Genomic DNA, 57,671 nt, shown 5'->3' with positions numbered 1-57,671 from the left:
GCATGGCAGGCGTCGGACGGTGACGAATTCGATCGGGTTGAGGAAAAGCTCATCCGGGAGCTTTCCCAACTTATCCCGGTCTGGGTGGCGGCGGCCGAAGGACGCGGCACGGTGGTGGGCGCCGACACAGGAGCGTTGCTGCGGTTGCTGGCGCAGCCAGGCGTCAGCGACCGTTATGTCTACCGCTCATTCGTGATCGCGGACCAACTCGCTCACGCCTATCCCCGCATCGATAGGCTCGATTTCATGCAAGCGGCCGAGACTCTGTGGCGCCCGACGCGGGAACTCCTGGAGCTGGAAGACGGGCAGCCGCGGGTTTATCTCGCCTCGGGTCACGCGCGCCAACTCAACCTTCCGCTGATCGGTTCGCGCCGTCTCTTGCCGCTCGACCTGACTCTGACGGAAATGGCCAAGCAGATCTACGAGATCGAGGCCGACCGCTTCGCCGACGTGTTTTACGGGAAGGTGATGCGGAACATGGTCCCCCACAGCCTGCTGATCAGGCTTGCGATGCATTCCATGTTCCTTGCCAAAGCGTGGTTCATGCAGTCGATTGTGGGCAACGAGCCGCTACTCAATCCAGTGAGGTGGGACGATATCGAGATCCTCACGCTGATCGAAGCGCGCCAGACCGGCTTCCGCGACTCGTCGCAAAGCGGCCATGGCGGCGAGCCGATCAAAGAGCTGATGTTTGGCCACCAGGAAAGCATCTTCCGGCTCTTCGCCACGCTCGACAAGCACCTTGCCAAGGACCGCGATCCTCTCAATCCGAATTCGGGCGACGGTGTGATGCAGCTGACCCTGCCACCGGAGCAGGAAGCGGAAATGGAGCGAGCGTTACGAGCGACGCTGGATGCCGCCGGCCACCGGATCGATCCGCTCGCCACCGGCATCGCCTACCGGCGGCTCCGGCAGCACGCGGTCAGCGGACGCGGTCGCAACCGCCTCGGCGCCTATGGCTGGCTTGACGGGCCATTCCTCGGCAAGCCTGGTCCGACGGCGGCCGGACGCCTTCACGCCCCCTCGCATGCGCAGACCCTCACCAGCATCATCCTGCGCGACAAACAACTCTCTGCGCAGGACGAACTTGCCGCCGACGGGCGCAACATTTGGCAGATGAATCTTTCCTCATCGTGTGTCCGCATCGCATTGGCGATGGCCGACGACCTGCGGTCGGGTTTCCACATATTCGAAGTAGTCGGCAGGATGGTCGAAGGGGTTGTGGCGGCGCGGCAGCCGATCGAGACGCTACGCGGGGTGACGCCGCTCCGTCCTGACGCTCCGGACCGCCGCGACGTCTGCCATGGGGTGAAGGCGCTGGAGGGCCTCATCGCCGGGCAGATCGCCGACGTGCTCAGTGACGACGCCGACGAACGACAGCGCCAGCTGGCACAGTTGCGGAACATCAGGACCGCACTCGAAGCATACAGCGACCTGCTGATCGCGGAGGGCGTTCATCAGGTGGTCAGCGGTCATGCCGAGCTTGCCGCCGATGCGATGGATGCAGCGGCCGGCTTCGCCCGCCCGCCTGCTTTCGACTTCATTCGTACGCCGCCATCAGGCTATCGCCTCGCGACCAGCGTCCTGACGGTTCTGCCGCATCGCCCCTCGCCCGCCGCCGGGCTGCCGATCGAACTCGCAGACGCCTCGCTCGCAGCCTTTCTGGGCAGCCGCTTCGCCGACGTCGACGGCTGGGTCTGGACCGTCAGCCCCGGGCCGGGCGACGCAGGCCAGCCGCAGGACGTCACCCTCTCCGACCTTGGCCTTACGCCACTCGAGACGGTGTTCATTTCCGAGGACGTGATGGCCGAGGTGGTGCGCAGCGCTGCGCATCGCCCCAACGCCACGGTTGCCGGCGCCGTCTCGCATCGCCTTATCCGGCAACTCGCCGGAGTCCTGGGCGGAACGCCTCCGCTTGTCGCCGACATCGCGCGGGCTCCAGACGTGTCCAACGAGACTATCTTGCAAAACGAGCAGAATATTCGCGCCGAGCTGAGTGGTCGGCTCGACGCGATCCGCGCCGTTCTCGAGACGTTCATCGACGAAACGGACGCCCCCGGTCTCGACGATCCCGGCCGCCTCGCTTGGCTGCGTCGGGCGCTCGTCTGGGGCGTCTTCGGCGCCGCGCCGACGAAACCGCGCAATCTCCTGTGTGACCTGTTGTTCGGCGGCGCGGCGCCCGAGGCGGATGATTTGACCCAGCTCGTCGCGAGCGCCCGGGAGGGTCTCGAAAAGAGGCATGCAGTCGAAGTCGACGCCTCCGCGTCCGCGGCCACGCTGGTCCGCGCCATCTCCGACCTGGTTTACCCCGGCGGCAGGCTTGCGGTGACTGCCAGATGGACGGCGGCAAACCTGCGCGCAGTGACGGGGCTTGCGACCGGCGCCGCAGACGCCACTCTGGAGACCGACTGGCTTACGATCCTCGCAGCCGTGCGACCCGTCCTCGCCCGGATCGAAGCGATCCAGCTAGAAGCCGGCATCCTTGGCAGCCTACCGCCTCTCACCGCCTGGGCGAACTCGCCTCAGCACTGGCGAGAAGCCGACGTCGCCGCAAACGTCGCGGCGCGGAAGGCGGGCAAGCTGCATGAGCTCAGCCTGGATCGTTTCGTCGTCGCCTTTGGAACCAACGAGACCTGGCAGGGCGCAGACGTCGCCGTGACGCTGGTCGACCAGTTCACCGAGGCCGTGCCGATGGCGGAGCGGAGCACATATGCCGCAATCGGCTTCAACGCGCCTGCGGCGCGCCCGCCGCAGGCAATCCTGCTTGCCGTGCCGCCACAATCCGACCGACCGCTCGACAGCGAGACGGTGCTCAATATCCTCATCGAGACGCGGCAGTTGCTGCGCGCCCGCGCAACCCGGCCGGAGGATGTGCTCGGGCATCCATTAGTGCCGAGCATGTGGCTCGACGGGGCGAGCCCACTACGCGTCCGTCTCGACAGTGGTTCCTATTATTGGCGGTGACAGGACATGAAACGTCGCATTGACCGATATTATCGGCTTGAATCGCGGCCTGGCGACCAAGACCTGCAGAACGGCTTTGCCGCGCGTGTGCACGATCCGCTGTGGTTGCTCGCGCGGCAATGGCAGATGGGGGAGCATCAGGGCGAAAACGCCTCTTCGCCGGTCAGGATCGAGTGCGACGTCACCCGAACCCCAATCGACGCCGTGAACGGCGACCCGGCGTTCGATCCCACGGTCGTGCCGGCGGAAGCGCTGGTGGAATCGGAACTCGACGACTGGTGGACCATCGGTCGGCGGATTCGCGCAGGCGACATATTCAAGGACAATGCCGCCGTCGCGGGCGTCGCCGCGCTCCGCCTCGCCAATCCGCCTCCACCCTACGAGGCGTTTACCGGGCGGCTCGACGGTCGGGCGATCTGGCGCGCGCGCACACGCCTCCACATTCCCGATGCGGCGTTCGGCGCCGATAGGCCGCCGGCCGACTCGCCTTCGGCCTGGAGCTCGACCAGGCTAAACTACAACATGCGCTTCGAAACCGCCGAGCGACCGCTCGACGTCGTTGATCACCGCGGTGGCCCGATGGATTGGTATTCAGCCGACGCCGCCACCGACGCTCCGCTGCCCGACCCCGCGCCGGCGCCGTTCGACCCCGCCATTCCCGCGCCGCTCGAATATCCTGGCGCGCCGCACAGCCGCTTTTGGGAGATCGAGGACGCCAATGTCGACATCGGCGGCTATCCGCCTGACACCGCCCACTTCGCGACCATGCTGCTCGTCGACCTGATCTATTCGCATGGCGACGACTGGTTCCTGTTCCCGGTGACCGCCAAGGCGGGACACGTCGTAACTATACGCTCGGTCACGGTGACGGACGCATTCGGCAGGAATTATTCGAGCAAAGATATGGACGGCGATGCGTCACGCTATCCAGGCCTGTTGCCGCCGAAGGACTTCTCGATCTTCAAATGCGACGGTCTTGCGGAGGCGTCGCTCGTGCTCTGGCCGGTTGCCGAATCGCCGATCGAAAGCGGGCCCATCGAGCGCGTGCAATTCGCAACGGACGAACACAGCAATGTGCTCTGGGCGCTGGAGCGGATCGTCGATTCGCGCGAGGTCGTTCGGGTCCAGCCTGCCGCCGACGCTGCGCATCCGCTCTACCCGCCGCCTGCGCCGGTCACCAACCTACAAGGACAACGGGAATACAATTATCTGCCGGGATCGGGCGTCGAAACGCACTGGCACCCTTATTCGCTCGATTGGGACGCATTGGGCGGCCCGGCCTATGTATTAGGCGGCCTCGCCGACTATTCGCTGCAACTGCCGCGCCCTTTACCGCGGCCCGAAGCCGATGTGCTCAAGGTCACCGCGACGTCTCTGAAGCTGCACAGGATCACGGCGGCGTCGATGGCTTCCGGCGGCATCGAACTTGAACGGCGCTGGCAGCTCGCCCGCGACATGGAGGGGCGGCCGGTGCTCTGGGTGCAACGGCAGCACCGCATCCTCCGCAGTCCGCCCGCTCGCCCGATCCGTTTTGACGTGATGGAGGAGACAGCGCGCGAAGGATGACGCATTTTCAGATCAGGGCTAAATCGCGATGAACCCTGCGGCAAGCGCAACACGATTACTTCTGGAGTGGCGCGCCTGATTGTCCTTGCTCAAAACTCCGAACGATCAGGAAAGCCTCGAGATCTTCGCGCCGCCGCCATAGCGTCGAGGGTATGAGTCTCTACGACTTCGTCGATGTATGGAAACACACAATCAAACTTGAGCGCCTCGTCGATCCCGAGCCCGGCGCGCTCTATCCGCGGTTGATCGAGGCGAGTGGACGATGTCCTCTCGAAGATGTCGGTGGCCCTTGGGGCTACGCAGAAATATTGGAGGCAATCGGCGACAAAGCGCACGAGCGCCACGCCGAAATCTGTGAGCAACTCGGAAGCGTGTTCGATCCTAAAGATTTCGACCCAGAACCGCTCACATAGAGTTCCACTGTGAACATCAATTCGGCCTCTCCATGCCAGTCGAAGACATCGAGTCGGGCCTAGCAGGACCGGTACACTTTGCCGCCGCCGTTCATAGGCTTCCCGAAGCCAGCTAATTTGAGAATTCGTTGTTCCAACCTTTTTGCAGAATTGGCGAACGGCGACAGACGACGCAGCCCACTTTTGTAGCTCAAGCGATGTGAGAAGCCATCAAACGTGAGAATATTATTTGCCGATATTCTCACGTTTGATGGCTTTTCCGATTCGAAATCGAATATTCTCAAGCCAAGATGGCTCCTGACACCCGCGCCAGATCGTTTGGCGCGCATATGAAAACGTTGCTTTGTCGTCAACGATAGCACATGCTCAAAACGGTCATTGCCGTGATTGCAGCGCTTAAGCTGGAGCGAGAAATGTGGGCCGGGAAGACGCAGCTGCGGAGTGAGTCAGAGTGCGATAGCCCTCGCCAAGAAGCGCCGCTGGTCCAAGCCAGCGACCTTCCGCGCGAGCAGTACAGGCGCCTTCAGTATCATTTCGTTCAGTTTTTTGTTGAACACCTGTCCGACGTTTCCAGAGTTTTCAATGGCGACCTGCAGGAAATGCTGGTCCTGGCCGTTATAGCGCAAGCCTTTCTGCGGGCGGACGAAATTGGTTTCGAAAACGCCCCTACAAACGCCTCCCGTATTTCCGAGTGCACGGGAATACCTCGGCAAACCGTCCGCAGGAAGATTCAATCACTTGAGGAAAGGGGTTGGGTCCATCGGAGCGAGGGTGGGGGGGTGGGAACTCGCACTAAATAATTTAGAATCGGTCGCCCGTTACGAGCTTGCTGAGCTCGACACGCGGAGCATTAATCGGATTTTAAGGTTTATTAGAAAAGTAAGTCAGGTCGTCTCGATGCCATAATGGACCGGACATCCCATGAGGAGCCAAAATTAATCGCTGTTGCTGAAAGTAATGGAGTCGAAGCGGAAACCGAGTGGTCGGCTGCAAGTGACTTATAATCGACGAGGATAGAGCTGCTCTGCGCCCCGTCACTGACCGAGACGCTCATCTCAGCGAAACTTTCCGACTGAAGCGAGACGAGCGCGTTCCCTTCGGCAGCGCGCCCGCCCTTAACACTCACTCGCCGGCGATGACGTAAAGACAGCCAATCACGGTCCAGAAGAAGAACTTCGCCCAGCGCCGCATGGCGAATCCGTGCGCGATCTCGGCGACGCCGCCGACGACCATCGCGACGGCGACGATCCACAGACCGGCCACCGTAGCGGCGACAATACTGCCCAGAGCGACAAATCCGAGGATGACGAGAATGACGCCGATCGCGACCGTCCATTCCCACTTTGCCCGCGCTTCCCAGGCGTCCCAAAGCGCCGCCGGCGATTTTTCCGCCAGCGAAACGGCCATCGCGCCTTCTCCGACCAGAGAACCGACAGCGCTGTTGTGGTCCGCGGGCGCATACTGCCCAAGGCCCGCCGGGCGCACCGACGATGCCGAATAACCCGCGGAAGCCGGCTTCTGCTTTCCGCGAAAAGTCCAATAGACGAGTATCGTATAGGCGGCGACAACTGGCAGCGCCACAAGCCCCGCGCCCCAAAAGAAAAAGGACAAGGAAGAGTCAGGCGACGCTGCGTCCGCCACCGTCAGCTCATAGGGGATGAGATACGGCCACAGGATCGACGGCAAGGTGAGAAAGGCGGCGACGATGAACAGCGCCGCCATCAGGAAGGGAAGCTCATCGCGCCGCGTCCGGGCGGCGATCACGACGCCGAGCAAGGCGGCGGCTGCAAGGATGGGGAAGATGAGCGCCCAGGGGCGATCGGCGCCCGGCGCATGGGTCGCCGTCAGTTCCATCAGCGCGCCCACGCCCGCCGTCGTGAGCAGCGCGGCAGTTACGCCGGCGAGCCAGTCGATCCGGCGGTAGGCCCAGTCTCGAAGGTCCGCATCCGATTTCAGGATCAACCAGCAGGCGCCCAAAAGCGCATAACCGAAAACGAGGCCCACGCCGCAAACGATTGGCAATGGCCGCAGCCACTCGAAGGGGCCGCCCACATATTGGTGATTTTCCACGCGGACGCCGCCGAGGATGGCGCCGACGGCGGCCCCCTGTACGAAGGCGACAACTATGGAGCCGATTCCAAAGCCCCAATCCCACAGCCACTCAGATCCGGCGCGGCCCCGGAACGCGAAGGCGACCCCGCGGAAGATCAGACCGAACAGCAGGAGCAGAACGGGGATGTAGAAGGCTCCCAAAAACACGGCGTAAACGGCAGGAAACGCCGCGAAGAGCGACGCCCCGACGACGACGAGCCACTTCTCGTTCCCGTCCCAGAAGGGCTCGATCGCGCCCATCATTTCGGATCGCAATTTGCGATCCCGGGTCGTTGCGAACAGGATGCCCACGCCGAGGTCGAAGCCGTCGAGAACGACATAGACGAGGAGGGAAAGGAAAATGACGCCCACCCAGAAAAGGGCGAGCGCAGAGGGCTCTGCAGTCATGAGGGCTGCCTTTCCAAAACCGGCAGGGACGCATCAGAAACAGTAAGCGGAGCGTCTGCCCCGCTGCACAGCAACCGAATAATGTAGATGAAGCCGAAGGAATAAACGACGGCGTAGACGACCCATGGCTGGCGGCCGACTTCTGCGGTGACCCAGCCGCAGATCACGGCGATGAATCCCAGCGGGAACGAAAGGAACGTGGCGCGCAAAAACCAGCGGGCCCTTTCCAGCCGCCCGCTGAATTCGAGCAGCACCCCGATCCATGCGATCGCGAGCATGAGCAAGCAGTCCAGCCCCGACCTTTACCCGGAAGCTGAGGAAGGGAAGGACGACAGGCGGCCAGTCCTGCCGAGGGATAGAGTCCAAGCCGGTCTCGCGCGCATCCCGGTTTCCGCCGGACGCGATAAAGCTCCCGAGTTTCGGAATGGAGATGGAGAACAAATTGCTTTGTGTCTGCTCGTCCGGCCAAGCGATGAGCACTTCGCTCGCCGGCTGCTGAGTTTGCCACCTGGCTTCGATTGTCCGGGCTGCGCCTGGCCAGATCCCGTGCACACCTCGACCTTCGAATTCTGCGAGAATGGCGCAAAAGCGGTGAGCTGGGAGGCCACCCCGAAACGCGTCACCCGGGCGTTCATGGCCGCTCATACCGTGGAAGAACTTCTTCAGCGCTCGGATTACGAACTCGAGGACCTGGGCCGCCTGAGCGAACCCATGGCCTATGACGCCGCAAGCGACCGCTATCTCCCGATCTCCTGGGAGGAGGCGTTCGCGCGCATCGGCGCCGCCCTGCGCAATATCCCCGATCCCGACCGGGTCGAGTTCTACACATCCGGCCGGGCCTCGAACGAGGCCTCCTTCCTTTTCCAGCTCTTCGGCCGCGCCTTCGGGACGAATAATTTCCCCGAATGCTCAAATCTCTGCCACGAGCCGACCAGCGTAGGGCTCACCGAGTCGATCGGGGTTGGCAAGGGCACGGTCACTCTCGAGGATTTCGAGCAGTGTGACGCGATCTTCAGTTTTGGTCATAATCCCGGCACCAACCACCCGAGAATGATGACGACCCTGCGCAACGCCTCACGACGAGGCGCGGCCATTGTCGCCGTGAATCCCTTCCGTGAGCGCGCGCTGGAGCGTTTCATGGCGCCGCAGAGCCCGCTGGAGATGGCGACCTTCACATCGACGCCGATCGCCTCCTGTTTCCTGCAGGTGAAAATCGGGGGGGACGTCGCGCTCATCAAGGGCATGATGAAGCGCGTCCTCGAGCGGGACGTGGTCGATCGCGACTTCATCACGCAAAAAACCTCGAATTTCGAAGCGCTCCGCGCCGACATAGAGACGACGCAGTGGGAGGATATCGTCGTCAGATCGGGGCTTTCCCGAGAGGCGATCGAGAAGGCCGCCGACATCTACATTGCGTCGAACCGCGTGATTGCGACCTATGGCATGGGGATCTGTCAGCACAGGAATGGCGCGGCCAATGTGCAACAGATCGTCAACCTGCTTTTGATGCGGGGCAATATGGGCCGGCCGGGCGCTGGAATATGCCCTTTGCGCGGGCACTCCAACGTCCAGGGAAACCGCTCGGTCGGCATCAACGACCGGCCGCCCGCCGCTTTGCTCGACGGAATCGAGCGCGCTTTCGGCTTTCGTCCGCGCGCCCGGCCCGGCCATCGCGCGATTGACGCCGCGGCGTCGATCATAGGCGGGGATTGCAAGGCGCTCATTTGCCTCGGCGGCAATTTCGCGGTCGCCATGCCGGACCGTGGCCGGCTTTTTCCCGCGATGCGGAAGCTGGACCTCGTCGTCTCCCTGGCCACCAAATTGAACCGAACACATCTGCTGACGGCCAGGCAATCCTTCATTCTGCCGGTCATTGGCCGCACGGAGCTGGACGTTCAAGCGTCCGGGCCGCAAAAGATCACCGTCGAGGATTCGATGGCGATGGTGCATGCGTCCAAAGGCTGGCGGCCGCCCGCAACGGAGACAGTTCGGTCGGAACCCTGGATCATCGCCGGGATGGCAAAGGCGGCTCTCGGCGCGAGCCATAAAATCGACTGGGACGGCATGGTGGCGGACTACAGCCTGCTGCGAAACAAGATCGCGTCCGTTTTCCCTGAGTTCGGCGATTACAACGCGCGCATCGAAAAGCCCGGCGGCTTCCGTCTGCCGGTCCCGGCGTCCGAAGGGATTTTCCACACCCCTGATGGAAAAGCCCAGTTCATCCCTTCTCCGGGCCTCGACGAAGACCCTGTCGCGTCGGGTTCAGACATACTGACCCTCGGCTCGATGCGCAGTCACGATCAATACAACACCACGGTCTACGGTCTGGATGACCGCTATCGCGGCGTCTACGGGCGGCGCGATATCTTGTTCATGAACGCAGCGGACATGTCGGCGCGAGGTCTCGAGCCCGGCGACCCAGTCGACGTCGCCGCCGTTGACGACGGGCCGGAGGCCGACGGCTTCAGCCGCGTGGTTCAGGGCCTGACCGTCATTCCCTATGATCTGCCGACGGGCTCCGCCGGAGCCTATTTTCCTGAATGCCAAGCGCTTTTTGCTCTGTCCCATCACGATCCGAAATCGGGCATCCCCTCCTTCAAATCTGTCGCCGTGCGTGTCATCGCGTCCGGATCGGAACAATGAGCGCCAAAGGGCTCTCATGAGGACTGGTTGATTCAATGGGCGCTGGATGCGGTGAAGCGACTCGCTTTCGACGAAACGGTTGATTTTTCCACCAGGCCCAGGCCTTAATGGTCGCCATCGAAGTCTCATATGGCCCCATCATTGATTCCCTCTCGGAGGGCCATATGGTCACGATCGGCGGCGCGGCTCCCGAGAGCGCGGGACAGCCCGCGGCCGTGCGCGAAGAGCACATCGAGAATAGCGTCGGCGGCCCTCCCGGCGCCAGCGCCGAAGCCCCGGCGCCGCAAACCCCCGTCGCGCCCGCCACCGCGGAGCGTGCCGAGGAAAAGGCCGCTCCCGCGCCCGCGCCCACGACGCCTTCCCCAGCGCCCACTGTCGCACAGGCATCGGTCGGATTGACCGCGCTCCCCACGCAGGCCCCGCCAAAGCAAAATGGCGGCAGCCCCAAAAGCGCGCGCCCAGTGTGATCGCCGGCCATCGGCCGGTGATCGCCAAAAAAGAGAAGGACGGACAGGCGGCTTGGTTCCTCGAGATTGTCGATTTCGGGAACCAGGTTGAAGCGCCCGAACTCTGCGAGGCCCTCCGCGCCAAAGGAGTGGAATGCGAGGTTATCCGCGACGAATGGTGATTAGCGGCGAGCAACCGCGAGCGCGCTCGCCCCCTCTAAAGCGGCTCATCCGCTCAGATTGAGCGCCGACGACATTGACCGCGCGCAGGCGGCGTTTATCCTTGCCGGCTATGAAAGATCCCTACGAGACGCTCGGCGTTCAAAGAACCGCTTCGCCTGAGGAAATTAAGAAAGCCTATCTGCGCCTCGCCAAGAAGCTGCATCCCGATCTCAATCCCGGCGATAAGCAGGCGGAAGAGAAATTTAAAGAAGTCTCGAGCGCCAACGATTTTCTTTCTGACTCCGAGAAGCGTCGTCGCTACGACGCGGGCGAAATCGACACGACTGGCGCCGAGCGGCCGCAACATCGATATTACCGGGATTACGCCGACGCCTCTGGCCATCCTTATGAGTCGCAGGCCGCATATGCAGATTTTGCCGATAACGAGATTTTCGCCGAGCTCCTGAGACGGCGGGCGCAGGAAGCGCGCCGCGCGCGCGGCGTCGATCTTCACTATCGGCTCGAGATCGATTTTCTGGACGCGGTCAATGGCGCCCAAAAGGAGATCGTCCTTCCACACGGCGGCGCATTGCATGTCGCAATTCCTGCGGGAATCGATGACGGACAGATTCTGCGACTGCGCGGCAAAGGCGGACCGTCGCCGGGGGAAGGCGAAGCGGGCGATGCGTTGATCGAAATTTCGGTTCGACCCCACCCATTTTTCTCCAGAGAAGGCGACGACATCCGCCTCGACTTGCCTGTCACTATCGTCGAGGCCGCACTGGGAGCAGAGGTGAAAGCGCCGACGCCCAGTGGGGACGTGCTGTTGAAAATTCCCAAAGGATCGAATGCCGGCATGATCCTGCGCCTGAAAGGTAAGGGCGTGGCGCGCGGAGACCGGCGCGGCGACGAACTTGTTAAGCTCAAAGTCATGATGCCAACGCACCCCGATCCGGAACTGGACGCCTTTCTTTCGAGCTGGAAACCTTCAACGCCCTATAACCCGCGCCGGGACATGGAGTGAGACCCGTGAAAGAGCAGGAATTTCTGCAAACCATCGCGCTCGATCGCGTGACGTTGAACGCGTGGGTCGCCGAGGCGTGGCTTGCGCCGAACCAGAGCTCAGGCGAGCCAGATTACAATGAGATGGATCTTGCGCGCGCCCGGCTAATCCTGGAGCTACAGAAAGACATGGGCGTGAATGATCCCGGCGTCGGCGTCATCCTGCATCTTCTCGACCAGCTTCACGGATTGCGCAGTGCGATGAAAGATCTGCTAGAAACGGGACTTACAGAGCGGTCCATTTCTTGATAACGCTTCCCTTAAGTCTGGCGACAGTCACCGCGCTGGCTAAGTAAACACCCTCACTGCGGAGACTTCTGCGTGTCGACAGCCTATGAGCTTTTGCCGATCTTCTTCAGCGCTTTTACGACGCTGCTGGCAGTCATCAATCCGTTGGAAGTTCTGCCGATCTTCCTCTCTCTCACACACGACAAGGACAATCCCTCGCGTTACGCGATCGCCGTTCGCGCTTCGCTCTATACGATATTGCTAATTCTTTTCTTCCTCTTCTTCGGCGCTTTCGTATTGAAGATCTTCGGCGTCTCGCTCCATATGGTGCGCATCGCCGGCGGCATCGTCCTGACTCGCATTGGCTTCGAGCTCTTTACGCCGTCGCGATCAGGTCAAAGCGCCTTTCTCGACGTCGGGGCCGACGCCAACATCGCCTTCATGCCATTGGCCATCCCTTTGATGTTTGGCCCTGGCGTTATCGCGACGGTGCTCGGCATGATGGCGACAATCGAGAAAGCGCCAAGCGAGCTCGCGGCCTATGCCGCAATACTCGGGGCCGCCGGTCTAGCTGTCTTCGTTACGTTCCTTTGTCTGGCTTTCGCAAGCCGGCTGGTAAATCGGCTTGGGCGCACCGGGATCGACGCCGTCACCCGCATCGTCGGCTTCTTTGTCTCGGCCATGGGTGTGTCGCTGGTCTTCAGCGGCGTCATGGGCGCGCTCCTGACCTATGGCATCAAGGTCGTAGTTTAGAGAGCGGCTGGGGGGTAGCCAGAAGCTTCACGTGCGACTTGAGGACATCAGTTTCATCGCGCGCTCGAAACCGCGTTTCTCAAACCGAGCAAGATCAGAGCTAAAGGCGAACTTGCCTCGTCTCATCGCGAGCCGCCAAGCCGCATTATCGGTCTGGGTCACCCAGCCTCGGCGCTCCAGCGATAAAAGCTTCCGTCGCACCGTTTGTCGGGGAATCCCTGTTTTTTTGGCGATACGAGACGCCGTAAGAGGAGCAACCTGTTCATCATGCGCCGGAACCGGCTCGGCGGAGCCCGACTGAAAATGAAGGATGACAACCTCCATGACGAGCATTTCCTCGAGATCGCCGAACACTTGCAAGCAATCGAAAAGATGCTCGGTCAGAAACCTGCCAAAACGATAGCGAAAAGATGCGCATCCTTCGTCCCGGGCTTCCACAGAGCTTCTCTCCTCGGGAGGCGAGTTTCGTCTTGCTAGAGCGCTCATCTTTGGGGCTCGCGACCATTTTCTGTATGTAGACCGTCACACAAAATAAGGGGTGTGAAGGAGGAATGCGCTCAAGGTGAGCGACGAGTCGTTTTCCTTTTCTCCAGTTTGAGAGGGGCCAGTCAAAAGGGACGAGCGCGGCTGTCCCCGCGCTCGCACCTTTAATTCTCATTCGTCGACGGCGAGCGCGCACTCCGCGCCTTTGGCCCTGATCGCCTCACAGAATTCGGCGGCCTCGACCTTATCCTTGAAATCGACGATTTCGAGGAACCAGGCGGTCTGGCCGTTTTTCTCTTTTTTGGAGATCGTCGGCCGATGCGCGCCGATCACGGCCGGCGCACGCTTTTGCAGCTGACGCCATTTGGCGTTGGCGCGCGCCTCCGTCGGCAGGGCCCCCAGTCGCGCGGCGACCTTCGCGACGGCGGTCGGCGCCGGAGCCGGAGTGGCGGCCGTCTTGTCCTCGGGACGCTCCGCGACGGGCGCGGCGGGCGTCGCCGTCGCTTCGCCGGCCGGCGCCTCGACGATGGCGGGGCCGGCGACGGGCGCCTCCGCAACAGCGGCAGGGCGCGCCTCGCGCGCGACAGCCGGAGCGGCGCTCTCCGTCGCCAGATGGCTGCCCCAAAGGAGCGCCGCGACGGCGGCGAGACCGAGCACGGTCGCTACATGGTCCGCGACGTGGCGGACCGGCGCCATCGCAGGCGCGGCCGGTGACGCCGCCGCGGCGTTGCGCACGGTCGGGCCCAGGCGCTCGGTCAGCCGCGACAGGAACGGCGTCGCTTTGGCGGCGCGCGCGTCGAGCTCGTGATAGATCGCGAGCTTGGCGAGGTCCTGAACGAACATCCAGACGAGGTTGTAGGCCCAGACGAGGCCGATGAGCTCCCACGGCAGCGCGGGGACGAGCACGCCATAGGCGCAGAGAAGCGCCGCGACGATCTGCGTGGCGACGATGGCCCAAAACAGCGCCGTCCCCGGGAAGGGCGGCGTCCAGAACGGCCCCTTGGTGCGCGTCACGAACAGCATCAGATGGCCGCCGACGACGAGCTGCAGGAACAGGATCGTCTGCAGATGACGCGAGTCGAGATGCAGCACATTCTGGCCGAGGACGAGAAGCCCGAAGCTCTGGATGACGGCGAGGGCGCCGAGCACCGAAGACACGACGAGCACGCGGTCCATCTGCCAGCGCACCGGCCGGCTCGGCACCTTCGCCCGGTCGAAGGCGATGGTCATGATCGGTATGTCGTCGAGCAGCGCCAGCATGATGATCATCACCGGCGTCAGCGGGAAGAAGCCGTAGACGATGGTCGCCAGCACGATGAACACCATGATGTCGAGCGTCATGGCGATGCGATAGAGCGTATAGCTCATCATGCGCTCGAAGATGCGCCGCGCTTCCTCAATACCGCGGATGATGGTGGAGAGGCCGGGCGCGGTGAGTATGAGCGCGGCGGCGGCGCGGGCCGCATCGGTCGCGCCCGAAACTGCGACGCCGATGTCGGCCTGTTTGAGCGCCGGCGCGTCATTGACGCCGTCGCCGGTCATGCCGACGATGTGGCCGCGCTCCTGCAGCGCCTTCACGATCGCATATTTATGCTCGGGAAAGACGCGGGCGAAACCATCCGCCGCCTCGATGCGCTGGGCGATGTCGGCCGGAATGTCGCCCTTGGCCACTCCGCCCTTGAAGAGATCCGTCGCGGGCTGAATGCCTGTGCCGAGACCGAGATCGCCGGCGATCTGCTGGGCGATGGCGACATCGTCGCCCGTGACCATCTTGACGCGAACGCCATAGCCTTCCGCCCTGGCGATCGTTTCCTTGGAGTCGGCGCGCGGCGGATCATAGAGCGGGATGAAGCCGAGGAAGCGCCAGGCGCCGCTCGCGTCCGTGCGCGCGACGCCGAGCGTGCGGAAGCCCTTCGCGGCATAATCATTGACGGCCTTGTTCGCCGCGTCGAGATCGGCGCCTTCGAGTTTGGCCAGCGCCACAATGACCTGCGGCGCGCCCTTGGCGGCATGGAAAACGGCGCCGTCCGGCCCCTTCACCGTCGCCTCTGTGCGCTTGGTCACCGGATCGAAAGGCTGATAGGCCGTCTGCGTATAGGTCTTGAGCGACGCGTCGTCGTGCAGGCCCGCGAGCACGGCGAGATCGATCGGATCGCGATCCTCCGCCTTGGAGGCGAGAGAGGCGACGAGCAGCGCCTCCTTGGGATCGGCGCCCTTCCAGGGGCTGACCTCGCCGAGGGTCAATTTGTTCTGCGTGAGCGTTCCGGTCTTGTCGGAGCAGAGAATTTCCATCCCCGCCATTTCCTCGATCGACTCCAGGCGCGAGACGATGGCTTTTTCGCGCGCCAACAGTTTCGCGCCGAGCGCCATGGTGACGGAGAGCACCGCCGGCATGGCGACGGGAACAGAGGCCACGAGCAGGATCAGCACGAATTCCGCGAGCCGCAGCACATCCGCGCCGCGCGACAATTGTACCGCGATGAGGATCACGGCGAGAACGCCAGCGGCGGCGATCAGGAAGTCGCCGATGCGCATGACGGCGGCCTGGAAATGCGAGGTCGCGCCGGCGCTTTGCACCAGCGACGCCGTGCGACCGAAGAAGGTGCGCGCGCCGGTCTCGGTGACGACCGCCTGAATCTCGCCCTGCTTGGCGATGGAGCCGGAATAGAGAATGTCGCCCGGCTTCTTCGAGACGGGGAGAGACTCGCCTGTGAGCGCCGCCTGATCGACGCTGAGATAGTCGCCCGACACGATGCGCGCGTCGGCGGGCACGACGTCGCCCAGCCGAACGCGGACAATGTCGCCCGGCACGATGTTCTTGGCGTCGATCTCGCTCCAGGCGCCGTCGCGCAACACCTTGGCTTTCAGCGCCAGCGCGTTCTTGAGCGCCTGAAGCGCGTTCGACGCCTGATGCTCCTCGAAGAAGCCGAGCACGGCGTTGAAAACGAGCAAAGCGAGAATGATGGTGAAATCGCCCCAGTCGCGCACGACCAGCGCCATGATCGCGGCCGCCTCGATCATCCAGGGGATCGGGCCCCAGAAGAAGCGGAAGAACAAAACCCACTCGCTGGTCTTCTTCTCTTCCAGCGCATTCGGCCCATAATGCGACAGCCGGTCGGCCGCCGCCTTGTCGTCGAGACCCTTGTGCGGATCGGTCGAGAGCGCCGCGAGAACCTCGGGGATAGGCGATTTGGACAAATCTACGCGCGCATCCATGGCGACGCTCCTTTCCAAAAGCAAAAAAGCCTGAGCCGGGCGGCGGACTCCCGTCACAGACCGAGAACGGAGGCGGTATGTTCTGCGATCATCAACTCTTCATTCGTCGGGATCACCCAGACGGAGACCCTGCTCTCCGGCGTCGAGATACGCTCCGCATTGCGGGCGTTGGCGGCGGGGTCTAGCGTGATCGCGAGCCAGGACAGTTTTTCACAAAGCGCCGCGCGCACGGAAGCGGAATTCTCGCCGATGCCGGCGGTGAAAACGAAAGCGTCGAGCCCGCCCAGAACGGCGGCGTAAGCGCCCGCATATTTTGTCATGGAGTAGACGAAATAGTCGACCGCCGCGATCGCGCGCGGGTCCTTGCTGTCTTGCAACTCGCGCATATCTCCGCTCAACTCCGAGAGTCCGAGCAGGCCGGCGTCGTGATAAAGCGACTTTTCCAGTCCCGCGACGTCAAGCAGACCTCTGCGCAAGATGTAAAACAGAACATCCGCCGGAACGTCGCCCGATCGCGTCGCCATCGGCAGGCCGGTGAGGCCGGCGAAGGCCATGGTCGTCTCGACGCTACGGCCGTCCAGCATGGCGCACATGCTGGCGCCGCCGCCCAGATGCGCCGCGATGACGCGCCGCGCCGCCGGCGCGACCTTCTTCACCTGCCGGCTGATGTAATCATAGGAAATGCCGTGATAGCCCCAATGGCGCACGCCCGCGTCGCGCAGCGTCTTGCTCACGGCGTAAGTCTTCGCCGCTTCCGGCATATTGTGATGAAAGGAAGTGTCGAAGGAGGCGACTTGTGGGAGAGCTGGAAAGGCCAGAGCGATCGCCTTCACGCCCTGAACATTATAGGGCTGGTGCGACGGCTCGATCACGGTGAGCCCGTCGAGATAGGACAGCGTTTCCGCGTCGATACGCGCGGGGCCGGCGAAGCGCGTTCCGCCCTGCACCACGCGATGCCCCGCCGCGACGATCTTCAGCCCTGCGATGTTCTGCTCCATCCAGGACAAGGCGAAATGCAGCGCCCCCTTGTGATCGAGCGTCTGCCCCTGCCCCCAATCATGCGTAGCCAGAACCTTGCCGTCGCTCGAGGAGACCGAAAAACGCGGATGGTCGAGCATACCCTCGACCTCGCCACGACAGACGACGGCGAGCGTCTGACCCGTCGCATAGCCCGCGAATTTGAGGCTGGTCGAGCCGGAATTGATGACGACAATCGCCTGCGTCATGCGCCTCACTCCGCGGTTTCGGGAAGAATCGTGTCGGGCTCCCGCGCCAGCGCGTCGGCGTAGAGAACCGCCGCCGCCGCCGAGAAGCGCCGCGCCGCCGGGCCGTCCGCGCGGCTCGTGAGGATCACCGGCACGCGCGCGCCGACGACGAGACCCGCCGTCTGCGCGTCGGCCATGAAGGCGAGATCCTTGTAGATCATATTGCCGGCTTCGATATTCGGCGCGATCAGCACATCCGCCGCGCCAGCAACCGGCGACACGATATGTTTTATGCGCGCAGCGTCGGCATCGACTGCTGCGTCGAGGTCGAGCGGGCCATCGACGATCCCGCCGACGATCTGGCGGCGGTCCGCCATCTTCGCCAATATGGCGCCGTCGAGCGTCGCCGGCATTTTGGTGCGCACAGTCTCGACCGCCGCCAGCACGGCGACCTTCGGCGTTTCGACGCCGAGCGCCCGCGCAAAGCCAATGGCGTTCTGGCAGATGTCCTTCTTCTGATCCGTGTCGGGCGCGATATTGAGCGCGACATCCGTGAGAACGACGCTCCGCGCGTAGGTTGGAATCGAAATCGCGGCGCAATGGGAGAGCAGCCGGCCCGTGCGCAACCGGGCCTCCTTCTGCATGACGGCGTGCAGCAGAACGTCTGTGTGAAGGCTTCCCTTCATCAGCGCCTGAACATCGCCCGCCCCCGCGGCCGCGGCCGCCTTGGCGGCCGATTCTTCGGAATCGGCCGTCGACACGATCGTGCATTTCGAGAGATCGAGCTTCGCGCCCTCGGCGAGCTTCGCAATCTCGGCTTGTGGTCCGAACAGGACCGGTTCGATCAGCCCGGCTTCCCGCGCTTCTAGGGCGCCGGCAATGGCCGCCACGCTGCAAGGATGTACGACCCCCGTGCGCATCGGCTTCAAGGCGGCGCAACGCGCGAGCAAAGAGTCGAGCCGATGGTCCGCGACCTCGACGGCGACGGGCGCGACAGGCGCCGTCGCTTCCAGCGTCGCGGTCGCGATGCACGCGCCGGCGGAGTCGACGCATTGTCCATCGAGCGCGACGACATTGCCCTGACGCTTTTCGCGCAAGGTCAGCCGCAGCGTCAGCGGCGCGCCGACGGGCAAGGCTCTGCGTATCTGCACGAGGCAGGACGTCACAAGAGATCCTGGTCCGGGAAGCGCCGTCGCGGCGAGCGACGAGAACAGCGCGGCGACGACTACGACCGCCTGCTGATCGCCGCCCGCCGCCGCCCCGCTCATCGCGGCCCAGGCGCGCATGTCCTTCGGCTGCAGGTTTCGTTCCGCCTGCGCCGCATCGCCGACGCGCAGCGCCTCGAATGTCTTACCCTCGATCTTCATGCCTCGAACTCCCACAGGCCGCAAACAGTCCCGAGACCCTGCGAAACTTTAGGTGGCGACGAGCGGCTCTCCGGCTTTTTGGGGCGTCGGCGAAGCGGAAGTCGAAATCTGCGCCGGCGGCGCGGCGGCGAGAACCTGCTCCAGCCTGTCCAAGCGCTGTTTCTCGCCGGGCGTCAGCGCATCGGAGACGATCGACTTCACCTGCCGCAGCAATTCGACGGCGCGCCCGGCCGGGATCAAGATTGGGAGCGGATCGATCGCCCGGTCGCGTTCGAGAAGCAGAACCGCGAACTGGTTCCGGACGATCTCCTTATAATGCTCCAGCGTGACGTGAAGCAGTTGCTGTCGCGCGGCGTTCAGCGCCGCCGCGACGCGCTCGTCGAGGACGCGTTCGGAGAGGGCGACATAGAGCACGCTGCGGATCAGCGCCTGATCATAGCCCCCGGTCTTGAGCTTCTCGGCGTAGGATTTCGCCGCCTCCGCGCGCCGTTCCAGAATTTCCGGCGTCGTGCCGGGTAGGTCGCGCGGCTTGTCTCCCGAATTTGCGCCCACGGCCGCCTGCACCACGGGCGAGCCATAGAAGGCGTAGAAGAACTGCTCGGTCAGACGATCGCGCACGTCGCGATAGGCGTTGAGCGCCGTCGTGATCTGATCGGAAAGCTGCTTCTCGGCGATCGCCAGCGGATTGGACGAATCGACGGGCTTGCGCTCGGCTTGCGCCTGCTCTGCGAGTGGCGCAATCGCCTTCATCCATGGATTGGAGTCCGCGAACATCGTATAGCTCATCCGCAGCGGATTGAGCTGCCGCGCCGCGTCGGCCATGGGCGCGTTGGACATGGCGCGAATGAAGGGCTGCGCGAAGGTGCGGTAGCAGGAATGCGTAATCTCCGACACGCGCGCCGCCGTCGCAAAGGCGCGATCATCCGCCTCGCTGTTGCGGCCGAGCGCGCGAATGTCGTCGAGCGTGCGCATTTCGAAACGCGTCAGCCAGTCGCCTGTGGTGAATTCCACTTCGACCGTTCCCGACGGACGAGGCGCAATGACCATTTCATAAAGGCCCGGCGGGAGGCAGTCGACCACATCCATCAGCCGCACCATTTCCTCGTCCTCTTTCGCGCCGATCTTGGCGGAGACGAAAATGGCGAGATGGCCAACCTTGTCGTTGAGGCAATAGACGATCGTGCGACCGGTCGCGCGAATGTCATCGACATCCTTGTAGAGATCGAGAATCCATCCCAGCGTCTGTTGCGGCGGGCTGATGTTGTCGCCCTTGGAGGTCAGGACGATGATCGGCGAGGTGACGTTGCGAATGTCGAAGGTCTTGCCGTCGCTCGACTTGAGCTCGTTGCGCGTGAGCTTGTCGCCGATGAAGAGTTGGTCGACGAGAAACTGAATCTCACAGCCGTTGAGCTGGATGAAATCGCCCCACCAGCGCTCGAATTCCATGAAGCGCTTGGTTTCCGTGTCGATATTGGCGTAGACCTGATATTGCTTGCCCCATAGCCAGTTGGCCGGGTTGAGATTGTCGAAGTTGAGGATCAGCCAGGTCCCATCGAAGAGCCCGTTGCCGAGATCGCTCGTCATGGCGGTGAGCCAGCTTCCGCCGAGCATTCCGCCAGAATAGCGTATGGGATTCTTGCCGTGCACGCCCTGCCAGTAGGACATGGGCGAGCCCGCCATCATGCAGGGGCCGAAGAGGTCCGGCCGCAGCATGGCGACCATCAGCGTCTGGTAGCCCGCCTGACAATTGCCGATCGCGAAGGGCCTCGGCGCGTCGGGATGCAGCGCGACGACATGCTCGAAGAAGGTCACCTGTCCTTCGACAATGTCGAGGAATTGCTGGCCCGGTTCGGGTTTGGCCGCGAAGCCGATGAAATAGACGGCGTGGCCAGCGGCGAGCGCGTCGCCGATCTCGCTTTGCGCCTTGAACCCGCCGATGCCCGGCCCCTGCCCCGCGCGCGGATCGACGACGACGACCGGACGCTTGCGCGGATCGATGACAGTTCCCTCCGGCGGCACGATGCGCGACAGCGAAAAATTGATGGGCTTCGGCAGGGACCTACCGCTGATCAGAATTTCATGGTCGAAGCGCAGCACCGTCGCCATCGGCCGCGAGGTCATCTCTTCCTGCTCGTTGCCGCGCCGCCGCAACAGATCGAGAAACAACACGGTCCGTTGAAAAGCATCCGTGAGATAGTCGCCGACGACCGGCGCCCTGAATTCGGGCAAGGCGGTCCGAAACGGATCGTTCTTCGTGACATCCATTGCGGCTGTCTGCGTAAGAGAAGTTGAAGCCGGCTGTATGGTCATGACGCTCTCCGACAGACCCACCTTCGTCGCCGCGTTGCAGCGCCACAAGGCTCTCGAGCAATCGCAGGATCTACGATCTACTTCGCGAATAGCATGGGGTTGCGCAGTGCAACATAGACTTGGCGCCCGGAATGAGCACTTGCGCGCGGCGCGCGGCTGCATTCTGCTTTTACAAACCTGTAGTAAAGGGGAGTAGCGGCTTGATTATCAATGGAGAAGCTCCGTCAGTGGCGAAGCGGCTCTTTATAAAGATAATACTTAAGAAGGCAGGAGACGTTTTTTAGAGTGTGCGCAACATCTCCCGGGCATTGCGTTCGGCGCAGCAGTTGCCCCTCTCGCCGCGCTCACTCTCCACTCGCCCATGAGAGGGCGTCCTGGCGGCGGCTGTACGGGAAGACGGTCGGCTCTCCGCCGCCTTTATATTGTTCGGCTTCACTGACGGCGTCGTCCGGGACAACGAGCGCCCAACGGCGATACTGAGGTGGCTTCGCTGCGGCGGCCGTCTCGAGCGCAGAAACGATCTCGGCAAGATAGCCGTCAAGATCCGGATCCACGAAGAGAATGAACCCCGACGCCCCAGCCGGCGCCGCCTTTGCGAGAAGAAGGGCCTGCGCGACATCTTGCGCGATGACCGTGCCATTCGCAGTGAGACCAAATACCCCGGCGGGCAATCCAGCGGTTGGATCGAGCATGGAAGCGCTCCTTTTGTAGGGCGGGAAAAACGCTCGCATAAAATAACTCACGAATTTGAGCGATTGTCCGAACGACAGGAGTATAAAAGCGGTCGTTGATCGGTCAATGAGTTCTCTGCTCATTTCGAGCGGCGGTCGCCTTGGCCGCGCGATCGCGCCAACGTATTCTGATACTCAACTCCACCATATGGCCCCCCATGAGCCCTCCACCGGACGAACGGATCGTCGCTCCCCGAAATCACAGATGGATGGATGTTTTCTGGAAAGGCGCAAGAAGGCCCGAAGCAGGCGATGGGGCCTCGCTACGCGACCACAATGCGATCGAGCTTGCTATCCGGCTCTCGCTCATCGCCATCCTCATCTATTGGACGGCGGTCATCATTTTCCCATTCGCGCCGATCATCGCCTGGAGCGTGATCATGGCGGTCGCGCTTTATCCTGTTTTCGCGTGGCTTTCGTCCCGTCTCGGCGGCCGGCCGCGTCTGGCCGCCTTGGCGCTCACCTGCGTGAGCCTCGTGCTGGTCGTCGGCCCGGTCACCTGGCTCGGCCTCGATCTGATCGAAGCCTCGACGGGCCTCATCGACAGCGTCAACGCCGGGAAGCTTGCCGTTCCGCCGCCGGTGGCGTCGGTGAAGGAATGGCCGCTCGTCGGGCAGCAACTCTACGATTTCTGGTCGCTCGCCTCGACTAATTTGCGCAGCGCTCTCGCGCCTTTGCTCCCGCAATTGAAGCCGCTCGGCGAGAAGCTCATCGAGGCGGTCAGCAGCGCCGGCGTCGGCACGCTGAAATTCCTGCTGTCGGTCGTCGTCATGGGATTTCTGTTCCTCTACGCCCAGCCTCTCGTCGCCGTGGTCGAAAACCTCGCGTCGCGGATTGACGGGGCGCAGGGCGCGCGCTTCGTCGCTCTCGCGGGCGACACGATCCGCGCCGTATCGCGCGGCGTCATCGGCGTCTCCCTGCTTCAGGCGGTCGTCGCGGGCGCGGGCATGACGCTCGCCGCCGTGCCGGGCGCGAGCGTGCTGACGCTGCTCGTGCTCATCCCCGGCATCGTGCAGGTCGGACCCGGCCTCGTTACGGTACCGGTGGCGATCTGGGCCTGGCTCAGTCTTTCTCCCCTGCCCGCCCTGGGCCTCACCATCTGCCTCGGCGCGGTTAGCCTGTCAGACGCGCTGGTCAAGCCCTTCTTCCTCTCGCGCGGTCTCACGACGCCGATGATCGTCACATTTGTCGGCGTGATCGGCGGCATATTGGCGCATGGCATCATCGGCCTCTTTGTGGGACCGATCGTCGTCGCCGTCGCCTGGAATCTTGCCGACGCCTGGCTTCACGATCGTGACGCCGGGAGTGGACGCTGACTCTCGCTTTGCATAGGGCGCGCCGCGTGAGAGACAGGTGCGGACGTAATCGATGTGCGAACGCAGGACGAAATAGTCGCCCGAAAGCTCGCGCGGCAGACGCAGGGCCATCGCGGCGCGCTCCATCTCGTTCAACGGGTCGAGCCAGGCCTCGCGTCCCGTTTCGCCCGGAGAGTCGATGACGCGCTTTTCGAGCGCGGCCAGACGTTTGTAGACCGCGCCGATCTTTATCCGACCCTGCTTGACCCGATAATCGAAGATGAGCTTGATCGTCGGATAGGACAGAAGAAACAGCGGCACGACGTAGAACGACAGCCGGCCGAAAAATTCCGCGAGCCAGAACGGCATGTATCTCATCAGAAACGGCGCGCCGCTCTTGTAGAATATCTTCGCCTCGTCGCTTTCCGGAATGTCGTCGTTCTTGAACGCCGGGAACTCTCCCCGCTTTTCGAAGAAGGCGGGGCGTCCATTGACGGCCTCCGCGGCTTGCAGAAACAGCATCTGAATGGCGGGGTGAAGCGACTCCTTGACCACGAGGTCGGTCGTCGTCGCGATGATGTGGGCGTCCTGCGGCGGGAAGTTACGCGCAAGGTCGAGGCCGCCCATCGGCACCACCAGCGCCTGCCAATGGTTGACGATCCGCGCATAGGCCGGCGCGCGGGCGAAATTCGCCAGTTGCAGTTGGGGATTGCCGACGAGCGAGCGGATGTTCGGCGAATCCGCGCCATCGACGAGAAGCACGGCGTCCACTTCGTTCCGATTGATCGCGGCGACAGCCTCGGCCGGGGACATGATGATCAGGTTTTTCGGGACGGGCTGCCTGTTGAGCGCCAGGAGCCGCATGGCGGCGGCGTAGGAGCCGCTTTCCGGCGGGCCCGTCGCGATGCGGCGTTCGCCCAGCTCCATGAATTTCTGAAGCTTGCCGCCATTGTCCGAGCCGCGGAAAAACAGCCAGACGGGCGCGTAATTGAGGCTGCCCAGCGATCTGATGCGGTCCGCCGCGCGTGGGTCGACGAGCCCGGCCTGGACGAAGGCTGCGTCAATCTTCTTTCCCGGATCGCCGATGAGCCGTGCGTTTTCGAGCACGCCCTGCGTCTGAACGATCTCGAGCCGGATGCCGCGCTCGGCAAAGAATTTACGATATTCCTCGGCGAAGGAGCGATAGGCCGAGCCGGGCGCGCCGGCCGCGAGCACGATGCGACCGGGCGGGGGCGGATTCGAAAACAGCAGAACGCCGAAGAGCGTCGCGGCCAGCGCAATGACGAGGTAGCGATGTTCGAGAAGGAGCTCGAAATCGCTGACGAGTTCCTCTCTCACCGCCCCCTGAAACGATCGAAGCCAGTCCGAAAGCCGCGTTTCTCCCTTGCCCATGGCCCAAACCGCCCGATCCCGCGCGCCGCTATTTCTCGGCCTGCTCCCTGGCCTGATCCTCGCGTCGCCACTCGCGCAGGCCATGCGAAATCAGGAAGAACAGCGTCGCGGCGATGATGAAGTAAACGAGGGCGATGATGAACTGGCCGTAGCCGATCACCGCGCCGACCTGCTTCGCCTCCGCATAACTCATATCGGCGTGCACGCCCGGTCCCACCGGAATGAAGTAGTCGGCCATGTCGCGGTTGTTGCCGGCGAAATGGCTGATGAGCGGCATGATGATGTCGACGACGAGAGAATCCACCACCTTCACGATCGCCAGGGCCAGCACGATGGTGAGCGCGATGTCGAGCGCACCCGCCCGCGCGAGATATGCCTTGAGACTGCGCATCTTTCCTGCTCTTCTCCAGTGCTTTCCGTCTTAATCAGCAAACTTCGCCCGGCTGCTAATCCTCCTCCAGCGCGCCCTCGTCGTTGACGGCATGGGCGAACCAGGCTGTCGCCGCAAGGCCCGCGAGGCTGACGAGGGTCATCAAAGCGACGACGCCATCGAGGCCCCACGCGGCTTGCAGTTGCGGCGCCACGAAAGTTCCGAAGGTCGCGCCGACTTTCGCAGCCCCGGCGGCGAAGCCGCTCGCCGAGGCGCGAACGGCGGTGGGGAAAAGAGCGGGGGCGAGAATGAAGGTCGTCGCATTCGGCCCGACGTTCATCGAGAAATTGAACAGAACGAAGCCGGCAATGATGAAGCCCATATGCGCATTGGCGCCGTCATTCGCGACCGCCGCGAAGAGCAGCAGCGCCATCCCGACCGCCATCCCGAAGAAGCCGGCGATTTGCATGGGAATGCGGCCCAGAGCCGGAACCGCCCAGAGGCTTGCGAGAAAGCCGACGAGCAGGAAGAGATCGACAAGAGCGCTCCCTTCCGCGTCGGCGAAATCCGCGGCGACCGGCCCTGTGCCGTCGCCGCCGAAATGAAGCGCGCCGAGAATGACCGGCGTGAACAGGCCCACGCCATAAGTGGCGACGTCCATCAGCATCCAGGGCAGGGAGACGAGCAGCGTCTGCTCGCGAAACCGCGGACTGAAGAGTGTCCCGAGGCCCGCCCCACTCGACGTCGACGGCGGCGCGGCGGCTATCAGCGCCGCGACCGGAGCAGCCTGCGCAAGGGCGGAAGCCGGCTTTTCGTCAAACTCGCGGCGCAGCAGCACGAGCAGCGCCCGCGCCTCTTCTATCCGCCCCTTCGTCGCCAGCCAGCGGACGCTTTCGGGCGCGCGCATGCGGGCGAGGAGGAAAATGATCGCCAGCACGCCGACCGCGCCAAGGAGCAGCCGCCAGTCTCGGGTTTCCGGATAGAGGGTGGTGACAGCGAGCCCGACTACCGCGGCGGCGAACATGCCGACCGACTGCATGGCGATGGTCGCCACGGTCATCCGGCTGCGCATCGCGCGCGGCATCATCTCCGAGACATAGGAGGCGCTCGTCGGAAAATCCGCGCCGACGCCGACGCCGGTTAGAAACTGGGCGGGGACCAGAAGCCAGGGATCGGGCGCGAAGGCTCCGAGCGCCGACGCGATGGCAATCACCGCCATGTCCAGCATCAGGACGCGCTTTCGTCCAATCTTGTCAGCGAGGAGCCCGCCGAGCCAGGCGCTCGCCGCGGCGCCCAGCACGAGGGCGGAGCCCATCAGCCCGATGAGCAGGGGCGAGAGCGTGAACTCATGTTTGAGCAGCGGCAGCGACAAGCCGAGGGCGACCACCGAAAAGCCGTCCAGAAACGCCCCGCCGCTCGCGGCAAGCCAGAGCGCATAGTGGCGCCATGTCATCGGCGCCTGATCGAGGGCCGAAAAGAACGACGCCGGGCTTGCGGCCGGCGCGTGAGTCACGACCGCGCCGCCGATTCTGTGGAGTCTTCAGCCTTCCCGTCGCCGCCTACCAACTTCTTCTTTCTGGACTCCGCCTCGCTCGCCTGGTGATACAGCCGTCGGATTTCCTCTATGTCGACCGTCGGCTTGGGAGCCTCGATCTTCATGTCGTCCAGCGCGTCGGCGACGATCGCGGACATAGCGAGATTGCGGAACCATTTGTGGTTGGAGGGGATCACGAACCACGGCGCATGCTCGGTCGAGCAGCGCGAGAGCGCCGCCTCGAAAGCCTCTATATAATCGTCCCATTTGTTGCGCTCGGTATAATCGGTCGCGCTGATCTTCCACTGATGCGTCGGATCGTCGAGGCGCTCTTTGAAGCGCGCAAGCTGCTCCTCTTTCGAGATGTAGAGGAAAAATTTCAGAATTGTCGTATTGTTTTCGACCGACAGCAGCTTTTCCCATTCGTTGATGAAGTCGAAGCGCGGCTTCCAGATTTCCTTCGGGGCAAGCTTGTGCACGCGCACGACCAGCACATCCTCGTAGTGCGAGCGGTTGAAGATCGCGACGTTTCCGCGCGCCGGCGCATGCGGGTGAATTCGCCACAGGAAGTCGTGATCGCGCTCCTCGGCGGTCGGCTGCTTGAACCCTGTCACCTGTACCCCCTGCGGGTCCATCGCGCTCATCACATGCCAGCACGAGCCGTCCTTGCCCGCGCCGTCGATGCCCTGAAGGACGATCAGGAGCGAATGGTTGCGCTCCGCATAGAGGGCGCGCTGGGCCTTGGTAATGCGCTGCAAATGATGTTGCAGCTCCTCGGCAGCCTCGACGTCGTTCGCGTGATTTCCGTGAAACCCCGGGTCGATCGACGAGAGGTCAACCTTCGAGCCGGGATCGATGCGAAAGCGTTTCGTGAAATTCATCTTGCGCTCCGGTTTGCCCGGGACAGGGCTTTTCCCGCATCATTTTGTCCTGCGCGCGACCCAAGCCGTCAAGTCGCCGACTGGCCAAAATGATCAGAGTCCGCGTTATGGGCAGGCGCGTGCTTGCGAAACGCATCGACTGGGGTCTGGCCAACGGCTTCCATGGAACCGTGAGACCGGCGCAGCGGCGCTCAAAACGGTCACCTGCTGCGTCGTCATTATCTCCAGCGTGTGGTCAAATAAGGGGTCAAGGAGGAACAAAATGAGTTTCAGCCAGATGACGCTTCTCGCGGGTGCAGCGGCCTTTTTCGCCGCGACGGCTGGCGAAGCGGACGCGCATTCTCTTGTTAGCCCCGCGACCGTTCGGTCCGGGCCAGGAATTCAATGGCCGGCCATCGCGAAAATCCCGGCGGGGGTCGATGTAAATGTCTCCGGCTGCTACTCCGGCTGGCAAGGCGGCTGGTGCGCCGTGCAGTGGAAGAAAGTGAAGGGATATGTGCAGGTCGGCGCGCTGGCGCCCTCGGGCGCCAATGACGTCATCGTCGCCCCCATCGTCACGATCGATAACGTAAATCTGCGTAAGGGGCCGGGCACGAACTGGCCCTCACTCGCAGTGGTTCCCTCTGGCGAGAAGGTCGATGTCGCATATTGTTCGCAAGGCTGGCTCTATGGCTGGTGCAAGATCAGCTATGAAGGCCAGGCGGGCTTCGTTAACGGGTTGGTCCTGAGACGCCAGAATGCCCCTTACGCCACGACTTTCTACTAATCTTGGTGTGGACCGGCGGCGAATGGTCATCGAAAGATCGATCAGGCTTCAGCGCCCGCGCGTCGGTCCTCGCCCCATCAGGGAGGCCCCATGAAACTGCGTTATTTCGCTTTTGTCGCCTGCCTGCTGGCCGCCCAGGGGGCTGTCGCCGACAACAAGAAGCCGGTCTCCAAATGGACCTGCGAGGAGTTTCTCGCCGTCGAGAGCGACTTCCAGCCCAAAGTCGTCTATTTCGCGACCGCGAAGGCAAAGGCCGGCAAGGCCGACTCCATCGTGGACATAGAGGGCACAGAGAAAGTCGTGCCGATGATCATCGACGACTGCAAGAAAGCGCCGGGAGAGTCTTTTCTGGCAAAGCTGAAGAATGCCTGGCGCAGCGTTGAGGCGGAAGCGAAGAAGGTGAAGGATAAAATGTGAATCTGCGGCCGGGCGCCGAGGAGAAGGAGCGACGGCGGTCCTTCAACTTGTCCGGCGCGCCAGAGCAATTGCTTGATAAACACGCGCCTAGAGGCGATTGCAAGCGATGGCGCCGAGCGTAAAGCACGCCAGACAGGAAAAAAACATCGCAAAGCCTTGCAAAATCGCTTCATGGCTCCTGACGCTCTGCACGGTTGCGGTCGGCGTAATCTCGGGCCTTGGCGCGGTCGTCTTTCGCGCCATGATCGCCGTGAGTCGGAGTCGAACATTGACCTCAGCTCGATTTTTCATTTCACAATACAATAATTACGCCTTGAACGGTTCGCCGGGATCACGGCTGAGCACCGATACCTTCTAGTGTAAGAGCACCGATTGCTATTATTATAAATATGTCATGATCATTTGCGCTGTGGTCAGGATTGGACGCCAATTGACGCCTCAATGCGTCGAAGCGGGAAACGCGCCCGCCCGATGCGAATTTGCGTTGAACGGAATTCGCTCACACATCAATTTTGCCGCGCGGTCGGACGCAGGACCGCCCGCGCTTTTAATGGACTCGCCTTAAAAAGGCGCGCCCACGACCGATTTTGCGGACAACTGCTCCTTCGTCAGAGAGGAGTAGGCAGCCCATGATCGGATGAAACAATTGCAGGCCTTTCCGCCGAAAGGTTCGGAACCCCAGAAAATCTTCGTCAGCACGCCATGTTCGCGGTCCCCGGCGGCGACGGGGCCGCCGTTCAGCGAGAGGGCGTTCCATACCGGCTCGTCGCCCCAGGCGACGCCGGCGCGATTGGTTCCGCGCCATATCGCAGTGTTGGTCGTGGACAATTTAGGAAAGGAAAAGGTGCTGTACAACGTGTTGTCGGTATCTTCGCCAAGGCCGATCGCGAGCTCGTCGCGGGCGCTGGTGAGACCAAGCAAAGCCATGTCCGTCGCTGGTAGCTGCCCGCTGGTTTCGACCACGAAGGCTTTGGCTTGGAGCAGAATCGGGTTTTCGCTGACGAGCATCTCGTCGCCCCGGACGACGAGCGAGGAGGTGGTCGCTATGGGCGACGTGGCGCCGAGCGGTCGCGTCTCGTTCGGAACATTCTCATTCTGCACATATTGCACGGCGATCTTGTCGCCGGGAGTCGTAATCTGAAAACACGTTATCGGGTCTTTTATGCCCGGTTGCACGAATGAGACGCGCGTCCACTCGGGTGTGATGGTCATCGCATGCCAGGTGGCCTTTGTTCCGGCCGTGGTTTGCGCATCCGTCGCCATGTTCACGACGCCGCTGCCGTTGATCCGCTTGACATAGGCGGAAAATATACGTTCGTGGAACCACGCTTTGGCGGCCTGGCAGATTGTATTCGTTGCGCTGTCGGCGCCCCCTGTCAGGCTGGATGCTCCATTGACCACGCCATCGACGCCCATCTGGTCGCGCGCGACTTTCATCGTCGCGCCGGGAACCCAGACCGGATTGGTCAGATCGTTACTGTATTTCAATTGATTTTGCCGGGCGTCTTCCAACATCAGCCCTGCGGGAACCCAGGCGGAGCCGTTGTAGGCGTATCCGAAGCGCGGGCCGTAATAGGGCGATTCGCTCGTGGGATAATAGTCGGCGCTGGTCGTCTGATAGGTCACGAGCGACAATTGTTCGCCAAAGACGTGAATGGATGAGCCGATCGCAGGGCCGCCATTGTCGCCGCTGGCGGGAGCGAAACCCGGGTAGACAGTCGCGGACGATGGAGCGAAGGCCTGGTCGACCTTGCACCAGCCTCCGCTGACGGCGGTCACGGTCAAAGTTGTTCCCGGCGCCGTCGTTCCCGCCGTGCAATTCGACAGATTTATCCATGAGGGATGAGACGAACCATCATATCGGTCGATCTGCGCCCAGGACGCTGCGCCGGGGGCGAGATAGAGCGTGTTGAGATAGTTCAGACCGGGCTCCACATTGACAGCCTGCCGGTAATTACCGCCTTTTTTCGCTGTCGATCGCATCGACCAGCCGGCCTTCCCACCGAAAGGATCAGCTTTGGCGGCGGGGACGATTTTCGCCGCGGCATAGCTCCAGGCTGGGTTGGAGAATGTATTGCTGTAGAGGAGCAGATTATTCGGCGCGAAGGTAAGTCTGCCCGTGCTGTCGAACATCGTAGCGTTGGCGCCGGTGCGCGTGAAAGTCTCGACGCCGCACAACTTTCTGCCTGTCACATAATTGCAGGAATAAAGCAGCGACCCGTCGGCCGGCCCTCGTGCCGGCGCGGTAACGGCGCCGGCTTCGTTCGACTGCGGTTGCGCCTCAACCTGCGTCGCAATCAATACGGAAGCGATTCCTGCAAATATGAACACACGCGGACAGCCGGCCATTTCGGATCTCCCTCCGCTTTTAATCTTGTGCGCGGCTCATCCTGCCCGGACTCCTTCGAGACGAGCGGGCCGGAAATCTTGACCGATATTTCCTCGATGGGCGCCGCGCCCGAATTCGTGAGCGGCCCGCACGCAAAAAAGGCTCGCTCCCAGGACTGGCAGCGAGCCTTATCTCGATGCCCCCCGGCTAGGCCGGGGAACATCTGTCGTTTATCCCGCGTATATCACTTCGGACGAGCGGGCGAGTCATGCGGATCCCACAGGACGCCACCCGTGGTGACACCGGCGCCTGTCGTGGTGTTTCCGATGATCGAGTCAGCGACCTTTCCATATTGATCGCCGTCGGCCACCGGCACCGGCCTTCCGTCATAGCCAATTTGGACGGACGACATGCTCACGCCGAGCAGGCCCATATTTTCAGAGCCGCGGCATTGTGAACTGGCGACGCCCTTCACGGCGAACCTGGCGTTCGGCGTCCTGATCACCTTGTATTCGAAGTTACCCGGGTTGATGAGCTCCGCCCCGCGTTCTCCGTGGAAATGGTGGCTATCACCGTCATCCCAGCGCTTGTATCCGAGCGGGACGAAATTGACGCTGTCCACGCAGACCCAAGAGGTGTGGAACGATTGTTCCTTGGAATTCCACACGTCGAAAACCAGCTTCGTCAGATGCCAGTCGTAGTCCTGACGCAGATCCTGGTTGCAGCTGATGACCGCCAGATCGTTTTCTTTGGTCTTCACCTGACCCAGTTCAGCGCCGTTCGGCATGAACTCGGCGGTGTTATACGCCGGGCAACCATCGTAATTGCCGCCCATGCCATTGAGCTTGATCTTGCCCGGTTCACCCTGAACCGTGTAAGGATCGGCCGGGAGACCACGCATGTTGCGCGCGACAAACCGCCAGGCATTGTACTGGAAGGCGGACTTCACGTCGGTGGGCTTTTCAGCAACAACACCGGGCTTTCTGCCTTCGCCGTAGATCACTGTGGCTTTGCCAGTCAGATGGTTGAAGGCGATCTGGTTATTGGCCGCAGTGTCGACCGCGAAACAAATCAGTTCGCCGCGGTAATGGCTTCCCGGCTTATAGCCGCCGTCCTGCGTGGGCCATTCGCCAGGCGTGACTCCATCGCCATCGCGATGCCCGACGGTCCAGGACACGGTCTGCTTGCCCGTCATCGTGAAGTCGAACGTGTTGCGGCCCTTGCTCTCGTTCACATAAGTGCAAAGGATATGAACGCTGCCGAGACCGTCGTTCGAAATCTCCACGAGCGTTTCCGCGCCCCTGTGCTTTTCGACCGTGATGTGCGGGAACATCAGGAGACTGCCCTTCTGGGAAGTGTTCGCGACGTTCCATCCGGCAAGCGCGGACCCTGCGGTCAGCGTCATGCCCAATGAAAGCATTACACCTATCTTTTTCATCACTAGCTCCTTCACTAGAGCTCCGCATTAGCTGCCGTCGCAGGACTAGTTATGCGGATCAATTAGCGAAGGGTGGCCATCAGCCCGCGAGCGCCTTCCGGAAGCATAATGTCGCTTCCGGTTGTCAGTCGGTCGAGTTGATGGCTGCCCCTCTCACATCCACTTCAATCAATATCGAAGCGGTCGACACGGAAAATGGAGAAAGATGAGCGCGAAGTCAACACGCGATTATATTCATAATGTCGCAACGCCCATATGATCGCATGCATGGTAAAAACGGCGCTGCGCCTTGGCATTTGATTGAAGAAACATTGGGATGCCGCCCGCTCGCTTCGGGCTCTATCCAGCCGGCTCGCCCGCCTCTCGATCAATCCTCCGCGAGGGATGTAATATTTTGAATGTAATTCCATTTTTCGGTTTGTGGCGCGTGCGCAAATTTGATTTCCGAAGTGACGCGCGGAGTCAGCGCCGCAAGGACTGAGCTCGATATCGCCGCATCGCCCAGAAAATTCCCGGGTCGCATCATCGAACGCGCATCGCCGTTGTCGACAATCAGAACTCGGAATTGTTCATCGCAAGTTTGCCGTCGTCGACCGAATCATGCGGCATTGCACCACACCCGCCACGACATGCGGCAAGCCTCTTGCGGTCAGGATAGAGGCGCCATCTGTGCTTCTTTTTTGGCTCGGCGGCTCGACCTCGAGTAGCGTGTCGAGAATGTTCGGGGTGATTGACGCGCCCCTTCGTCGCCGACATGGCGCGGACTACGACGCCTCCAGCGCGTACATCCCCCGCGCCGCCGACCTATATCTTTTCGAACACCGAAAATATTGCGTCGCTCTAGCAAAACCGCCTGATTATTTGCGGCCGAGAGCGTTGAGCTTTGCGCCAAGCGAGCGCTTTATCGGCCGGGGAGCGAGAGCGGCGACAGTTCCGCCCCGCTCGGCAAAATCTGCAGTCGACGCGCGAGAAGACGAACGTATGTCTTCCGGCGCCATGTCGGAATTCGCTCGCAGCTTCTCGTCGCCGGCAATCCCGTTCAAGACGGCTCCTCTCTCGACGAGGATTTCTCCACAAAGCCAATTTCCTGTCACGCGCGCTGAAGAACGCACTTTAAGCAGATGCTTGGCTGTGATGGAGCCGGCGACCTCTCCGGAAATATCCGCCTCGCTAACGTCGACCTGACCATTGACGACGCCGGAGGGCCCGACAGTCAAGCTTCTGCTTATGATTTCACCCTCCACCACGCCATCGATCACAACGGATTCCTGAGCCCGAAGCACGCCGGTCAGCTTCGCGCCATTTCCGACAAAAATGACGCCTTCTTCAGCCTCGAACTCAGCCATTGCGGCTTCTCCTTCGACGAATCGCATTTGCGCATGACGAAGACGTTCCGTCCGTGACGAGGCGAATTCATGGCCCGCCTCGAAGAGCTGCAAACTCTCGATTCCGTCGCTCATTGCCAAGGTCTCGTCAATACGCAGGGCTTCGATCTTGCGCCCACACCGCACTGCTTTGCGAGATTGCGCCGTCTGGCGACGGTCAGCCGGGATGTTGCATGCGGGACGCAGGAAATGGAGCGATCGTCGACATGCGGCCGGGCTTTCCGTCAGGGATAGTCTTGACGGTCAGAAGCCGGCGACAAGCGGCGCTGCGCCCCAGTTGAAATGATAGTTCACGCCTGCGCGAACGATATTGCCGCGAAAACTGGTCGACGAATGCGACGCGCCCGAGAAAGCGAGCGCGCCGACGCCAATGACCGTGCTCGCCATCGGGGCGACACTATAAGTTACATTACCAAGGTCATAGTAAAGGTATTCCGCCTTGGCGCTCCAGTTCGGCATGAACATCCAATCGACTCCGCCGCCGGCGGTCCAGCCCGCTCGCGCGCCGGAATAGGAACCGCTTGCAAAAATATTCGTTGCGCCTGCGACGGGCGTATAGCTCTGGAAGATGCTCGTGTTTGCGGAAACGCCGCCATAGGCGAGGCCGCCCGAGCCGTAAACGAGCAACGTCGGCGTGACAAGATAGCCGAGACGGCCTCGCGCCGTGCCCAGATAATCGAGTGATTTGCCGACGGTGGCCAGTTGGCTCGCGGTCGAGCCGCCGAGGACGACAGGGTTGAACGCAGCGCCGGCGACGGACGAAGAACCATTGCCCGAGGCGACGCCCTGAATATCCGTCTCGACGCCGGCGACAAAGGCGCCGCCGAACTGGTAATTGTAGCCGATCTGACCGCCGCCGATGAAGCCGCTCGCGTTCGCGGGCGCGTTGAACGTTCCAAGGATAGCGCTCGTGGTCCCGTATCCGGCCGGAATCGCGTCGAACATCGGGAAAGTCGCAGTCTGTGCCGAATTATTGTCGCTCCACGCGCCACCCGCGTTCAGGCCGAGGTAAAAGCCCGTCCACAAAGGAGGCGGCGGAAGCGTCGCAGGCCCCTTGCTCGATGGGAGGTCCGCCGCGAGCGCTGATCCGGTCATCAGGGTCAACGTAATAGAAGCGTTTTTCATCGGCGGACTCCCATCTGCAGTTCGCGACTGCCGTCGCCCTGCCGCTCGGGTCGACATTCGAAAATTCTTAACGCCTTTGGTTAATCAATCAACAACAATTGACCATGGATGGTCCGACAACGCCTTGCGAGAATCGGGCTTTGAGGAACGCCTCATTTGCGCTCATTGCCCGCCGCCGAGTTTGGTGGCGAACAAGGCAAGCGTCCTGGCGTAGACCCGCGCCTGATTCCACTCGAGAAAGATCGGGAAATTTGGCTCGCCCTCCTCCCAGCCGGTGCCCGGCCGCCAGCCGCTTCCTCGCAGGAAGTTCGCGGTCGACGCCAACGCGTCGGCGGTGGAATGGATGAGGTCGCGCCGCCCGTCGCCGTCGAAATCGACAGCATATTTCAGATAGGACGACGGCATGAACTGCGTCTGGCCGATTTCGCCGGCCCAATCGCCGCGCATTTGCGCAGGCGACATGTCGCCGCGCTGGACTATCTTCAACGCGTCTTTCAATTCCTGTGTGAACTGCGCGGAGCGCCGACAGTCGTACGCCAAGGTCGCGAGCGCCTGCATCGTCTTGAAGTTTCCGTTGTCTGCCCCGTATCCCGTCTCCAGCCCCCAGATGGAGACGAGGACGGGACCGGGCACACCGTAACGCGCTTCGATCTGACGCAGCAGATTTGCATGTCGCTGAAGCAGTGCGCGGCCGCGGTTCAGGCGCGCGGGCGTGATCAGGCGCGCCGAGAATTTCTCGAAGCTTTGGCGGAAGATCTTCTGACCTCGGTCGCGGGAGATGACCGCACGATCATAGGAGGCGTCGGCAAGCGCAGCGTCGATCACATGCCGGGACATCCCCTCTGAGGCCGCCTCCTGCTTGAAGTCCTCCAGCCAGGCGCCGAAGCCCGCAGCGGAGTTCCCGCAAGCCGCCGCGCCGGCGGCATTCGTCCACAACAGAAAAAGCGCGGCGGCGGTCAGCGACTGGCGGATGTTCATCTTGGGTCTCCCTGAAGCGGTCATTCGACCCATCGCAGCGTTTGGATAAGTCGCCGCGTCAACAACCGCAACCGGCGGCCGGTCGCCGCGCGCAAAACAGAGGCGCCGAAAGGTCTTTCCCCACGTCCGCCATCGATTATCGCGCCAATCGCGATCGGCTTCATCGAACAGATATCAACGAAGGTCCATGTCATTCGCGCATATCGCATTCGGCATGGCGTCGCCAGTCCTCGTCCTCGCGCTCAAAATCCCGAATTGTTCATTTCGAAACGTTTTTTGTCCGCCTCGATAACGCGAGCGAGCGCGCTGCAATTTTGTGGATTTGCGGAATTACGCGCGGCGCACAGCTGATAGGCTTTCAGTGACTGTTCGTATGCTTCAAGCGCATAGTCTTCCTTCGCGGTCTCGTCGTCGGCGGCAAGAGCATTGCCGCCGCCAATGAACGCAAAGGAGAAAGCGGCAAGCAGCAAATAGCGCATGATTACCCTCGATAGGCCGCCAATGTCGGCGACGCCGTTCGTATTCGCATTCTCGGATGATAGCGGCAAACCCGCGCAGCCGCCAGTGAGGACCGCCCTTTCCGCTATGACGGCTCTCGCTACGGAAATGTCTTCAGGGGCCGTCGACGACAGAAATTTGTCTGTCGATCAGAACAACCGCCTTCTGCGCACACTCCTGTCTGGAGCGCGTTCGATAAAATGTGTGTGCTTTTTCTGTCCGAACGCGCGGCGAAATAAAAAGTCGAGGGAAATTCGAGTCTGCGGCGCCGCCTTCAGCCTGGCCGAGTTGGGCGGCGTGTTCGTCCTCGTCGAAATCCGCGAGCATCGCCATTGACCGCGGCCGCGGGGCGTCGCGCCATTTTTTGGTCAAATCAGGCGCGTAGAATTGTTGTTAGTAGGCGGCGCCACCGCCAGACAGAACGGCTCGCGACCTCGGATGTACAGGCGCGGACCGTTTTCGTTGATCAGGCCTCTTTTTTCATCCGCCGGCAAGCCGGCGAGCGACAGCTGAGCTGAAATCGTCTCCAGCGCCCGCGGCAATTCGGCCCGATACGAGCCGGATGGCGAAAACTGCGCCCGAAATGGCGAGCGATAGACTGTTTCCCGCCAAGGATTCAATTACTTCAATGTTAATAACCAACCTCCCCTCTTACTACTAGCCCGGCCTGGCGCCGGGCTCTTTTTGTCTGCTGTGATCGGCGGCGCGGGGGAAGGCGGGTCATATTCCGCGCGCATTATGTCACGCGCCTCTTCACTTCATGAACGTCGGTCTTCGAAATTCGTATGATTTCAATATCCAGTTCGAGAAAAGCAATCGCATTCGTCTGACGGGGTTGAAAAGGCTGCGAGGCGAAGGCTCATTCCTGCACCCCATGCACGAATGCGGTGCGGGCCGGACCCTGTCCTCGCAGCTCCGATTAATTTCTAACGCTGTGGGTCACCGCGCGTTCTTCTCGATAGCGCTCATCAGCGATTCTTTGGAGTGCTTCTTGCAGTAAGCATGAATCTTGTCGTAGTTGCGCTTGACATAGCGCGAGTCGACGACGCTGAGATTCTTCGTGGCGCTGAAATAGCCGCTCATCCAGGAACCAATGAAAGCCTTGGTTTCCGGATCATATTCGGAAAACTGCTTGCAGGTGACTTCCGACATTTCGATCATGACCTGCGCCGACGCCGGCGCCGTCATGGCGAGGGCGACAATGGCGGCGTATGCGAGCTTGAGTTTCATCGATCTTCCCCCATCGTTCCTGTATTACTTTTTGTCGACCGCGCGCTGCAGACCCGCCATGACAGACTCGGATTGATGCGATCCGCACCACTCCCTCACGCTTGCGACATTCTTCTGGAACAGGCCAAGATCGATGAAGGTGCGGCCGCTCTTCTGGGCGTACCAGCCGCTCATCCAGGCGGCAAAATCTGCGGCGTCGTCGGCCGGCATGGCAAGAAGCTCGCCGCAGGTGACGCGGGTCATGTCGACCTTCACCTGCGCATGAGACAATGAAGGCGCGAACGCCGCCGCCATGGCCAAAGCGAATATCAGTCGTTTCATTCGTCTCTCCATCTACATTCAGTAGGGTCTCAGAATGTTTTATGTACACATCAAACGTGAGACTTTATTTTCATTCGAAGGTTAAAGCGCAGAGTCAAGAGGCCGCGGCGCGTCGTCGCCTTGAAACGGGCGACAATGCACCGCGAAATGAGCGATTGTCGCGCAGATGCGGGTTCACATCCGATTGTCGGGCGCATATGGCATAGTTCAAGATGGCCTTGCGGCGCTTTCCGCGTCCACCCAATTTTCCAAGCGCACACGTTTGCGCGCCGCGCGAATGGACGCCTCTTCCGATTCCCGATCGAAAGGAATGCGTGAGACGCCCCGCCCGACGAAGGGTGCTATCAATGGCGACAATAGCGCCACTATAACTTTCTCGTCCATGACGGGCGCTTTTTTGAAAATCCGGATAGTGAAACCATGTCGAGCATAGCCGTCCTGAATGCAGGCTCATCGAGCATCAAATTCGCCGTCTTTCAATCGGCGGCCGAGCCGCTTCTGTTGCTGAAGGGGCAGATCGAAGGGATCGGCGGGACGCCCCGCGCAAAACTGTCGGATGCGAAGGGCAATGTCGTTCTTCAGGAAGAGCTTCCCCGGGAGGGCTTCGATCACGCAGCCGCAACGCAAACGATGATGCGGATCGGCGCCCGATGGCTCGACGGCAAGGACATTGTAGCGGCGGGACACCGCGTCGTTCACGGCGGCGCTGAATATTCCGCGCCGCTGCTGCTGACGGATCAAATCATCGACAGGCTCGCCGCCTTCATTCCGCTGGCGCCTCTGCACCAGCCGCATAATCTTGCGGTCATCAGGGCGATCCGATCCGCTTATCCGCAGCTGCCGCAGACGGCCTGTTTCGACACCGCCTTCCATCGAAGCCAGCCGCCGATCGCGCAGACTTTCGCCATTCCAAGAAAATTTTCGGACGACGGCCTTCGACGTTACGGCTTCCACGGCATTTCATACGAATATGTCGCGGGCCGCCTTCGCGCCGTCGCGCCGGCGGTCGCGGAAGGCCGCGTCGTCATCGCGCATCTCGGCAATGGCGCGAGCCTTTGCGCCGTGAGGAATGGCCGAAGCGTCGCAAGCACGATGGGCTTTACCGCCGCGGACGGGCTCATGATGGGCACGCGCTGCGGTTCGATCGATCCGGGCGCTCTCGTCCATCTGATGGATCAATACGGTTTCGGCGCGCGCGAACTCGAGGATTTCATCTATCGCAGATCCGGACTTCTCGGCGTCTCCGGCATTTCCTCCGACATGCGGACGCTGCGCGCGTCCCGAGACCCGGCCGCGAAGGAAGCGATCGCGCTTTTCATTTATCGTATCGTGCGCGAGATCGGCTCTATGGCGGCGGCGCTCGGCGGACTCGACGCATTGGTCTTCACGGCCGGCATCGGCGAAAATGACGCGGCGACGCGCGCCGAGGTCGCGGCCGGATGCGGCTGGCTCGGGTTGACGCTGGACGACGCTGCGAACCAGCGAGGCGAAACGCTGATAAGCGCGCCGCAATCGCGTGTCGGCGTATTCGTGATCCCGACGAACGAGGAACTTGAAATCGCGAAGCGCACGGCGGAGATTCTACGCGGCGCGCCCGCGACGTGATTTCTCAATACTCCCATTCGACGCCGACGCCAGCGGAGGTCTGGCCATCGACGCGGGTTTCGCTCTGCACGCGCACGCCTTTCGTCACGTCCACGCCGACATTGACCGACGTCTGCTCTGGCTTCGATCCTGTTCTGACGCCAACACTGACGCCGTCCATGATGTAGCGCGAGGCGCCGACCGTCGGACCATTGGCGCCGCCAGCATCGATGTCGAGAGAATCGACGCCCAGCGCCTTGCGCATTTTTTCGAAAGCGTCGACGCCGGTGGCCGCCCCTGAATATTGCGCCAGCGCGGCTGCGAGCTGCACCGCCTGGAAGGGCGTCAACGAACCCGAGGCCTTCGCAAACAGCAGGCGCGACAGCACCTCGTCCTGCGGCATTTCCGGCGAGGAAGAGAAAGTGAAAGTCGGCGAGCCTGCGGGACCGGTGATTCCGATTTTCGCCGTTATGTCGGCGGCTCTCGTCTCAGCCATGAAATCGAGCTCGGGCCGGAATCCGCCGGTGAAAGTGAGCTTGCCGCGCGTGATGTCGATACGCTGTGTGAGCAGTTGCAGCCTCCCGCGCCGCAGATCGAAACCACCCAGCACGGTGGGCTTCTGGAGCGTGCCCGTGAGTTTCGCCTCGCCGCCGAACTCCGCATCGAGCCCCCGTCCCCTCACGAAGACGCGGTCCGGCGCGGAGACGGAGAGGTCGACCGCTACGTCGAAATTGGAGCGGCGGGCGGCCTTTTCCTTCTCCTTGCGCGCAAGCGCGAGCATCTGCGCGGCGAAGCCCCTGGCGTCGATGTGTGTCGATCCGGGCAGCGGCTTCAGATTTGCGGGGAGGCGATCGGGAACGCTCACCTCCATCGTGTCGAGCTTGATGCGCCCGGCGACCTTCGGCGCGCGCGCCAGAGCGCCGCTGATCGTGAGATCGAGATCGCCCGTGGAGGATACGATGTCGGTGCTGGCGAGCTGCGCATTCTGCGCGAAAACATGAAGCGAACCGGGCATGCCGGACCCCGGCGCGACCGACACGCGGCCGGCGAGAGCGATCTGTCCGCCGTTTTTCGTTTGCGCCGTGACGCCCGGAATCGCGAGATCATGGCCGCGCCCATCGATCCGTCCCGCGATCCTCGTCAGGCTGACGCCATTCAGCGGGTCGTTGAAGGCGCCGTCGGCGATGGCGATCGAACCGCCGACGATCGGACTGGCGGCGGGGCCTGTGAGGCGCAGATCCACAGTCGCCTTGCCGGCGGCGGTCTGGCCGTTTGCGGCGAGCATCGTATTTGCGAGCGCGGCGTCGAGCGCGCCCTTCACCGCGAGGTCGAGCGCGCCTGCGCCCAGCGGCGCGGAGCCCGTCACCTTGAGGCGGCTCGCCGCGCCGACAGTGATATCAGCGTCCAGCGTCGTTCTGGAATTGGCGAGCCGCCCGCTCGCCGAGACATCGAGCGCCGGAAGGCCGTTCGAGCGCAATTGCGGCGCCGTCGCCTTTGTGACCCTCACGCGCCAGTCGCCGGCCGGCGCGGCCCTTGCGCCCGTGATCCGGGCTTCGGCGTCGAGATTCCCGTCGAGCCCAAGGGAGGGATCGACGATCGAGGCGACGGAGAGCGGAACGGCTCGCGCTCTCGCGGTGAGGTCGAGCCGGTCGCCGACCGTTCCGTTCACATCGAGACGGCCCGCGCCGAGCGCGACGGCGACGCCCTGCAAATCGAGCGCGCCGCGGTGAAAAGTGACGACGGCGGGGGCCGTGAGAGCGATCTTCCTTCCCGCGCGCTGCGCCGAGAACTGGGAAATATCGAGCCGCGTGCGCTCGCCGGGCGTGAGCGTTCCGCGACCCGTAATATTGAAGCCGCGCGCGTCGAGCGTGAGATCGAGCGCAGCCCCGCCGGCGCCTGCGGGTCTCGCGAGAAGTCGGGCCTTTCCAATCGTCTCCGCGCCGACGCGGGCGTTGTCGAGGCTCACCTCGCCGTCGAGGAGCGGGCGGCGGTAAAGATCACGCGCCGAGAATTTCGCGGTGAGCCGCTCGATCGAAGCGGCCTGCGCCCGGACGCCCGCACCCTGCGCGTCGACCGAAATATCCTGCCCGCCGCCGGCAGCGTCGAGCGTGATATTGGCGTTCACGCGGCCGGCGAGTTTTTGCAGGGCGAAGGCGGAAAAATCGTCGAGGTCCGGCGCTGCGACCGCGAGACGGCCGCGGGCGAGGCCGGCGCCGTCGAGAACGAGCGCGCCTTTTGCGGTCGCGTTCCCCACCGCAAGGTCGAGATCGTCGATCTTCCATCCCTCCCCGGCGCGCGCGGCGAGGACGCGCCCGCGCGCCGGCTTTCCGTCAATGACGCCGTCGAGTCTGGCGAGCGCCGACAGATCGCCTAGGACGTCATGCGCCTCGCCTTGCAACGTCAGTTTCGGGATGGGCCGGCCATTGGCGGCGGCGTCCCGAAGCGTCGCCGTCAGCATGACGTCGGGCTTTGCGAGCGACCCTGACAGCGCGGCCGCCACATCGGCGCGGCCGCTGAGCGGCAGGCCGGTCGCACGCAGATCCGGCAGATCGATCTTCGCGTCGATTGCTGCCTTTTCCCGGGTCGCCTCGCCCTGGAGGATCGCGGAGACATGGTCGCCGCGAAGGGAGAGCTTGTCGAAGGAGACTCCGCCGTCGGGAAGCGTCGCGAGCTTGCCGGAAAGCGACAGGCGGCGGCCCAGCAGTCCGTCGAGCGCCGCCACGCCGACGCCCGGCCCCGCAATGGCGCCGTTCAGCGTCGCCGCGATGCGGCCTTCCTGCGGCGCGCCGGCGAGGTCGGCGGCGAGCGCTAGGGCGCCGCGCAGGTCGCGTCCGGCGAGCCCCGCAAAGCGGCGCAGATCCGGCGCCGAGACATGCGCCTTGCCGTCGAGCGCATGGGCCCCCGCGCGACCGGTGAAACTCGCCTCGCCCGCGCCGGTTTCGATTGTGGCGACGCCAATTTCCGCATCGCCCGCGCCGCTCGCGCGGGCGCGCAGCGTGAGGCCGAATTTGTCGCCCACGGCCTCGGAGAGCGCGACATCGGCGAAGGCGAGGCCGTCGCCCTGGGCGTCCGCCTCGATATCCATGCGCGCGGCGGGGTCGGTGAGATCGCGATCGGCGACCGCCCTGGCGGCGATGTCGAATTTGCCGACGCGGCCGATCGGGCCGTCTGCGTCCTCGATCTGAAGGCGCAGCCGCGCGGCGGGGCGGTTCAGCGCGCCCGAGATATTGGCTTCGCCCTCGAATTTTCTTGCGCTGAACCGGGAGCCCGCCCCGGCCTCGGCGCCGTGAAGGGCGGCGGCGCCCTCGATCCCGCCATCGGCCGCGAGCCGGCCTGCGGCGTCGAGCCTGAAGGCGGAGGCGTTCAACGCCAGCCGATCCAGCGCGATGGCGCCGTCGTCGCCCAGATGCGCAACGCCTTCAACTTTCGTCGCATCGGCGAAAAGCGCGGCGAGGTCCTCGGGCAGCAGTTCCGCCAATCGCGCGGAGAGGCCGAGGTCGAAGCGCCGCGCCGCGCCGTCGCGAACGACTTTCACGCCGCCTTCGGCGCTGATCGCCTCCCCTGCGCGAGCGACGAGTTTCGCGTCGAAGGCGTCGAGCGTCCCATCGCCGTCGAGGGCGATCTCGACCGGCGGCAGGCCGGGAAGCCTCGCAAGCCGCGCGATCAGGCCGCCCTCCGGCTCCGACGCGGCGGTTCGGACCTGGAGCTTCCCGTCGGCCGGCGAAAAGTCGGCGCTGGCGGCGATCGTTCCAGGAGCGTCGAGCCGCCGGGCCACGAGCTTCGCTCGCGCCGCGTCACGGGCGCCGCCGATTTCCGCAGAGCCGTCGACGGCGAGCGTCGCCGCCATGTCGAGCACGGGCTTGTCGAGATCGACCCGGCCGATGGAAAACTCTCCGAGCCTGACCCTGATCGGAAGATCGGGACGCCATGAACCGCTCGCCTGCTCCCGCTTCTTTTGCGTCTCCCTGCCCGGCGCCGGCCGGCGCAGCACGTCGACCCGGCCGATGTCGATGCGGTCCACGTCGAGCTTCAGCGCCAGCAGCGCGAAAGGCGACCATTTCGCCGAAACCCGGTCGATACTGAGCCAGACGCCGTCGCGATCCGAGAGCGTGACGTTGCGCGCCGTCGGGCTGGACGAGGCGACGCCGTCGACGCCGCCGATCTCGACCGTCATGTCTGGAGAGGAGACGGCGCGCGAAATCATTCCCGCGAGCGTCGTCCCGCCCCTGTCGCTGTTGAGAAAGGTCACGGCGGCGCCAATCGCGCCGACGATGAGCAGCGCGGCGAGACCGGCGACGAGCCTGGGGCGGGAAAGGCGCAAACGCATCAGAAGGATTCCCCGATGCCGATGAAGAGAGCGATGCGGCTGTCGACCGGCCGCGGATTGAGCGGCGTGGCGACGTCGACGCGGATCGGGCCTATCGCCGTGTAGTAACGCAGGCCCAGCCCCGCTGCGGCGCGCAGGGTCGAACCGAAATCGGGCCATGGCGACGAGAAAGCGGCGCCGATATCGAAGAAGGGCACGACGCCGATGTTCTGCGTCACCCTGAGGCGCGCCTCCAGCGAGGCCTCGAAAAGGCTGCGCCCGCCGGTAGGGAAATCGAAGCCGTTATACGGGCTGATGGACTTGTATCGGTAGCCGCGCACCGAACCGCCGCCGCCGGCGAAGAAGCGATGGCTCGCGGGGATATTCTCGATGCTCGCACCGACGATCGACCCGACGGCGACGCGGCCGGCGATGATGCGCCAGGCGTCTTCGTCCAGCGCGTAATAGGCGGAGGCCTGTCCCTTCGACTCCACCATGCCGACGCCATGCGGCAGCGCATTCACATAGGGCGTGACGCGGCCGACGACGCGAACGCCGCGCGTCGGCGCCAGCGCATTGTCGGTGCTGTCGTAGTTGCCGGAGAGGGGGAAACCGAGAAGCGAATAATTGTGCAGCCCCCAGGCGTCGAAAAACTGCCCGCCCTCGACCTCGATTCCGCCCTGGATCGACGCCGTGTCGCTGAAGCGGTGACGGATGGCGCCAGTGAAATTGCCATAGGACGCCCAGTAATAGACCGTCCGCTCGCGCACGGCGGAGGCGTCCAGCAGCAGATCGTTGCGCGTGCCCCAAAGGGCGGGCTTGAGGAAGCCGACATGGGCGAGGCCGACGAGATTGCTGGCCTCGATATGCGGAAAGGCGAGAAAGGCCGAGGAATTGTTGTAATAGGCGAGGCCGCCTTCCAGATCGACGCGCAGGCGCTCGCCGCCGCCGAAGAGATTTCGATCCATCCAATAGGCGCGCAGCGCCGGCCCGTTGATATTGGAGAACATCGCGGCGGCGCCGATCACATGGCGCTTGCGCTCGCTGGTTTCGACGAGGATCGGCAGATTGCCGTTCTTGTCCAGACGATCGCCGTCCGAAACCTTGACCCCGCCCAGCGCCTCGATCCGCGCGACGGACCTGCGCGTGTCCGCGAGCTTCTTTGGACTGTAGGGTTCGCCCTCCTCGAGATAGATGAAGGATCGGATGACGTCGGGATCGACGCCGGATGATCCGGAGAGCTGAACCTCGCCGATCCCGGCGCGCGGCCCCGGATCGATGGTGACCGCCACATCCATCGCGTGCTCCCGGTGAAGGATGACCGGGCGCGAGGAGACGACCTTGGCGAGCGGATAGGATTTGTCGCGCAGCTGATCCACCCACTCGGCCTCGCGGGCGCGCACCGCGGCGGCGCGGGCGGGTTCGTCGGGCTCGACTCCGAGCGCCTTGCGCGAGAAGAGGGCGGGATCGATGGGCGCATTCGTCCGCGCGTCGTAAACAACGACGTGGCGAAGCTTGAAGACCGGACCCGGATCGATCTCGAAGCGCACGGGGACGAGCGCCGCATTACGGTAGCGCTCGGCCGCCGCGGCTGCTGCTTCGACGCCATGGCCCTCGGGCGAAACCGCGACGCCCGCGACGCTCGCGCGGACGGTGGCGTTGAAATAGCCGTTCGCCCAGAGCGCGTCGGTCAGGCGCGGATAATCCGCGACGACGCGGCGGGCGAGCCCGACGCCGGCGTCGGGCGACTCCAGCCGCAAACGCCAGCTGTTCGACGCGTCTTTCAGATTCTGATCGAGCGCGCCGTCGCCGTCGAGGCCGGCGAATGAGACCTCGTAGGCTACCGTCTCCGGATTCGGCGTCGCCTTTTCCGGTTCGCCGAACAGCCCGAAGAAGTCGAAGGCGCGCGAGGGTTCGCTCCCGCCAAAAACAAAAATGGCGCAGACAACCGCAACGAACGAAAGGCGGTCCGGCTTCACGGCAATCCTTCTTGAAATCCGAGCCGGAACCATAAGCCGAAACGCAAATCCGGTCCATGTCGGCATATTCGGGCGGGTCGCGATGGTTAAAAATCTGGACGAATTGTTCGGATCGACTCATATGACGACAGAAGGTCCATGTCGCGGAGGACCCGTCCGGAGCCGCCGCTTTTCGAGGCGCCCGACAGGGGCGACGCCCGAATTCCCGTGATCGGCGCGTCCATCGGCAAAACAGGACTTGTGTCTTCCGTGCGGCAATGGTCTAGCTATGACGATTCTGGAAACACGCATGCTGGGCGCTTTGGTCGAATTCCCGCAAAATCGACGCAGGCGAAGATGCGAGGAAAGTGATTTGGGCGTTGCGTCATTTTTCGAAGCCTATTCGCAGTGTAATGCGCGCCCACCCGGCCTTGGCTTCCGACCGCATTTGAAGATCGGCGTCGGGCGAAATCGCCGCCTTTCGCGATTCAGAATCCTGAAACCATGAAAATGACCAATGCGCCGTCGCGGAGAGTCCAGCAAACCGCCGCCGCCCTGAAACGCTGGCTCCCTGCGGGCGGGCAGTGGCCGAGTCCAGTTACATGGCAGGGTCTTGCGCTGGCCATATGTCTGCCCGCCGCGGCAGGGTTGATGGAGTGGATGCTGTGGCCGTGGATTACCCCCAGCATCTGGATTTTCGTCTATCCGGCCGTTTTCCTCGCCTCGCGCTGGACCGGCTTCTGGGGTGGGATCGTGAGCACGATCCTCGGCGCGGCGATGGTGTGGTTCATCTTTATTCCATTGCAGGCCAGCGCGATGAGCCTGGAGTTCATCCCCCCGTGGTCGACGCTCAGCTTCATGGCAATGGGCTATCTTTTCAGCGACACCCATGAGCGTCTGCGCCACAAGCATGTGCGCATTGAAAGCCGCTTCGAGGCGATTTTCGATCAGGCGGCGGTCGGCATCGGCCTCGTAGGGCTCGACGGCAGATTCTTCCTCGTCAATCGCAAGCTTTGCGAGATGCTCGGCTACAGCGCCGACGAATTGCAGGCGATGACCTTCCAGCAAATCACGGAGCCTGAAGATCTGACCGAAAGTCTCTCGCACCGCCAGCGGCTCATCGACGGCGAATTGCAGATAAACGGATTTGAAAAAAGGTACATTCGCGCCGATGGGGAGGCTTTCTGGGTCAATATCACGCTTTCGCTCGGCAGAAAGCCGAATGGCGAACCCGATTATATCATCGCCATCGTCGAGAATATCGAGAAGCGCAAGAAGATCGAAGCCGAGCTGAGAAACAAGACGGCCGCGCTCGACGAAGCGCAAAGGGTGAGCGACTTCGGAACCTGGTGGTGGGATTTCCGCACCGGCGCCGGCTATTATTCAGACGCGGTCTACGAGATATATGGACGCGATCCCTCGCTCGGCCCCGCCGGCTTTCAGGAGGCGCAAAAATATTTCACGCCCGAAAGCTGGTCCCGACTCGTCGCGGAACGCGCGAAATGCATGGCGGGCGGGACGCGATGGGAATGCGACCTCGAGCTGGCGCGGGCGGACGGCGGGCCGACCTGGGTCACGATGCGCGCGGAAGTGGAGCGAGATTCGACCGGCGCGGTCGTCAGAACCTACGGTTCGGTTCAGGACATTACGAAACGCAAGAAAGCGGAACTCGCGCTTATTGAAAGCGAAGAGAGGATGCAGCTTTTCATCGAACACGCGCCAGCCGCCCTGGCCATGTTTGACCGCGAGATGCGTTATATCTCCGCAAGCCATCGCTGGATGGATGATTATGCGCTCGACGAGCGCGATATCATCGGGCGCTCACATTACGATCTCTTCCCCGAAATCCCCGAACACTGGAAGGAAGTTCACCGCAGGGCTCAGGCGGGAGAGATCGTCCGGGCGAACGAGGACAAATTCATCCGCAAGGACGGCAGCATCCAATGGCTGCGCTGGGAGGTGCGCCCTTGGCGCGCGGCCGATGGCGCCGTTGGCGGCATCGTTATCTTTGCCGAGGACATCACCGGCATTGTCAATGCAAGAAACGAAATCCTGCGCGCGAACGCCGAGCTGGAGGCGCGCGTCGCCGCCCGCACAGCGGAGCTGGACGAAGCGCGCCAGAAAGCCGAATTGAACAACGAGCGCCTTCGCATGGCGGTTGCCGCGGGCGCCATCGGCACATTGGACATCGACCTCTTGCATGACACAGTCGTGGTCGACGACAACTGGCGCGCCCTGTATGGATTTGCGCCCGACAGTCCTGTCACGACGGCTCTGATCGACCGCTGCATCTTTCCAGACGACATGCCCATGGTGGCCGAGGCGAGACGCAAGGCTTTCGATCCGAGAGACGGAGGCAATTATCGCGCGCAATACCGCATTCGCCGCCCCGACAGCGGCGCCGAACGATGGATCAGCTCGCACGCACAGGTCCATTTCGACGACGACCGGCCCGTCCGCGTCGTCGGCGTCGCTCGTGATATAACAGATGAACGCTGTCTGGCGCTTTCGCTACTCGAGAAAGCGCAGCTCGCCGAGCAGATAAAAGCGAGCGAGGCGCGGCTGCGCGCAGTGATCGACGGCGCGGGCGACGCGATCATCACAATCGACGACACCGGCGTCATTCAGTCGATCAATGCCGCCGGCGTCCGCATGTTCGGCTATGAGCGGGACGAAATCATCGGCCGCAAGGTTCAATTACTGACAAACGAACCATTCGGGAGCTCGCACGACGGCTATATTCAGAATTATCTGCGAACCGGCGTCGCCAAGATCATCGGCGTCAGCAGGGAGGTCGAAGGACGACGCAAGGACGGGACGCTGTTTCCCGCCGAACTCGCCATTTCCGAGGCCAAATTCGATAAGACGCGTCTGTTCGTGGGCTTCATGCGCGATCTCTCCGCCCAACGCGAGGCCGAAGCGAATATCGAGCGGTTGCGCACGGAGCGCGCGACGGCGATCGGCGGAATCGCGGTCGCGCTGGCGCATGAGATCAACCAGCCGTTTCTGGCGAGCGTCGCCTATCTCAACACGGCGCGGCAACTATTGGGAAAGCAGACGCCGCAACATTTCCCCGCGATCGAGGAAACGCTGGACCTCGCCGCAAATCAGATCATGCGGGCGGGACAGATCATCAGCCACCTGCGCGAATTCGCCTCCAGCGGCGAGCCGGACAAGACTTTCCAGCATCTCCACGAACTGATCCGCAACGTCGGCAGTCTCACAGAGGATAGTCTGAAACAGGCGGACGTCGAACTGACCCTGCGACTGAATGCGGAACCGGATCGCGTGCTCGTGGACAAGGTGCAGATCAAGCAGGTCCTTCACAACCTCATCCGGAACGCCAAGCAGGCGATGAGCAATTCGACGACGCGGAAATTGACCATTGCAACCGAATCGATAGAGGATGACATGATACGCATCGATATTATCGACACGGGCTGCGGGCTCACTCAGGAAACCATGGCCAGATTGTTCGAGCCATTTGTTACGACAAAGGATTACGGCATGGGTGTTGGTCTGTCGATCTCGCGCTCGATCATCGAAGCGCATTATGGAAAATTATGGGCTGAACCAAACCCCGACGGCGGCGCCATATTCAGTTTCACCTTGCCATCGGCGACGAACGGAGCGGCCGATGCGTAACAAGGAGACGATATTCATCGTCGATGACGACGCAGACGTCCGTCACGCGCTGAAACTGTTATTGACAAGCCTCGGGCATGTCGTCCGAACCTATTCGTCAGCCAGGGACTTCCTCGCCGAGGTTGGCCCCGAGGATTGCGGCTGTCTTCTCACCGACATCCGCATGCCGGGAATGAGCGGCGTCGACCTTCTGATGAAAATGAAGGAGTCAGCGATCAAAATTCCCGTCGTCGTCATGACGGCCTACGCCGATGTGCCGCTCGCGATTCAGGTCATGAAGGAAGGGGCAATCGATCTCATTCAAAAACCGTTCACCGATGCGACCTTGCTGACGGTCGTGAACAGCGCCCTCGCTCATGAAAATGATCAGGGCGCGCGCGAAGCGGAGGTCAAGGCGATACAGGAGAGGCTTACGACCCTCACCCCGAGAGAGCGCGACGTTCTGAACGGCTTGCTCGCCGGGCGCTCGAACAAGATCATCGCGCATAATCTCGGCATAGGGGTGAGAACGGTCGAGACCCATCGCGGAACGATCATGGAGAAAATGCAAGCGGAAAGCTTCGCGGACCTCGTGCGCATGTCGCTCATCGGGCAATTCGATCGACGGTGAGAAATATGGCGCTAGTCGCGACATTCGGTTGGGCCGCTACAGTGATCCGAATGATTGACCGCGACAGACACGAAGTCGTCGAACCCAGTCAGAAAAGCATCCGTGACGTCAGGATCGAATTGTGCGCCGCGTCCCGCCGCAATGATCTTGCGGGCCTCCTCGAACGGCAGGCTGCGCTTGTAAACGCGATTCGATATCAGCGCGTCGAAAACATCCACTATGGCGGTTACTCGCGCCGACAGCGGGATCTCGGCCCCTGAAAGTCCATCAGGATAGCCGCTGCCGTCCCACCTCTCATGATGCCAATGAGCGATTTCCTTCGCCACGGCGAGAAATGGCGCGGGCTGCCGTATGTCCCGTTCGGTCTGCTCGATCACTCGCGCGCCCAGCGTCGTATGGGTTCGCATGATGGCCGTCTCCTCCTCTGTAAGCTGATCAGGCTTGAGCAGGATCCGATCCGGTATGCCGACTTTGCCGATATCGTGCAGCGGCGCCGACCATGTCAGCAAGTCGATATAGCGATCGGTCAGAATGGGTGAGAAACGCGGGAATGCGCGCAGCTTTGTCGCAAGCAGCCGGACATAGTGTTGCGTGCGCAGCAGGTGGTTTCCAGTATCGGCGTCGCGCGCTTCAGCCAGATACGCCAAGGCAAGCATGGCCGTCTGCTCGACTCGTCCGGTTTCAGCGTCGCGCCGCGCCAATTCCGCCCTCAGCGCGGCGATCTCGGCTCTGAAAAAATCTCTCTCCTGCGGCGATTCAACAAGCTTTCGCTTCGGCGCAAATTGAAAAGCCTGTTCCAGCAGTTCGCCGACCCGCCTGATCGATGACGTCTCTTCGGGGCGGCCTTCATCCCTTGCGTCCAGTTTTGCAATGGAAATGAGGACCGTCATGGTCGAGGAGACCGCTGCTTCCCGCAAGCGCGCAAGCAAGGCGTGATCATCCTCGACCTCCGTCGCCAGACCGAGGAAGGCCGACATGGGAGCGTCGCTTCCAGGCGACTTCGCCGCCGTTGCGGGGTGGCCCGGCCGCGCATCCACCGCGCAGCGGATGTCAAATCCAGATGGCTCCAAATAGATCAGCATGGCGTGACGCTCGTCCTGGCTCTGGTCGTCGACCGACAATCATCTCCCCACGACTTTGAGCGCGGGGCGCGGCTGATTCGACGGCGCGCGGCGATACGCGGCGTCTCCGAAGCTGAATTTGGAAATCGACTCGTCGAGAACGATCGTCTCCTGTCTCAGGCTTTGCGTCGCCGCGTTGGTCTCCTCGACCATGGCCGCATTGCTCTGCGTCGCTTGATCCATTTGAGTGACGGCGACATTGACCTGATTGAGCGCCATGGCCTGATCATGCGCATTGGCGGAAATCGCGGCCACCAGCGCGCTGACTTCCGTGACGCGGGCTGCAATCGTCGCAAGCGCCTCGCCCGTTCCGCCAACCAGCGTCACCCCTTTCGAAACCTCGACGCTCGATGTCGAGATCAATCCCTTGATCTCCTTCGCAGCGTCGGCGGATCGTTGCGCCAGCGCGCGCACTTCGGACGCGACCACGGCGAAACCCCGCCCTGCCTCACCGGCTCGCGCCGCCTCCACCCCAGCATTGAGAGCGAGAAGATTTGTCTGAAACGCAATCTCGTCGATTACGCCGATGATCTGGCCGATATTTTCAGAAGATCGTTCAATGCCGGCCATTGCCTGGACGGCGCTCGCGACGATCACGCTTGCCTTCTCGGCCTCCTCCTTTGTCGTCAACACTATGTTGTTGGCGGAGCGGGTGGTCTTTGCGGTTTCGTTGATGGTGTTGGTGATTTCCGCCAGGGCGGCGGACGTTTCTTCGAGGTTCGCTGCCTGCGATTCGGTTCGCCGGGACAGGTCATCCGCTGCGGTGGCGATTTCATTGGTCGCCTGGGCAATCATCGCCGCCGATTCGGCGACGGACGTCAACGACTCCCGCAGGCGCTCGACCGTCTGATTGAAGTCGGACTTCAGCGTCTCGAACTCGGAGGCAAGATCTGCATTGATTCGCGTCTGCAGATCGCCGCTAGCGAGCCTCTTCAAGGCTTCAGCCAGAACTTCTATCGCATGCGTCTGATTCGCCTCGGCGGCCAGGCGCCCAGCCTCACTTTGTCTGCGCTTCTCCTCGAGTTCCTCGAGATATACCGAAATCGACAACTCCATATCGAGCAGGGAGGCCTTGACGAGACTCGACAGCGATTCGGCCATTTCTCTGGCGCGATGCTTGCCGTGGCCCATGATGCCCGGCCACCGATCTTTTACGAGAGCGTGGATCAATTGCTCGATGACGAGCGTGTAACCACCGATATACCAGCGCGGCTCCAGTCCCAATCTTGCATGCGTCTTGCCGATAGCGCGTACTGCCTGCGCGTAGGTCTCATTGAAGGCGGCGCCAGTTATCACACCCCAATGCGCCGCCTGCCGGCTCTTCGCAGCATCCAGATGCTTATCACTGGAAAAGAATTTCGCCGTGTGCGGCGTCTTGCGGACCTTGTCGTAGAAGGCCGTCAATGCGCCACCGATATTTTCTTCAATCAAAGGCGCCATGCTGCGAAGCTGGGCCCTTGTCCTTTCATCGAGGCCGATAAAATCGAGCCGCTCGGATATTGAGACAGCTGTGCTAGTCGAATTGTCTAGATTTGTCACAGGACGCCCCCGGAATGAACCGTGAAAGAGAGAATTGGATCCGGTTCATCCGGTAACGAGCGGCGGCGTCATGCACGTCGAGTGTAGGATACTAGGTCTCACATTTCATATCTGTCAATTAGTTAGTCGGGGGCTTTGATTCTCTCCTTCGTACAGTGATGGCAAATTCGCCGAAACCAGAGCACTCGAATGCAGACATCCGTGGCTGCGCAATTAGAATTCGTCAAATTCGTTCAGGAATTCTTTAGCCTCCAATTCTGCAAGCTTGAGGAAGTAAGCAACCATCGGCAACCCGGAACGCGTTGCGATCTTCGAGAGCTCTTCAGACATTTCGGCGACATACACGGCCGTCGAAATGCTTGTGTCGTGGGATTCGCGGGAGAAGGCGGCGACTTGATTTACGGCTTGTTGCATCATTTGTTTGGCTCAATGTTCGATTGCGCTGGGGGTGTCCGCCAACCGCGGACATACGCTAGGACTGTCGACAAACGGTCGGCGAAGTCATTCTTCTTGTTTCATCCATTGCTGCCGTGGAAATCGATGATTTTCAGGCGCTCGACTTACCTGGTTTTCGACTCAACACATCCACAGTAACCGACCTGCAGCGCAACTATAAGGGCCGGGAAGTACGGAGCGACAAAGCGTGTTGACCTACATCAATGTACACGCTGCCGTTTGCATCCGCAGGGATTTCCGGCGTCGTTGTCGTGACTGACTGAACGTTTTCCGTCACAGTGCAGCGGTCATCAGTGCGTATGAACACTGACTTGCGTCGAGGCGCCGCGCAAACTCTTCATTCGTTCATAGGCTGGCTGATGCGAAATTGTCTGCAACAATTGCATTTGGGATGTTGTCAGATTCCGATGCCTTTAGAACCGAATGTCAAAATTGCAATCCGACCTGTTTTCAGGTCGGTCATCTCGAATGCAAACTAGCTCAGAACTGCAATCGTACGCAATCGTGACAGATTTTATGGCCGCGAGTGAGACCACGATTGATTGTTGTGCTTCGCGTCCCTTCAGCAAGTTGATAAGATTTCCACTTATCTATTTTGCACGCTATCTCCAGCGCGCAATGACATTCATTTTTTCGTTCTCCGCAATGGGTGATAAATGCGCAGGATGCGCTCGTGTGTAACGCCATTCTTGATCGATTGAGAGAGCCTCCCGATGGGAACTCCTCGCATGGCGCCTCCATGGTTCGCCAAGGTTGCAACAAACCCGCGGCCACGCAATGAAGAGACATGGCGGGAATGATAACAGATGCATTTGACGAAAGGGAATTGACGAAGCAATCGCGCCTGCCCACGATGGCGTGAGCTTATCGGAACGATCTGGAACGGGACGCCGGATTTAACGAGATGGCGTTGCTATTAATTATGATATGACCAAAAGTGGCAATTTTGAAATTCGAATTCGAAGAGACAGGTCAGACGCTATCGCGAGGCGACGTCTCGGCGGATTTCGCCCCCATGATGAGAGATGCCTTCGGTAATCGCTTCATCGACGTAGGCATACAGCGCAAGATCTTCCTCGAGAAGATCTGCAACGAGGCCAATCCTCGATAGTGTCGTCGCGAGGCCCTTGACTGTTCGAAACGACGTCGGGCCCTCTTCGCCGAGCACGTCAACACCTAGAACGCCCGACAGCAATTCCTTGAACAGGCCGTATCGTTCCCTTGTGCCGACGACGTCGATAGTCGCTAGATTATCGAGGGCTTTTGAGACATGCACGCGTTTTGGAACCTCGTCGAGATCGCATCCGAAGACTTTCGTCATCGGACTCATTAGTTCTCTGCGCTGCTGATCGCTGGTCGCCCGGAAAGCCGTTGTCAGGCCACGCGGATCGTTTAGCGGCAGTTCGCGAGCGAAATCGATAAGAGTCGTTACGCCGGTAGAATACGTTTCCAAATAGGACGACGCATCCTCCTTCGCGAGAAAATTCAGAAACAAGAGCCGTTCCGCGAGTTCCTCGAACGGTTCCCGCAGCAGCGCAACTCGGACATAGCCCTTGTTTTTCAGATACTGGTCATAGCGGCTGAGCAATGAACGGCCAGAAATAAAGATTGAACTATTGAAGGGATTACTAATTATGTTGATCGTTGTTTCGAGACCGTTCCGCTCGGAATTCGAGTAAGTAAGTGTGAAGTGTTTTTCAATAGCGCTCAAAATACGGCGCTGAGGCATGATCGAGCAGTCAAATAAAAACATTTTCCGCTCGATGTGGCGCCCCTTCTGGAGCCGCCGATAAATCGGCAATCTCGTTTCCGCTTCGACGATTTCGATATCATCGATCTGATCGAGATCCGGAACGATTTTGGTGTTCACGTCGAAGCCGACGAGACCGGTTGAATGGAGTCCGAGGTCGCGAATCCCCGCGCGCGTCACATTCGCCTGGACAGCGATTTCGTTGCGCCCGGGTATAATAATGATGATCGTAGGCGTAAGGGAAGGATTGTCAGGCGCAAGCCAGCCCTTGATCGAATTGCCGGAATCGGAGTCTATGATAAAATGCATTCCGCTGGCTGCCTGATTTGGCTCTCGTCGCGCATGATGAGCCTGACTTTGCTTTCCTCGCGCCGCTCGGCCGGCAGCGTCCCATAATGGAGCCATTCGCCGCGCCGCTTGGCAACCACGGATTTCGCTCTTGGGCGAGCATTGATATCTGACCTTTATGGTCGACTCAAGCAGAGGCAGCTAAAGAGCATTTTTTAGGCGGACCCAACAGTGCAAGTCGAAGCGGAGTTCGTCATCCGAACTGGCGCATCGGCTTTCATCCATAAATCGGGGGTAGACTCGGGCTCAAAATCCTAGATGTTTGATCCCAGGGTTTGATGATGCAATCTTTTTCAGCGGCGGGAAGAATGCGCTATGGGCCAGGTTCTCCACGGGAGCGCCCGCACGACAGGGGCGGTGCGTCGAGCGATACAACATAGTCAAGATAGCCCGAGAGCTCTCGCCGAGAGCTGGCTCTGGTTGGTTGGACAGCTCCCCGCGGATTTTAATTGGATCTCTGCTGGGTTTTGCTGAACGAGGGGCGTTTCGATTTTGTCGCGGCGTCGGGAGGACGTAGCCCGACCAGACCTGCGGCAAAATCGAAGGGGACATTTATGCGGCCATCGCCGTTTCCTGTTTGTCGAGGTAGGCCTCGTCGGGCGTGCGCCCGTCAAGGCTCGAATGCGGGCGCCGCTCGTTATAGAACGCCAGATACCGACTGATCGACGCGCGCCTCATACCAACGGCTTCGCTTTGTGACTCACCGGGGATTCCCCTGGCGCGGAGGAGATTCGCGCCATGCCAGCAGCGGTCAAATTTCGAGAGGACTTCTCGGGTGGGGAGCTTCGGCTTTCGCCCGGCGCTCGAAGGACGTCCATCAGAGCCGGCGCTTGTTGTCGCTGGCGGCAGTCCGCGAGGGGAAGGACCTGGGCGAGGCCGCCAGGATTGGCGGCATGGATCGGCAGACGCTGCGCGATTGGGTCCATCGCTTCAACGCCGCAGGGCCGGACGGCCTTTTCGATCAATGGACAGACGGTCCGACGTCGCGCCTGTCGGCGGCGCAATTGGCCGAGTTCGTGAAAATCGTCGAGGCCGGACCAGTTCGCGCCCGGGATGGCGTCGTGCGCTGGCGACGCGTCGACCTCAAGCGCGTCATCGCCGAGAAATTCGGTGTCGATTTTCACGAGCGCTATGTGGGGACTCTACTGAAGAAGCTCGGCTTCTCTCACATCAGCGCAAGGCCGCGCCATCCTGCGCAGGAGGGCGAGATCGTCGATGCCTAAAAAAAATTCGCCGCGACGCTGAAGGCGCTTTTCGCTCATCTGCCGCCGCGAACGCCCGTCGAAATCAGGTTCCGTGACGAAGCCCGCATCGGCCAGAAAAACGGCTTGGTGAGACAATGGGCTCGCCGTGGAACACGTCCGCGTCAGCCCGCCGAGCAGCGCTACGAAAACGCCTATCTGTTTGGCGCGATTTGCCCGGCCAGGGGCAACGGCGTGGCGCTGGCGCTCCCCTATGTCGACACGCAGATGATGCAACTCCATCTCGACGAAATCTCGCGCCATGTCCCAAAGGGCGCGCACGCCGTGCTGCTGCTAGATCGCGCGGGCTGGCACACGACGGCGAAGCTCGCCATGCCGAAAAACATCACCCCGATCCTGTTGCCATCACGCGCCCCGGAGCTGAACCCGGTCGAGAACGTCTGGCAGTATCTCCGTCAGAATTGGCTTTCCAACGTATCCCTCCGGCGGCGGCCGCCTGGCGGTGAGCTCGGATTTCGGGCTAGCTGGGTGACGGCTGGCGCGATGATCGTGTCCACTACTATTACAAGCGGGCACTATCGCCGATGTCGCGCAACGATGACGATCCGCCGGCTCTCCGTCGCAAGCGCCGATCATGGGCTCTCGATGAGAAGCGCCGGATCGTCGGCGAGAGCCTCGAGGACGGCGCTTCGATCGCCGAGGTCGCACGACGCTACGACCTCAACGCCAACCAGCTCTTCACCTGGCGCCGGCAGTTCGGCCTCGATCTGGCTGCGCCGCAGGGACGCGCGCCGATCCTGCCGGTGACGATCACGCCGGACGCGACGGCGGAGTATTCCGCTCCAGGGTCGACCGGCCAGATGGAGATCGTGCTCGCCGACGGTGATCGGATCATTGTGTGGGCCGATGTCGAGACAGCCGCGCTGTCGCGGGTCGTGAAGGCGCTGCGCCGATGATCCCGTTGCCGGCGGGCTGCCGGGTCTGGATCGCGACCGGCCATACCGACATGCGGCGGGGCATGCGGGGCCTGGCGCTTCAGGTGCAGGAGCAGTTGAAGCGCGACCCTCACGCGGGCGACCTTTACATTTTCCGGGGTCGCCGCGGCGATCTCGCGAAAATCCTCTGGCACGACGGGATCGGGCTGT

The 57,671-nt window shown here is 62.1% G+C and carries 42 protein-coding genes and 6 pseudogenes (2 of these 48 only partly in view); 19 read left to right on the top strand and 29 right to left on the bottom strand.

Annotation, left to right across the window (positions count from 1 at the left end; genetic code table 11):
• The 4 genes from LG047_RS12210 to LG047_RS19765 all read left to right on the top strand — a co-directional run.
• A protein-coding gene (locus LG047_RS12210; protein WP_227966951.1) for a hypothetical protein crosses the window boundary here: on the top strand, nt 1-2,964 show its 3' portion. It extends 1,590 nt beyond the left edge of the window; only the last 2,964 of its 4,554 coding nucleotides appear in the window; the start codon falls outside the window, past its left edge; the stop codon is at nt 2,962-2,964.
• Between the two features lie 6 nt (nt 2,965-2,970).
• Entirely contained in the window at nt 2,971-4,530 is a 1,560-nt protein-coding gene (locus LG047_RS12205; protein ID WP_227966949.1) for a hypothetical protein, read from the top strand.
• Between the two features lie 152 nt (nt 4,531-4,682).
• Nucleotides 4,683-4,943: a plasmid pRiA4b ORF-3 family protein gene (locus LG047_RS12200; RefSeq protein ID WP_227966947.1), complete on the top strand. Its 261-nt coding sequence runs from the start codon at nt 4,683-4,685 to the stop codon at nt 4,941-4,943.
• 362 nt (nt 4,944-5,305) lie between these two features.
• Nucleotides 5,306-5,743, top strand: a complete 438-nt coding sequence (locus LG047_RS19765) for a helix-turn-helix domain-containing protein (RefSeq protein ID WP_370635050.1) — start codon at nt 5,306-5,308, stop codon at nt 5,741-5,743.
• A 322-nt stretch (nt 5,744-6,065) separates the two neighbouring features.
• Here the strand turns inward: LG047_RS19765 and cydB are convergent, their stop codons facing one another.
• The 3 genes and pseudogenes from cydB to LG047_RS19760 all read right to left on the bottom strand — a co-directional run.
• Nucleotides 6,066-7,442, bottom strand: coding sequence for a cytochrome d ubiquinol oxidase subunit II (gene cydB, locus LG047_RS12190; RefSeq protein WP_227966944.1), 1,377 nt, complete (start codon nt 7,440-7,442; stop codon nt 6,066-6,068).
• On the bottom strand, nt 7,439-7,720 hold the full coding sequence (locus LG047_RS19585) for a cytochrome ubiquinol oxidase subunit I (RefSeq protein ID WP_255679570.1): 282 nt from the start codon (nt 7,718-7,720) through the stop codon (nt 7,439-7,441). Before LG047_RS19585 ends, cydB begins: the two co-directional genes overlap by 4 nt.
• Before the next feature lie 70 nt (nt 7,721-7,790).
• Nucleotides 7,791-7,994, bottom strand: a pseudogene (locus LG047_RS19760) (cytochrome ubiquinol oxidase subunit I); the annotation flags it as partial.
• On the opposite strand from LG047_RS19760, the pseudogene LG047_RS12180 reads away from it, so the two are divergent.
• The 5 genes and pseudogenes from LG047_RS12180 to LG047_RS12160 form a co-directional block, all read left to right on the top strand.
• Nucleotides 7,947-10,085 (top strand): annotated as a pseudogene (locus LG047_RS12180) (FdhF/YdeP family oxidoreductase); the annotation flags it as partial. The pseudogenes LG047_RS19760 and LG047_RS12180 overlap by 48 nt on opposite strands.
• A gap of 484 nt (nt 10,086-10,569) precedes the next feature.
• Nucleotides 10,570-10,713, top strand: a complete 144-nt coding sequence (locus LG047_RS12175) for a hypothetical protein (RefSeq protein ID WP_227966941.1) — start codon at nt 10,570-10,572, stop codon at nt 10,711-10,713.
• Nucleotides 10,714-10,823: 110 nt separating this feature from the next.
• Entirely contained in the window at nt 10,824-11,717 is an 894-nt protein-coding gene (locus tag LG047_RS12170) for a DnaJ C-terminal domain-containing protein (RefSeq protein ID WP_227968484.1), read from the top strand.
• Nucleotides 11,718-11,722: 5 nt separating this feature from the next.
• Nucleotides 11,723-12,004 carry a chaperone modulator CbpM gene (locus LG047_RS12165; protein WP_227966939.1) on the top strand — a complete coding sequence of 94 codons (282 nt, stop codon included), beginning with the start codon at nt 11,723-11,725 and terminating at the stop codon, nt 12,002-12,004.
• A 72-nt stretch (nt 12,005-12,076) separates the two neighbouring features.
• On the top strand, nt 12,077-12,736 hold the full coding sequence (locus LG047_RS12160) for a MarC family protein (protein WP_227966937.1): 660 nt from the start codon (nt 12,077-12,079) through the stop codon (nt 12,734-12,736).
• 27 nt (nt 12,737-12,763) lie between these two features.
• Here the strand turns inward: LG047_RS12160 and LG047_RS12155 are convergent, their stop codons facing one another.
• The 6 genes from LG047_RS12155 to LG047_RS12130 form a co-directional block, all read right to left on the bottom strand.
• Nucleotides 12,764-13,174: a helix-turn-helix domain-containing protein gene (locus LG047_RS12155; protein WP_227966931.1), complete on the bottom strand. Its 411-nt coding sequence runs from the start codon at nt 13,172-13,174 to the stop codon at nt 12,764-12,766.
• Between the two features lie 216 nt (nt 13,175-13,390).
• Entirely contained in the window at nt 13,391-16,435 is a 3,045-nt protein-coding gene (locus tag LG047_RS12150) for a plasma-membrane proton-efflux P-type ATPase (protein WP_227966929.1), read from the bottom strand.
• Nucleotides 16,436-16,488: 53 nt separating this feature from the next.
• Nucleotides 16,489-17,661, bottom strand: coding sequence for an acetate/propionate family kinase (locus LG047_RS12145; RefSeq protein ID WP_227966926.1), 1,173 nt, complete (start codon nt 17,659-17,661; stop codon nt 16,489-16,491).
• A 5-nt stretch (nt 17,662-17,666) separates the two neighbouring features.
• Nucleotides 17,667-19,007, bottom strand: a complete 1,341-nt coding sequence (locus LG047_RS12140) for a bifunctional enoyl-CoA hydratase/phosphate acetyltransferase (protein ID WP_227966924.1) — start codon at nt 19,005-19,007, stop codon at nt 17,667-17,669.
• Between the two features lie 48 nt (nt 19,008-19,055).
• Nucleotides 19,056-21,317, bottom strand: coding sequence for a DUF3141 domain-containing protein (locus tag LG047_RS12135; RefSeq protein ID WP_227966922.1), 2,262 nt, complete (start codon nt 21,315-21,317; stop codon nt 19,056-19,058).
• Nucleotides 21,318-21,661: 344 nt separating this feature from the next.
• On the bottom strand, nt 21,662-22,009 hold the full coding sequence (locus LG047_RS12130; RefSeq protein ID WP_227966920.1) for a hypothetical protein: 348 nt from the start codon (nt 22,007-22,009) through the stop codon (nt 21,662-21,664).
• A gap of 197 nt (nt 22,010-22,206) precedes the next feature.
• Between LG047_RS12130 and LG047_RS12125 the strand changes: the two genes are divergently transcribed.
• Nucleotides 22,207-23,364, top strand: coding sequence for an AI-2E family transporter (locus LG047_RS12125; protein WP_227966917.1), 1,158 nt, complete (start codon nt 22,207-22,209; stop codon nt 23,362-23,364).
• A gap of 534 nt (nt 23,365-23,898) precedes the next feature.
• Here the strand turns inward: LG047_RS12125 and LG047_RS12120 are convergent.
• The 4 genes and pseudogenes from LG047_RS12120 to LG047_RS12105 form a co-directional block, all read right to left on the bottom strand.
• Nucleotides 23,899-24,735 (bottom strand): annotated as a pseudogene (locus tag LG047_RS12120) (TAXI family TRAP transporter solute-binding subunit); the annotation flags it as partial.
• Nucleotides 24,736-24,763: 28 nt separating this feature from the next.
• Nucleotides 24,764-25,126, bottom strand: coding sequence for an MscL family protein (locus LG047_RS12115; RefSeq protein ID WP_227966915.1), 363 nt, complete (start codon nt 25,124-25,126; stop codon nt 24,764-24,766).
• 55 nt (nt 25,127-25,181) lie between these two features.
• On the bottom strand, nt 25,182-26,618 hold the full coding sequence (locus LG047_RS12110; RefSeq protein WP_227966914.1) for an MFS transporter: 1,437 nt from the start codon (nt 26,616-26,618) through the stop codon (nt 25,182-25,184).
• Nucleotides 26,615-27,520 (bottom strand): polyphosphate kinase 2 family protein, encoded by a 906-nt coding sequence (locus tag LG047_RS12105; protein WP_227966913.1) that lies wholly within the window; start codon nt 27,518-27,520, stop codon nt 26,615-26,617. Before LG047_RS12105 ends, LG047_RS12110 begins: the two co-directional genes overlap by 4 nt.
• Before the next feature lie 262 nt (nt 27,521-27,782).
• Between LG047_RS12105 and LG047_RS12100 the strand changes: the two genes are divergently transcribed.
• Nucleotides 27,783-28,286, top strand: a complete 504-nt coding sequence (locus LG047_RS12100; protein ID WP_227966912.1) for an SH3 domain-containing protein — start codon at nt 27,783-27,785, stop codon at nt 28,284-28,286.
• Between the two features lie 90 nt (nt 28,287-28,376).
• On the top strand, nt 28,377-28,703 hold the full coding sequence (hdeA, locus tag LG047_RS12095) for an acid-activated periplasmic chaperone HdeA (RefSeq protein ID WP_227966911.1): 327 nt from the start codon (nt 28,377-28,379) through the stop codon (nt 28,701-28,703).
• Between the two features lie 561 nt (nt 28,704-29,264).
• On the opposite strand, the gene LG047_RS12090 is transcribed toward hdeA, so the two are convergent.
• The 9 genes from LG047_RS12090 to LG047_RS12050 form a co-directional block, all read right to left on the bottom strand.
• Complete coding sequence (locus LG047_RS12090; protein WP_227966910.1) at nt 29,265-31,052, bottom strand: hypothetical protein; 1,788 nt, start codon at nt 31,050-31,052, stop codon at nt 29,265-29,267.
• Between the two features lie 224 nt (nt 31,053-31,276).
• The gene (locus LG047_RS12085; protein ID WP_227966909.1) at nt 31,277-32,470 is read right to left on the bottom strand and encodes a hypothetical protein; all 1,194 of its coding nucleotides are present in this window, start codon (nt 32,468-32,470) and stop codon (nt 31,277-31,279) included.
• Nucleotides 32,471-33,327: 857 nt separating this feature from the next.
• A complete protein-coding gene (locus tag LG047_RS12080) occupies nt 33,328-33,930 on the bottom strand; it encodes a polymer-forming cytoskeletal protein (RefSeq protein WP_227966907.1) in 603 nt (200 codons plus the stop codon).
• A 168-nt stretch (nt 33,931-34,098) separates the two neighbouring features.
• Complete coding sequence (locus LG047_RS12075) at nt 34,099-34,980, bottom strand: outer membrane protein (RefSeq protein ID WP_227966904.1); 882 nt, start codon at nt 34,978-34,980, stop codon at nt 34,099-34,101.
• 162 nt (nt 34,981-35,142) lie between these two features.
• On the bottom strand, nt 35,143-35,958 hold the full coding sequence (locus tag LG047_RS12070; protein WP_227966902.1) for a lytic transglycosylase domain-containing protein: 816 nt from the start codon (nt 35,956-35,958) through the stop codon (nt 35,143-35,145).
• Between the two features lie 242 nt (nt 35,959-36,200).
• A complete protein-coding gene (locus LG047_RS12065) occupies nt 36,201-36,437 on the bottom strand; it encodes a hypothetical protein (protein ID WP_227966900.1) in 237 nt (78 codons plus the stop codon).
• Nucleotides 36,438-36,570: 133 nt separating this feature from the next.
• A complete protein-coding gene (locus tag LG047_RS12060; RefSeq protein WP_227966898.1) occupies nt 36,571-36,789 on the bottom strand; it encodes a hypothetical protein in 219 nt (72 codons plus the stop codon).
• Between the two features lie 606 nt (nt 36,790-37,395).
• Nucleotides 37,396-37,686, bottom strand: a complete 291-nt coding sequence (locus tag LG047_RS12055) for an HdeA/HdeB family chaperone (protein ID WP_227966896.1) — start codon at nt 37,684-37,686, stop codon at nt 37,396-37,398.
• A 24-nt stretch (nt 37,687-37,710) separates the two neighbouring features.
• A complete protein-coding gene (locus tag LG047_RS12050; protein WP_227966894.1) occupies nt 37,711-38,007 on the bottom strand; it encodes an HdeA/HdeB family chaperone in 297 nt (98 codons plus the stop codon).
• 420 nt (nt 38,008-38,427) lie between these two features.
• Between LG047_RS12050 and LG047_RS12045 the strand changes: the two genes are divergently transcribed.
• Complete coding sequence (locus LG047_RS12045; protein WP_227966891.1) at nt 38,428-39,612, top strand: acetate/propionate family kinase; 1,185 nt, start codon at nt 38,428-38,430, stop codon at nt 39,610-39,612.
• A gap of 4 nt (nt 39,613-39,616) precedes the next feature.
• On the opposite strand, the gene LG047_RS12040 is transcribed toward LG047_RS12045, so the two are convergent.
• Nucleotides 39,617-43,918, bottom strand: coding sequence for a translocation/assembly module TamB domain-containing protein (locus LG047_RS12040; RefSeq protein ID WP_227966889.1), 4,302 nt, complete (start codon nt 43,916-43,918; stop codon nt 39,617-39,619).
• Nucleotides 43,918-45,876, bottom strand: coding sequence for an autotransporter assembly complex family protein (locus LG047_RS12035; RefSeq protein WP_227966886.1), 1,959 nt, complete (start codon nt 45,874-45,876; stop codon nt 43,918-43,920). The genes LG047_RS12040 and LG047_RS12035 overlap by 1 nt, the downstream gene beginning before the upstream one ends.
• Nucleotides 45,877-46,359: 483 nt before the next feature.
• On the opposite strand from LG047_RS12035, the gene LG047_RS12030 reads away from it, so the two are divergent.
• The gene (locus tag LG047_RS12030; RefSeq protein ID WP_227966884.1) at nt 46,360-49,500 is read left to right on the top strand and encodes a PAS domain S-box protein; all 3,141 of its coding nucleotides are present in this window, start codon (nt 46,360-46,362) and stop codon (nt 49,498-49,500) included.
• A complete protein-coding gene (locus LG047_RS12025) occupies nt 49,493-50,110 on the top strand; it encodes a response regulator transcription factor (RefSeq protein ID WP_227966881.1) in 618 nt (205 codons plus the stop codon). The genes LG047_RS12030 and LG047_RS12025 overlap by 8 nt, the downstream gene beginning before the upstream one ends.
• 11 nt (nt 50,111-50,121) lie before the next feature.
• Here LG047_RS12025 and LG047_RS12020 read toward each other — a convergent pair whose 3' ends face one another.
• The 4 genes from LG047_RS12020 to LG047_RS12005 all read right to left on the bottom strand — a co-directional run bounded on the left by LG047_RS12020 (nt 50,122) and on the right by LG047_RS12005 (nt 55,285).
• Entirely contained in the window at nt 50,122-51,000 is an 879-nt protein-coding gene (locus tag LG047_RS12020; RefSeq protein WP_227966879.1) for an HD-GYP domain-containing protein, read from the bottom strand.
• Nucleotides 51,001-51,231: 231 nt separating this feature from the next.
• A complete protein-coding gene (locus LG047_RS19755; RefSeq protein WP_227966877.1) occupies nt 51,232-52,770 on the bottom strand; it encodes a globin-coupled sensor protein in 1,539 nt (512 codons plus the stop codon).
• A 213-nt stretch (nt 52,771-52,983) separates the two neighbouring features.
• Complete coding sequence (locus tag LG047_RS12010; protein ID WP_036285080.1) at nt 52,984-53,187, bottom strand: hypothetical protein; 204 nt, start codon at nt 53,185-53,187, stop codon at nt 52,984-52,986.
• A 1,018-nt stretch (nt 53,188-54,205) separates the two neighbouring features.
• The gene (locus LG047_RS12005; RefSeq protein WP_227966875.1) at nt 54,206-55,285 is read right to left on the bottom strand and encodes a hypothetical protein; all 1,080 of its coding nucleotides are present in this window, start codon (nt 55,283-55,285) and stop codon (nt 54,206-54,208) included.
• Nucleotides 55,286-55,639: 354 nt separating this feature from the next.
• Between LG047_RS12005 and LG047_RS12000 the strand changes: the two are divergent.
• Nucleotides 55,640-55,738 (top strand): annotated as a pseudogene (locus tag LG047_RS12000) (IS481 family transposase); the annotation flags it as partial.
• A gap of 138 nt (nt 55,739-55,876) precedes the next feature.
• Here LG047_RS12000 and LG047_RS11995 read toward each other — a convergent pair.
• Nucleotides 55,877-56,014 (bottom strand): annotated as a pseudogene (locus LG047_RS11995) (integrase core domain-containing protein); the annotation flags it as partial.
• 48 nt (nt 56,015-56,062) lie between these two features.
• On the opposite strand from LG047_RS11995, the pseudogene LG047_RS11990 reads away from it, so the two are divergent.
• The 3 genes and pseudogenes from LG047_RS11990 to tnpB all read left to right on the top strand — a co-directional run.
• Nucleotides 56,063-57,000 (top strand): annotated as a pseudogene (locus tag LG047_RS11990) (IS630 family transposase); the annotation flags it as partial.
• A gap of 110 nt (nt 57,001-57,110) precedes the next feature.
• Complete coding sequence (locus LG047_RS11985) at nt 57,111-57,482, top strand: transposase (RefSeq protein WP_227964452.1); 372 nt, start codon at nt 57,111-57,113, stop codon at nt 57,480-57,482.
• On the top strand, nt 57,479-57,671 hold the 5' portion of the coding sequence (gene tnpB / locus LG047_RS11980; protein ID WP_227964450.1) for an IS66 family insertion sequence element accessory protein TnpB. It continues 155 nt past the right edge of the window; only the first 193 of its 348 coding nucleotides appear in the window; its start codon is at nt 57,479-57,481; its stop codon lies off the right edge, out of view. The genes LG047_RS11985 and tnpB overlap by 4 nt, the downstream gene beginning before the upstream one ends.

The organism is Methylocystis sp. WRRC1, from assembly GCF_020733155.1.
Classification (GTDB): Bacteria; Pseudomonadota; Alphaproteobacteria; order Rhizobiales; family Beijerinckiaceae; genus Methylocystis.
Note: the sequence above shows the minus strand (reverse complement) of the source record. Positions and strands in the feature narration are given on the sequence as shown.

Bases quoted from the DNA above. Each gene is read 5' to 3' on its own strand.
- LG047_RS12205 (WP_227966949.1), top strand. From the start codon at position 2,971: ATGAAACGTCGCATTGACCGATATTATCGGCTTGAATCGCGGCCTGGC.
- LG047_RS12200 (WP_227966947.1), top strand. From the start codon at position 4,683: ATGAGTCTCTACGACTTCGTCGATGTATGGAAACACACAATCAAACTT.
- LG047_RS19765 (WP_370635050.1), top strand. From the start codon at position 5,306: ATGCTCAAAACGGTCATTGCCGTGATTGCAGCGCTTAAGCTGGAGCGA.
- cydB (WP_227966944.1), bottom strand. From the start codon at position 7,442: ATGACTGCAGAGCCCTCTGCGCTCGCCCTTTTCTGGGTGGGCGTCATT.
- LG047_RS19585 (WP_255679570.1), bottom strand. From the start codon at position 7,720: ATGCTCGCGATCGCATGGATCGGGGTGCTGCTCGAATTCAGCGGGCGG.
- LG047_RS12170 (WP_227968484.1), top strand. From the start codon at position 10,824: ATGAAAGATCCCTACGAGACGCTCGGCGTTCAAAGAACCGCTTCGCCT.
- LG047_RS12150 (WP_227966929.1), bottom strand. From the start codon at position 16,435: ATGGATGCGCGCGTAGATTTGTCCAAATCGCCTATCCCCGAGGTTCTC.
- LG047_RS12145 (WP_227966926.1), bottom strand. From the start codon at position 17,661: ATGACGCAGGCGATTGTCGTCATCAATTCCGGCTCGACCAGCCTCAAA.
- LG047_RS12140 (WP_227966924.1), bottom strand. From the start codon at position 19,007: ATGAAGATCGAGGGTAAGACATTCGAGGCGCTGCGCGTCGGCGATGCG.
- LG047_RS12135 (WP_227966922.1), bottom strand. From the start codon at position 21,317: ATGACCATACAGCCGGCTTCAACTTCTCTTACGCAGACAGCCGCAATG.
- LG047_RS12130 (WP_227966920.1), bottom strand. From the start codon at position 22,009: ATGCTCGATCCAACCGCTGGATTGCCCGCCGGGGTATTTGGTCTCACT.
- LG047_RS12125 (WP_227966917.1), top strand. From the start codon at position 22,207: ATGAGCCCTCCACCGGACGAACGGATCGTCGCTCCCCGAAATCACAGA.
- LG047_RS12115 (WP_227966915.1), bottom strand. From the start codon at position 25,126: ATGCGCAGTCTCAAGGCATATCTCGCGCGGGCGGGTGCGCTCGACATC.
- LG047_RS12105 (WP_227966913.1), bottom strand. From the start codon at position 27,520: ATGAATTTCACGAAACGCTTTCGCATCGATCCCGGCTCGAAGGTTGAC.
- LG047_RS12100 (WP_227966912.1), top strand. From the start codon at position 27,783: ATGAGTTTCAGCCAGATGACGCTTCTCGCGGGTGCAGCGGCCTTTTTC.
- hdeA (WP_227966911.1), top strand. From the start codon at position 28,377: ATGAAACTGCGTTATTTCGCTTTTGTCGCCTGCCTGCTGGCCGCCCAG.
- LG047_RS12090 (WP_227966910.1), bottom strand. From the start codon at position 31,052: ATGGCCGGCTGTCCGCGTGTGTTCATATTTGCAGGAATCGCTTCCGTA.
- LG047_RS12085 (WP_227966909.1), bottom strand. From the start codon at position 32,470: ATGAAAAAGATAGGTGTAATGCTTTCATTGGGCATGACGCTGACCGCA.
- LG047_RS12080 (WP_227966907.1), bottom strand. From the start codon at position 33,930: ATGAGCGACGGAATCGAGAGTTTGCAGCTCTTCGAGGCGGGCCATGAA.
- LG047_RS12075 (WP_227966904.1), bottom strand. From the start codon at position 34,980: ATGAAAAACGCTTCTATTACGTTGACCCTGATGACCGGATCAGCGCTC.
- LG047_RS12070 (WP_227966902.1), bottom strand. From the start codon at position 35,958: ATGAACATCCGCCAGTCGCTGACCGCCGCCGCGCTTTTTCTGTTGTGG.
- LG047_RS12065 (WP_227966900.1), bottom strand. From the start codon at position 36,437: ATGCGCTATTTGCTGCTTGCCGCTTTCTCCTTTGCGTTCATTGGCGGC.
- LG047_RS12060 (WP_227966898.1), bottom strand. From the start codon at position 36,789: ATGGCGATGCTCGCGGATTTCGACGAGGACGAACACGCCGCCCAACTC.
- LG047_RS12055 (WP_227966896.1), bottom strand. From the start codon at position 37,686: ATGAAACTCAAGCTCGCATACGCCGCCATTGTCGCCCTCGCCATGACG.
- LG047_RS12050 (WP_227966894.1), bottom strand. From the start codon at position 38,007: ATGAAACGACTGATATTCGCTTTGGCCATGGCGGCGGCGTTCGCGCCT.
- LG047_RS12045 (WP_227966891.1), top strand. From the start codon at position 38,428: ATGTCGAGCATAGCCGTCCTGAATGCAGGCTCATCGAGCATCAAATTC.
- LG047_RS12040 (WP_227966889.1), bottom strand. From the start codon at position 43,918: ATGCGTTTGCGCCTTTCCCGCCCCAGGCTCGTCGCCGGTCTCGCCGCG.
- LG047_RS12030 (WP_227966884.1), top strand. From the start codon at position 46,360: ATGAAAATGACCAATGCGCCGTCGCGGAGAGTCCAGCAAACCGCCGCC.
- LG047_RS12025 (WP_227966881.1), top strand. From the start codon at position 49,493: ATGCGTAACAAGGAGACGATATTCATCGTCGATGACGACGCAGACGTC.
- LG047_RS12020 (WP_227966879.1), bottom strand. From the start codon at position 51,000: ATGACGGTCCTCATTTCCATTGCAAAACTGGACGCAAGGGATGAAGGC.
- LG047_RS12010 (WP_036285080.1), bottom strand. From the start codon at position 53,187: ATGATGCAACAAGCCGTAAATCAAGTCGCCGCCTTCTCCCGCGAATCC.
- LG047_RS12005 (WP_227966875.1), bottom strand. From the start codon at position 55,285: ATGCATTTTATCATAGACTCCGATTCCGGCAATTCGATCAAGGGCTGG.
- LG047_RS11985 (WP_227964452.1), top strand. From the start codon at position 57,111: ATGTCGCGCAACGATGACGATCCGCCGGCTCTCCGTCGCAAGCGCCGA.